This window comes from Kribbella sp. NPDC004138, assembly GCF_053603655.1.
Window position 1 is genome coordinate 1 of record NZ_JBSGFZ010000009.1, and the last position, 54494, is coordinate 54494.

Annotated in this window: 58 protein-coding genes, 1 tRNA gene and 1 riboswitch (1 of these 60 running past the window's edge); of the genes, 23 read left to right on the forward strand and 36 right to left on the reverse strand. The window is 69.6% G+C overall.

The window, feature by feature from the left end; all coding sequences use genetic code 11:
• Positions 1-29 precede the first annotated feature (29 nt).
• Complete coding sequence (locus tag ACWEOO_RS14255) at positions 30-581, forward strand: hypothetical protein (protein WP_452143324.1); 552 nt, start codon at positions 30-32, stop codon at positions 579-581.
• A gap of 57 nt (positions 582-638) precedes the next feature.
• Here ACWEOO_RS14255 and ACWEOO_RS14260 read toward each other — a convergent pair whose 3' ends face one another.
• The 5 genes from ACWEOO_RS14260 to ACWEOO_RS14280 all read right to left on the reverse strand — a co-directional run bounded on the left by ACWEOO_RS14260 (position 639) and on the right by ACWEOO_RS14280 (position 5428).
• A complete protein-coding gene (locus tag ACWEOO_RS14260; protein WP_452143325.1) occupies positions 639-1067 on the reverse strand; it encodes a hypothetical protein in 429 nt (142 codons plus the stop codon).
• On the reverse strand, positions 1064-1588 hold the full coding sequence (locus ACWEOO_RS14265) for a SigE family RNA polymerase sigma factor (protein ID WP_355692947.1): 525 nt from the start codon (positions 1586-1588) through the stop codon (positions 1064-1066). Before ACWEOO_RS14265 ends, ACWEOO_RS14260 begins: the two co-directional genes overlap by 4 nt.
• A 21-nt stretch (positions 1589-1609) precedes the next feature.
• Positions 1610-2950: a diguanylate cyclase gene (locus ACWEOO_RS14270; protein WP_452143326.1), complete on the reverse strand. Its 1341-nt coding sequence runs from the start codon at positions 2948-2950 to the stop codon at positions 1610-1612.
• Positions 2951-3106: 156 nt separating this feature from the next.
• The gene (locus ACWEOO_RS14275) at positions 3107-4654 is read right to left on the reverse strand and encodes a helicase HerA-like domain-containing protein (RefSeq protein ID WP_452143327.1); all 1548 of its coding nucleotides are present in this window, start codon (positions 4652-4654) and stop codon (positions 3107-3109) included.
• Between the two features lie 69 nt (positions 4655-4723).
• Positions 4724-5428, reverse strand: a complete 705-nt coding sequence (locus ACWEOO_RS14280) for a L,D-transpeptidase family protein (protein ID WP_452143328.1) — start codon at positions 5426-5428, stop codon at positions 4724-4726.
• Between the two features lie 159 nt (positions 5429-5587).
• Here ACWEOO_RS14280 and ACWEOO_RS14285 point away from each other — a divergent pair, with 159 nt between their 5' ends.
• The gene (locus tag ACWEOO_RS14285; RefSeq protein WP_130386840.1) at positions 5588-5881 is read left to right on the forward strand and encodes a type II toxin-antitoxin system VapB family antitoxin; all 294 of its coding nucleotides are present in this window, start codon (positions 5588-5590) and stop codon (positions 5879-5881) included.
• Between the two features lie 31 nt (positions 5882-5912).
• Positions 5913-6476 carry a LytR C-terminal domain-containing protein gene (locus tag ACWEOO_RS14290; RefSeq protein ID WP_452143329.1) on the forward strand — a complete coding sequence of 188 codons (564 nt, stop codon included), beginning with the start codon at positions 5913-5915 and terminating at the stop codon, positions 6474-6476.
• A gap of 15 nt (positions 6477-6491) precedes the next feature.
• On the opposite strand, the gene ACWEOO_RS14295 is transcribed toward ACWEOO_RS14290, so the two are convergent.
• Positions 6492-6791: a hypothetical protein gene (locus tag ACWEOO_RS14295; RefSeq protein WP_355692956.1), complete on the reverse strand. Its 300-nt coding sequence runs from the start codon at positions 6789-6791 to the stop codon at positions 6492-6494.
• A gap of 61 nt (positions 6792-6852) precedes the next feature.
• Here ACWEOO_RS14295 and ACWEOO_RS14300 point away from each other — a divergent pair, with 61 nt between their 5' ends.
• Complete coding sequence (locus tag ACWEOO_RS14300; RefSeq protein ID WP_452143330.1) at positions 6853-7308, forward strand: MarR family winged helix-turn-helix transcriptional regulator; 456 nt, start codon at positions 6853-6855, stop codon at positions 7306-7308.
• Here ACWEOO_RS14300 and ACWEOO_RS14305 read toward each other — a convergent pair.
• The 5 genes from ACWEOO_RS14305 to ACWEOO_RS14325 all read right to left on the reverse strand — a co-directional run bounded on the left by ACWEOO_RS14305 (position 7305) and on the right by ACWEOO_RS14325 (position 10324).
• Positions 7305-8816, reverse strand: a complete 1512-nt coding sequence (locus ACWEOO_RS14305; RefSeq protein ID WP_452143331.1) for a potassium/proton antiporter — start codon at positions 8814-8816, stop codon at positions 7305-7307. The two genes, ACWEOO_RS14300 and ACWEOO_RS14305, sit on opposite strands and share 4 nt — an antisense overlap.
• 206 nt (positions 8817-9022) lie before the next feature.
• A tRNA-Ser gene (locus tag ACWEOO_RS14310) sits at positions 9023-9113 on the reverse strand.
• 13 nt (positions 9114-9126) lie between these two features.
• Positions 9127-9555 carry a nucleoside deaminase gene (locus tag ACWEOO_RS14315; protein WP_452143561.1) on the reverse strand — a complete coding sequence of 143 codons (429 nt, stop codon included), beginning with the start codon at positions 9553-9555 and terminating at the stop codon, positions 9127-9129.
• A gap of 31 nt (positions 9556-9586) precedes the next feature.
• Complete coding sequence (locus tag ACWEOO_RS14320; protein WP_359940004.1) at positions 9587-10075, reverse strand: tRNA adenosine deaminase-associated protein; 489 nt, start codon at positions 10073-10075, stop codon at positions 9587-9589.
• An 87-nt stretch (positions 10076-10162) separates the two neighbouring features.
• Complete coding sequence (locus tag ACWEOO_RS14325) at positions 10163-10324, reverse strand: hypothetical protein (protein WP_359940007.1); 162 nt, start codon at positions 10322-10324, stop codon at positions 10163-10165.
• 105 nt (positions 10325-10429) lie between these two features.
• Here ACWEOO_RS14325 and upp point away from each other — a divergent pair, with 105 nt between their 5' ends.
• Positions 10430-11071 (forward strand): uracil phosphoribosyltransferase, encoded by a 642-nt coding sequence (gene upp, locus ACWEOO_RS14330; RefSeq protein WP_355692966.1) that lies wholly within the window; start codon positions 10430-10432, stop codon positions 11069-11071.
• A 1-nt stretch (position 11072) separates the two neighbouring features.
• On the opposite strand, the gene ACWEOO_RS14335 is transcribed toward upp, so the two are convergent.
• The 4 genes from ACWEOO_RS14335 to ACWEOO_RS14350 form a co-directional block, all read right to left on the reverse strand.
• A complete protein-coding gene (locus tag ACWEOO_RS14335) occupies positions 11073-12035 on the reverse strand; it encodes a phage baseplate protein (RefSeq protein ID WP_452143332.1) in 963 nt (320 codons plus the stop codon).
• Between the two features lie 4 nt (positions 12036-12039).
• Positions 12040-13005 carry a phage baseplate protein gene (locus ACWEOO_RS14340; RefSeq protein WP_452143333.1) on the reverse strand — a complete coding sequence of 322 codons (966 nt, stop codon included), beginning with the start codon at positions 13003-13005 and terminating at the stop codon, positions 12040-12042.
• A 181-nt stretch (positions 13006-13186) separates the two neighbouring features.
• Positions 13187-14089, reverse strand: a complete 903-nt coding sequence (locus tag ACWEOO_RS14345; protein ID WP_363707321.1) for a 1,4-dihydroxy-2-naphthoyl-CoA synthase — start codon at positions 14087-14089, stop codon at positions 13187-13189.
• Positions 14090-14263: 174 nt separating this feature from the next.
• Positions 14264-15277: a LacI family DNA-binding transcriptional regulator gene (locus ACWEOO_RS14350; protein ID WP_359940022.1), complete on the reverse strand. Its 1014-nt coding sequence runs from the start codon at positions 15275-15277 to the stop codon at positions 14264-14266.
• A gap of 145 nt (positions 15278-15422) precedes the next feature.
• On the opposite strand from ACWEOO_RS14350, the gene ACWEOO_RS14355 reads away from it, so the two are divergent.
• The gene (locus ACWEOO_RS14355) at positions 15423-17357 is read left to right on the forward strand and encodes a Xaa-Pro dipeptidyl-peptidase (RefSeq protein ID WP_452143334.1); all 1935 of its coding nucleotides are present in this window, start codon (positions 15423-15425) and stop codon (positions 17355-17357) included.
• A gap of 149 nt (positions 17358-17506) precedes the next feature.
• A complete protein-coding gene (locus ACWEOO_RS14360; RefSeq protein WP_452143335.1) occupies positions 17507-18370 on the forward strand; it encodes a hypothetical protein in 864 nt (287 codons plus the stop codon).
• Positions 18371-18479: 109 nt separating this feature from the next.
• Here ACWEOO_RS14360 and ACWEOO_RS14365 read toward each other — a convergent pair whose 3' ends face one another.
• Positions 18480-19406: a helix-turn-helix domain-containing protein gene (locus ACWEOO_RS14365; RefSeq protein WP_452143336.1), complete on the reverse strand. Its 927-nt coding sequence runs from the start codon at positions 19404-19406 to the stop codon at positions 18480-18482.
• Positions 19407-19531: 125 nt separating this feature from the next.
• Between ACWEOO_RS14365 and ACWEOO_RS14370 the strand changes: the two genes are divergently transcribed.
• Both ACWEOO_RS14370 and ACWEOO_RS14375 read left to right on the forward strand, forming a co-directional pair.
• Positions 19532-19861: a PadR family transcriptional regulator gene (locus tag ACWEOO_RS14370; protein WP_355692988.1), complete on the forward strand. Its 330-nt coding sequence runs from the start codon at positions 19532-19534 to the stop codon at positions 19859-19861.
• A complete protein-coding gene (locus ACWEOO_RS14375; RefSeq protein ID WP_452143337.1) occupies positions 19858-21039 on the forward strand; it encodes an HAAS signaling domain-containing protein in 1182 nt (393 codons plus the stop codon). Before ACWEOO_RS14370 ends, ACWEOO_RS14375 begins: the two co-directional genes overlap by 4 nt.
• Here ACWEOO_RS14375 and ACWEOO_RS14380 read toward each other — a convergent pair.
• From ACWEOO_RS14380 to ACWEOO_RS14405, 6 genes are all read right to left on the reverse strand, one after another.
• Entirely contained in the window at positions 21023-21613 is a 591-nt protein-coding gene (locus ACWEOO_RS14380; RefSeq protein WP_452143338.1) for a GNAT family N-acetyltransferase, read from the reverse strand. The two genes, ACWEOO_RS14375 and ACWEOO_RS14380, sit on opposite strands and share 17 nt — an antisense overlap.
• A 261-nt stretch (positions 21614-21874) precedes the next feature.
• Positions 21875-22852 carry an adenylate/guanylate cyclase domain-containing protein gene (locus tag ACWEOO_RS14385; RefSeq protein WP_452143339.1) on the reverse strand — a complete coding sequence of 326 codons (978 nt, stop codon included), beginning with the start codon at positions 22850-22852 and terminating at the stop codon, positions 21875-21877.
• On the reverse strand, positions 22842-23240 hold the full coding sequence (locus ACWEOO_RS14390; protein WP_359940043.1) for a cyclic nucleotide-binding domain-containing protein: 399 nt from the start codon (positions 23238-23240) through the stop codon (positions 22842-22844). The genes ACWEOO_RS14385 and ACWEOO_RS14390 overlap by 11 nt, the downstream gene beginning before the upstream one ends.
• Before the next feature lie 206 nt (positions 23241-23446).
• On the reverse strand, positions 23447-24793 hold the full coding sequence (locus tag ACWEOO_RS14395) for a threonine/serine exporter family protein (RefSeq protein WP_359940052.1): 1347 nt from the start codon (positions 24791-24793) through the stop codon (positions 23447-23449).
• On the reverse strand, positions 24783-25760 hold the full coding sequence (locus tag ACWEOO_RS14400; protein ID WP_452143340.1) for a sugar-binding transcriptional regulator: 978 nt from the start codon (positions 25758-25760) through the stop codon (positions 24783-24785). The genes ACWEOO_RS14395 and ACWEOO_RS14400 overlap by 11 nt, the downstream gene beginning before the upstream one ends.
• 29 nt (positions 25761-25789) lie before the next feature.
• Positions 25790-27496, reverse strand: coding sequence for an apiosidase-like domain-containing protein (locus tag ACWEOO_RS14405; protein ID WP_452143341.1), 1707 nt, complete (start codon positions 27494-27496; stop codon positions 25790-25792).
• A gap of 47 nt (positions 27497-27543) precedes the next feature.
• A riboswitch (FMN riboswitch) is annotated at positions 27544-27677 on the forward strand.
• Positions 27678-27761: 84 nt separating this feature from the next.
• On the opposite strand from ACWEOO_RS14405, the gene ribB reads away from it, so the two are divergent.
• Positions 27762-28376 carry a 3,4-dihydroxy-2-butanone-4-phosphate synthase gene (ribB, locus tag ACWEOO_RS14410; RefSeq protein WP_452143342.1) on the forward strand — a complete coding sequence of 205 codons (615 nt, stop codon included), beginning with the start codon at positions 27762-27764 and terminating at the stop codon, positions 28374-28376.
• Positions 28377-28437: 61 nt separating this feature from the next.
• Here ribB and ACWEOO_RS14415 read toward each other — a convergent pair whose 3' ends face one another.
• Genes ACWEOO_RS14415 through ACWEOO_RS14445 form a run of 7 tightly spaced genes read right to left on the reverse strand, consistent with a single transcriptional unit; the run spans position 28438 to position 35317 of the window.
• Entirely contained in the window at positions 28438-29397 is a 960-nt protein-coding gene (locus ACWEOO_RS14415; protein WP_452143343.1) for a transketolase family protein, read from the reverse strand.
• Positions 29394-30305: a transketolase gene (locus ACWEOO_RS14420; RefSeq protein WP_363707294.1), complete on the reverse strand. Its 912-nt coding sequence runs from the start codon at positions 30303-30305 to the stop codon at positions 29394-29396. The genes ACWEOO_RS14415 and ACWEOO_RS14420 overlap by 4 nt, the downstream gene beginning before the upstream one ends.
• Positions 30302-31297: a sugar phosphate isomerase/epimerase family protein gene (locus ACWEOO_RS14425; RefSeq protein WP_359940070.1), complete on the reverse strand. Its 996-nt coding sequence runs from the start codon at positions 31295-31297 to the stop codon at positions 30302-30304. The genes ACWEOO_RS14420 and ACWEOO_RS14425 overlap by 4 nt, the downstream gene beginning before the upstream one ends.
• Before the next feature lie 40 nt (positions 31298-31337).
• On the reverse strand, positions 31338-32234 hold the full coding sequence (locus tag ACWEOO_RS14430) for a carbohydrate ABC transporter permease (RefSeq protein ID WP_452143344.1): 897 nt from the start codon (positions 32232-32234) through the stop codon (positions 31338-31340).
• Positions 32231-33130, reverse strand: coding sequence for a carbohydrate ABC transporter permease (locus ACWEOO_RS14435; RefSeq protein WP_359940073.1), 900 nt, complete (start codon positions 33128-33130; stop codon positions 32231-32233). The genes ACWEOO_RS14430 and ACWEOO_RS14435 overlap by 4 nt, the downstream gene beginning before the upstream one ends.
• A 4-nt stretch (positions 33131-33134) precedes the next feature.
• On the reverse strand, positions 33135-34427 hold the full coding sequence (locus ACWEOO_RS14440) for an ABC transporter substrate-binding protein (protein ID WP_452143345.1): 1293 nt from the start codon (positions 34425-34427) through the stop codon (positions 33135-33137).
• The gene (locus ACWEOO_RS14445; RefSeq protein WP_452143346.1) at positions 34424-35317 is read right to left on the reverse strand and encodes a nucleoside hydrolase; all 894 of its coding nucleotides are present in this window, start codon (positions 35315-35317) and stop codon (positions 34424-34426) included. Before ACWEOO_RS14445 ends, ACWEOO_RS14440 begins: the two co-directional genes overlap by 4 nt.
• A gap of 115 nt (positions 35318-35432) precedes the next feature.
• Between ACWEOO_RS14445 and ACWEOO_RS14450 the strand changes: the two genes are divergently transcribed.
• On the forward strand, positions 35433-36833 hold the full coding sequence (locus ACWEOO_RS14450; protein WP_452143347.1) for an FGGY family carbohydrate kinase: 1401 nt from the start codon (positions 35433-35435) through the stop codon (positions 36831-36833).
• On the opposite strand, the gene ACWEOO_RS14455 is transcribed toward ACWEOO_RS14450, so the two are convergent.
• Positions 36820-37665: a hypothetical protein gene (locus tag ACWEOO_RS14455; protein WP_452143348.1), complete on the reverse strand. Its 846-nt coding sequence runs from the start codon at positions 37663-37665 to the stop codon at positions 36820-36822. The two genes, ACWEOO_RS14450 and ACWEOO_RS14455, sit on opposite strands and share 14 nt — an antisense overlap.
• 201 nt (positions 37666-37866) lie before the next feature.
• Between ACWEOO_RS14455 and ACWEOO_RS14460 the strand changes: the two genes are divergently transcribed.
• The 7 genes from ACWEOO_RS14460 (at position 37867) to ACWEOO_RS14490 (ending at position 44970) form a co-directional block, all read left to right on the forward strand.
• On the forward strand, positions 37867-38604 hold the full coding sequence (locus ACWEOO_RS14460; protein ID WP_452143349.1) for a cupin domain-containing protein: 738 nt from the start codon (positions 37867-37869) through the stop codon (positions 38602-38604).
• An 11-nt stretch (positions 38605-38615) separates the two neighbouring features.
• Positions 38616-39776, forward strand: a complete 1161-nt coding sequence (locus ACWEOO_RS14465; protein ID WP_359940091.1) for a Gfo/Idh/MocA family protein — start codon at positions 38616-38618, stop codon at positions 39774-39776.
• On the forward strand, positions 39776-40921 hold the full coding sequence (locus ACWEOO_RS14470; protein WP_452143350.1) for a dihydrodipicolinate synthase family protein: 1146 nt from the start codon (positions 39776-39778) through the stop codon (positions 40919-40921). Before ACWEOO_RS14465 ends, ACWEOO_RS14470 begins: the two co-directional genes overlap by 1 nt.
• Positions 40918-41733 (forward strand): sugar phosphate isomerase/epimerase family protein, encoded by an 816-nt coding sequence (locus ACWEOO_RS14475; protein ID WP_452143351.1) that lies wholly within the window; start codon positions 40918-40920, stop codon positions 41731-41733. The genes ACWEOO_RS14470 and ACWEOO_RS14475 overlap by 4 nt, the downstream gene beginning before the upstream one ends.
• Positions 41734-41746: 13 nt before the next feature.
• On the forward strand, positions 41747-42502 hold the full coding sequence (locus ACWEOO_RS14480; protein WP_452143352.1) for a sugar phosphate isomerase/epimerase family protein: 756 nt from the start codon (positions 41747-41749) through the stop codon (positions 42500-42502).
• Between the two features lie 81 nt (positions 42503-42583).
• Entirely contained in the window at positions 42584-44023 is a 1440-nt protein-coding gene (locus ACWEOO_RS14485; RefSeq protein WP_452143353.1) for a diguanylate cyclase domain-containing protein, read from the forward strand.
• Between the two features lie 200 nt (positions 44024-44223).
• Positions 44224-44970 (forward strand): hypothetical protein, encoded by a 747-nt coding sequence (locus tag ACWEOO_RS14490; protein ID WP_452143354.1) that lies wholly within the window; start codon positions 44224-44226, stop codon positions 44968-44970.
• Here ACWEOO_RS14490 and ACWEOO_RS14495 read toward each other — a convergent pair.
• From ACWEOO_RS14495 to ACWEOO_RS14505, 3 genes are read right to left on the reverse strand one after another with little or no spacing between them, the layout of a single operon-like run.
• On the reverse strand, positions 44954-45436 hold the full coding sequence (locus tag ACWEOO_RS14495; protein ID WP_452143355.1) for an N-acetyltransferase family protein: 483 nt from the start codon (positions 45434-45436) through the stop codon (positions 44954-44956). The genes ACWEOO_RS14490 and ACWEOO_RS14495 overlap by 17 nt on opposite strands.
• Before the next feature lie 31 nt (positions 45437-45467).
• On the reverse strand, positions 45468-46292 hold the full coding sequence (locus ACWEOO_RS14500; protein WP_452143356.1) for a Fic/DOC family protein: 825 nt from the start codon (positions 46290-46292) through the stop codon (positions 45468-45470).
• Positions 46289-46519: an antitoxin VbhA family protein gene (locus tag ACWEOO_RS14505; protein WP_355693036.1), complete on the reverse strand. Its 231-nt coding sequence runs from the start codon at positions 46517-46519 to the stop codon at positions 46289-46291. The genes ACWEOO_RS14500 and ACWEOO_RS14505 overlap by 4 nt, the downstream gene beginning before the upstream one ends.
• A 157-nt stretch (positions 46520-46676) precedes the next feature.
• Between ACWEOO_RS14505 and ACWEOO_RS14510 the strand changes: the two genes are divergently transcribed.
• On the forward strand, positions 46677-48257 hold the full coding sequence (locus ACWEOO_RS14510) for an alkaline phosphatase D family protein (RefSeq protein ID WP_452143357.1): 1581 nt from the start codon (positions 46677-46679) through the stop codon (positions 48255-48257).
• A 3-nt stretch (positions 48258-48260) separates the two neighbouring features.
• Here the strand turns inward: ACWEOO_RS14510 and ACWEOO_RS14515 are convergent, their stop codons facing one another.
• Together ACWEOO_RS14515 and ACWEOO_RS14520 are read right to left on the reverse strand one after the other, a co-directional pair.
• Positions 48261-49070, reverse strand: coding sequence for a polysaccharide lyase family protein (locus tag ACWEOO_RS14515; RefSeq protein WP_452143358.1), 810 nt, complete (start codon positions 49068-49070; stop codon positions 48261-48263).
• Positions 49070-50578, reverse strand: a complete 1509-nt coding sequence (locus ACWEOO_RS14520) for an alkaline phosphatase D family protein (protein WP_452143359.1) — start codon at positions 50576-50578, stop codon at positions 49070-49072. Before ACWEOO_RS14520 ends, ACWEOO_RS14515 begins: the two co-directional genes overlap by 1 nt.
• A gap of 154 nt (positions 50579-50732) precedes the next feature.
• Between ACWEOO_RS14520 and ACWEOO_RS14525 the strand changes: the two genes are divergently transcribed.
• The 4 genes from ACWEOO_RS14525 to ACWEOO_RS14540 all read left to right on the forward strand — a co-directional run bounded on the left by ACWEOO_RS14525 (position 50733) and on the right by ACWEOO_RS14540 (position 53836).
• On the forward strand, positions 50733-51608 hold the full coding sequence (locus ACWEOO_RS14525; protein ID WP_452143360.1) for an aldo/keto reductase: 876 nt from the start codon (positions 50733-50735) through the stop codon (positions 51606-51608).
• A gap of 44 nt (positions 51609-51652) precedes the next feature.
• Positions 51653-51988 (forward strand): tetratricopeptide repeat protein, encoded by a 336-nt coding sequence (locus tag ACWEOO_RS14530; RefSeq protein WP_363707252.1) that lies wholly within the window; start codon positions 51653-51655, stop codon positions 51986-51988.
• A 136-nt stretch (positions 51989-52124) separates the two neighbouring features.
• Complete coding sequence (locus ACWEOO_RS14535; RefSeq protein WP_359940128.1) at positions 52125-53237, forward strand: LLM class flavin-dependent oxidoreductase; 1113 nt, start codon at positions 52125-52127, stop codon at positions 53235-53237.
• Positions 53234-53836, forward strand: a complete 603-nt coding sequence (locus ACWEOO_RS14540; RefSeq protein ID WP_452143361.1) for an FMN reductase — start codon at positions 53234-53236, stop codon at positions 53834-53836. The genes ACWEOO_RS14535 and ACWEOO_RS14540 overlap by 4 nt, the downstream gene beginning before the upstream one ends.
• Here ACWEOO_RS14540 and ACWEOO_RS14545 read toward each other — a convergent pair.
• Positions 53822-54494, reverse strand: partial view of a TetR/AcrR family transcriptional regulator gene (locus ACWEOO_RS14545; protein ID WP_452143362.1) — the 3' portion only. The gene runs 101 nt beyond the window's last position; only the last 673 of its 774 coding nucleotides appear in the window; its start codon lies off the right edge, out of view; the stop codon is at positions 53822-53824. The genes ACWEOO_RS14540 and ACWEOO_RS14545 overlap by 15 nt on opposite strands.

A 54494-nucleotide genomic window follows, 5' to 3' on the forward strand; every position in this document is an offset into this window, starting at 1 on the left:
CAGCGAGCGTGCGGCCGTGCAGTTGATGAGTGCTGGAGGTCCGCTACTTGCCGGCCGGGAAGGCCGTCGGCAGCTGGGCCGAGGTCGGCGCGCAACTCGGCGACGGAACCGCACGAGTGGGCGACACCGTCGGCGGAAGGCTCGGCCTAGGGACCGGACGACGGGTCGGCTTCGCGGTCGGCGGAGGCGTCGGGGTGGCGACCGCACGGCGCGTCGGGGTGGCGACCGGGCCGCGGGTCGGGGTCGCTGACGGTGGCAGCGAGGGGGTGGGGACCGGTCGGCAGGTCGGCATCGCGGTCGGTGGGAGAGTGGGTGGGACCGGGCGCGCGGACGGCGCGCGGGTGGGGGTGGCGATCGCGCTGGGGGTCGCGCGGGACGCCGGCTCCTGCGACGTCGACCGGGTCGGTGTTGCCGCGGGACCGCCTTGGGCCGCGGTGTCCGCGTTCGAGCCGCCGCTGCGCGCCATCGCGGTTCCGGCGACCGCGATCCCGACGACGGCCGCGGACGCGATCGCGCCCACCAGCACCCGGGTCGTCCGCCGTTTCCGGCCTGCCTCGTTCATTGTTGCCCTCCGCACCTAAGTGATGTTCGGTCGGGCTGAAGGACGCACCCGGGCAACGAAAAGGTTCTGCCCCGGTTCAGTCCGGCGTCCGCGTCGGCGGAGTCGACGGCGTGGCCTGCCGCAGCGGCGTCGTACGGTCACCGCGCGGCCCCGGCGGCGTGCTCGACGTCGGCACGCTCGTCGGCCGCACCGTCCGCCGAGCCGGAAATGTCGGCGTCGCGCTGGGCGGTGGCGTCGGTCGCACCGAAGGCGTACGAACCGGCGTCCGAATGCTCGGCTGCACCGGCACGGCCGGACCAGGGCCCGCCGGCTGCGGTACGTCGGCCCGCGGCAGCCCGGCGACCACCGTCACGGCGACCACCCCGGCGACCGCGGCCGAAGCAGCGGCAGCGGCGACCCGGCCCCGGACCCGTCGGCGTCGCGCGCCGGCGACCACCCGCGCCGGGTCGAGCGGAGCGATCGTGTCGTCGGGCGCCAAGGCTGCCCGGAGTTGTTCGTCGTTCATGCCCGCTCCCCCACACCGCTCAGCTCGGGCGCGGCCCGCAGCTTGTCCAGGGCTCGCGCGTTCGCGCTCTTCACCGTCCCGATCGCCACCCCGAGAACCGCGGCCGTCTCCCGTTCGGTCAAGTCCTCGAGGTACCGCAGTACGACGACCGCCCGCTCGCGCCGGCTCAGCGTGGCGAGCGCGGCCCCGACCGCGACCCGCCGATGGACGCCGCCGCTCGGATCGGCGTCCGCCTCGAGGAGCAGCTCGAGCTCGGTCGTGTCACCGCTCGGCCGCTCGCGCCACGGCCGCCGCCGTACCCACGACAGGTGCTGGTTGACCACCGCCTGCCGGACGTACGCGAACGGGTCGGCCATCTCGATCCGGTCCCAGCGCAGGTACGCCTTCTCCAGCGCGGTCTGCACCAGGTCCTCGGCGAGGCCGGCGTCACCGCAGAGTACCCGCGCGAAGTGCACCAGGCGCGCGGATCTGGCCAGCACGAATGCCGTGAAGTCGTCGTCACGACTCCCCGTGGCCGTCATCTGTGCTCCGTCCTGCCGTCCTCACCTCACAGGACGCTGGGCAGGAGCCAAAGGTTCTGTCTGGTCCACGAATTGTGCGGTCGCGGTCAGCCGGGGCAGCGGGACGATGTCCGCGGCCAGTCGGACCCGGTTGCGCCCGGCGGCCTTCGCGGCGTACATCGCGCGGTCGGCGCGCAGCAGCAGGTCGTCGACGGTCGTTCCGTCGGCCGGGTACACCGCGACGCCGATGCTGACGGTCAGGTGGAAGGTGTCCGGATCCAGGTGCGGGTCGTCCAGCACGCCGGCGCACATCGCGGCCAGCGGGCTGTTGGCGACCGCGTTGCGGAGCCGGTCGGCGGTCACCGTCGCCTCGTCGAGCCCGGTGTCGGGGAGCGCGATCACGAACTCCTCGCCGCCGAACCGGCCGATCACATCCTTGGCCCGGATCGCGCTGCGCAGGATCGTCGCGACCGCGCGCAGCGCCTCGTCGCCGACCAGGTGGCCGTGCCGGTCGTTGACCTGTTTGAAGTGGTCGATGTCGATCAGCAGCACCGCCATCGGCTCGTGCTGGTTCCGCGAGGTGCGCAGCATGTGCTCGGTCCGGCGGCGCCACCAGTCGACCCGGGTCAGGCTGGTCTTCGGGTCGGTCTGGGCCTCGGTCTCCAGTTGGCCGAGGAGCAGGGCGCGTTGCGCGGTCAGCGTGACCGGGATCGCGACGAACGCGAACCACGGGCTGATCAGGCAGGCCGCCGCGAGCAGGCAGCCGAAGGTGGCGGCGGTCGCGTCGGTGCACAGGTCGTCCAGGCCGCCGACCGTCTCTTGCCGGTTGCTGCCCGGGATGATCAGCGAGATCGCGAGCCCGCACAGCAAGGTGTCGGTCACGACGTACGCGAAAGCGCCGCCGGTCATCGCGACGACCAGGCCGAGGCCGCTGTCGCCGGTCAGCCCCCGGGCCGAGACGAAGACCGCGTGCGCGGCGCCGACCGCGAGGACGTGCACGGCGGTCGAGAAGGCCCACCGGTACGGGATGCACTTGCCGGCCCGGATCCGCCACCAGATCCGCAGCAGCACCGCGACCAGGATCGCCAGCGCCGGGTGCAGGATCACCGACGCGGCGATCATCCACGCCGGGGAGAGGTCCTTGTGCAGCGCGCCACCGCGCCGCCGGCGGCTCTCCACCCGGCGCGCGCCCTCGACCGAGATCAGCGCCGAGACGGTCAGCGCGAACACGACGTCGAGACCACGCCAGCTCGGCACCTCGGTGAACGCGCGCACGCCGTACCCGATCGCGGCCAGGTCGACGAGCACCACGACGGCGAACGCCGGGACCGTCAGGGTCCAGAGCGCCCAGGTACGCATCGCCCGCCTACTCTGTGCAACCATCACTTCACACGGTACGGCGTGTAGGCGTCACGGCCCATCGGTGACGGCGCGGCTGTGGATGACGACTTGGAAACGATCGGCAATCCTTGCTGAGTCAGTCGTTTGATCAACGAACAGGCCTGGTTTCCCCTGTCCTGACAAGGAAAACCCGGACCGTCAGCGACGCCTGCGGGCGGAGCCGAACAGGCCTCGGACGATCTCCCGGCCGGCCGACCGGGCGAACTGCTTGAAGGCCGAGGACCCGATGACCTGCTCGACCATCGACTTCTCCTGCCTCTGGGCCCGCGGCCGCGGCTCCTCCTGCTGCTTGGCCTGCTCCTGCTGCTGTTTCTCGGCCTCGGCCTGCGCCGCACCGGCCTGCACCTTCGCGGCCAGGATCTCGTACGCCGACTCGCGGTCGAGCATCTGCGAGTACTTCGCGTTGTTCGCCGAGGCCTGCACCGCCGCGGTCAACTGCTCCGCGGACGCCGGCGCCATCAGCGACTGCGGCGCCCGCAGCCGGGTCCACGCGACCGGGGTCGGTGCGCCCTTCTCGTTCATCACGGTCACGATCGCCTCGCCGATCCCGAGCTGGGTCAGCACCTCGCCCAGGTCGTACGACGAGCTCGGGAACGTCGACACCGTGGCCTTCAGGGCCTTCGCGTCGTTCGGCGTGTGCGCACGCAGTTGGTGCTGCACCCGCGAACCGAGCTGGGCCAGCACCGCGTCCGGCACGTCCTTCGGCGTCTGGGTCACGAAGAACACGCCGACGCCCTTCGACCGGATCAGCCGGACGGTCTGCGCAATCGCGTCCAGGAACGCCTTGGACGCGTCGTTGAACAACAAGTGCGCCTCGTCGAAGAAGAACACCAGCTTGGGCTTGTCCACGTCGCCGACCTCGGGCAGGTCGTGGAACAGATCGGCGAGCAGCCACATCAGGAACGTCGAGAACAGCGCCGGCCGGTCCTGCAGGTTCGGCAGCTCGAGCAGCGACACGACACCCTTGCCGTCGCGCTGCTGCAACAGGTCGGCGGTGTCGAACTCGGGCTCGCCGAAGAACGCCTCGGCGCCCTGGTCGGCGAATCCGATCAGCGCCCGCAGGATCACACCCGCGGTCGCCGCGGACAGACCGCCCAGCTCCTTCAGGTCGTCCTTGCCCTCGTCGGAGGTGAGGTGCTGGATGACCGAGCGCAGGTCCTTCAGGTCGAGCAAGGTCAGCCCGGCCTTGTCGGCATAGTGGAAGATCAGCCCGAGCGACGACTCCTGGACGTCGTTCAGCCCGAGCACCTTGGACAGCAGCACCGGGCCGAACGATGTGATCGTCGCGCGGATCGGGATCCCGGTGCCCTGGCCGCCGAGCGCGTAGAACTCGGTCGGGAAGCCGGTCGCCGTCCACTCCTGGCCGATCGTCTTGGTCCGGGCCAGCAGCTTGTCACTGCTCGCACCGGGCTGCGAGATGCCGGACAGGTCGCCCTTGATGTCGGCGGCGAACACCGCGACACCGGCCGCCGACAGCTGCTCGGCCATCAGTTGCAGGGTCTTGGTCTTGCCGGTACCGGTGGCGCCCGCGACCAGGCCGTGCCGGTTCATCATCCCCAGCGGGATCCGGACCGCCGCCTCCGGATTCGGCTCGCCGTCGACCAGCAACGCACCCAGCTCGAGCGCCGCCCCCTCGAACGCGTACCCCTGCTTGACGGTCTCCACGACGTCGGCTTTCTCGGCCATCTGGCGCGCCTTTCCCCGGTTGCCTCGACTCTGGCTGTACTACCCGGTCGGCATGCTAGTCCTCCGAGGTCAGCGCATCACGACCACACGCGTCGCGCCGGCCGCGAACGACCAGATCGCGACCGACATCGAGGCCGACACCCGGATGCAGCCGTGCGAGGCGCGGTAGTTCGTGCCGAGCAGCCAGTCGGCGTGGATCTGCTGCCCGTTCGACTTGTAGGTCGGGATCTGGTGGAACCCGACGCCGCACGGCGCGAACCGGACGAAGTGGTTCAGGTAGAGCCGCCCGCCGTCGGTGTTGCGCAATACCCGGGCCGGCCGGCCGCATTTCGAGCCGCTTGTATACGTACCGGCCTTGAGGTACGTCGGGTTGTCGATGATCCCGCCCTGCCGCACGACCTTGCCCCGGGCATCGATCAGCCACACCCAGTTCTGCGTCTGGCTGACGACGATCCGGCGCCCGGTCCCGGAGCGGCGAGGCACCGCGCGGACGTCGCAGCGCTTCGCGGTCGAGGCCATCAGGCGCGCATACGTCGTACTGTTCAGCGAACCGGTCTGGCTCAGCACGTTGGCGGACTGGAACCGCACCGTCGCCGCCTGGGTCATCGCGCCGGCCTTGCCGTCGACCGGACCGGACGTGCAGCCGAGCGTGTTCAGGCGGGCCTGGGCGGCCTTCACCTGGGACACCGTGGCGGCCTCGGCCGGTACCGACGTACCGAGCCCGATCAGCGTGATCGCCGCGGTCGCGAGGCCGAGTTTCGGAAGAATTCGCATACCGTTCACTCCCCCCTGGTCGTAGGCGCGGATCCACCCCACCGCTCCGTGTTCCTGTAGGACGCCGGGCGGCCCGGAAAGGTTGAGTCGGTGTACCGGACTGTTCCGGTGACATTTGTGACCTCTCGGACGACCTGTGATCCGGCTAGACTTCGGGGGGTGATCTTCAAGCGCGTCGGGGACGACAAGCCGTACCCGGACCATGGCCTGCGGCCGAAGGACTGGTCCTCGCTGCCGCCACGGCAGGTGCGGCTGGACGAGCTTGTCACCACCAAGGGCACCCTGGACCTGAACGCACTGCTCGACGAGGATTCGACCTTCTACGGCGACCTGTTCGCCCACGTGGTGGAGTGGAAGGGCGACATGTACCTCGAGGACGGGCTGCACCGCGCGCTGCGGGCCGCACTGCAGCAGCGTCAAGTCCTGCATGCACGGGTACTGGTAGTGGACTGACCATGGCTGCCGCTCACGGGGGGAGGAGCAAGTGACAGCGATTCATCCGCAACCGAGACCGCACTCGCGGCTCCGGTGGCGTACGCCGATCACGATGGTGATCTTGCTCGGGATCCTTGCCGGCGGCGGCTGGTGGGGCTGGAACTCGCTGATGAACAGCAGCGCCGAGCCGACCTGTACCGAGCAGAAACTGACGAACAACCGCCTGGTCCCGAAGCAAGTCGTGCTGAACGTGTACAACGGCGGCGCCCGTGCGGGCTCGGCCGGCCGGGTCGCGGAAGTGCTGAAGCAGCGCGGCTTCAACATCGACCGGGTCGCCAACGAGCCCAAGGGCGACAAGACCGAGGTGGTGGCGCTGCGCGGCGCCACCGCGGACGCGCCGGAGATGCTGCTCGTCGCCGGTCAGCTCAACCAGAAGGCGCAGCTGATCGCCGACGGCCGCACCGACCACACCGTCGACCTGGTGATCGGGGCCGGCTTCGGTGCGGTGAAGCTCAAGGGCATCCCGTCGGTGGCGGTCGCCCCGGGCTCCACGGTCTGCCTCCCGGTGGTCCCCAGCCCGCAGCCCGTCCCCTCCGGCCAGAACCCGAACTGAGGCGTCCGGCCGCGGTCAGAAGATGAAGAACCCGGTGACCGCGGTCGGGAGGATGCCCGGCAGCAGCCAGGCCGAGACCAGCCTGCGCCGGTGAATGGCGAGGATGCCGACCGCGGTGAGTACGCCGATCACGCCCGACATCAGCCACAGGCCGACGCCCTTGCCGAAGTCGTCGCCGGCGACGCCGATGCTGTAGACGGCCAGGGTGACGGCCGGGACGCTGCCGACGTGGAAGAGGATGGCCGAGACCACCCAGCGCTGCACGGTCTCGATGTTCATCGGCCGCGGGGTCCGGCGTCGTATCACCTGCGTCATCGCTCCCTCACTGACTTTTCGCACTAATAGTTAGTGTACATAATGTTGCTACACTAACCGCATGGTAGGGACGAAGATCACGCCGCCGGACAACCCTCTCGCGCTGGAGCATCAGGTCTGCTTCGGGCTCGCGGTCGCCGCGCGGACGGTCATCGCGCTCTACCGCCCGGTCCTCGAGCCGATGGGCCTGACCCACCCGCAGTACCTGGTGATGCTGGCGCTGTGGGAACACGAGCCGGTCTCGGTCAAGGACCTCTCCCGGATGCTGCAGCTCGAGCCCGCGACGTTGTCCCCGCTGCTGAAGCGCCTCGAAGCCGCCGGCCTGCTGCGCCGCGACCGCTCCCGGGCCGACGAGCGCTCCCTTGCCGTGGCTCTCACCGACAAGGGCCGGGCGCTGCGCGAGCAGGCCCTCGAAGTACCACCGGCCATCGTCGAGCGCCTCGGCATGGACATCGACGAGCTCATGGACCTGCACGCCCGCCTGACCAAGGTCATCGCCGCGGCGACACGCGCCTAGTGCTGTTCGCGGCCGCGTTCGCCGAACCAACCGGCCAGACGGCCGGCCCTGGAGACGGCCCGCAGGCGGCGGACGGTCTGCTCGCGGACCGGGCTGGGCGCGACCACGAGCAGGTTGTCGCCGGCCCGGAGCACGGTGCGGCGGTCCGGAACGAAAGCTTGCTCGCCGCGGATCACCAGCGAGACCGAGACACCGGGCGGTAGCCGGAGCTCGCCGATCTCGACGCCCGCCAGCCGGGACTCGCTCGGGACGAACACCTGGAGCATGTCCGCGCCGAGCGACTCCAGCGGCGCCACGTCGATGTCCACCTCATGCGCCGCGTTCTCGTCGAGCACGTTGAGCCGCTTCGCCAGCCACGGCAGCGACGGGCCCTGCAGCAGCGTGAACAGCAGCACCAGCACGAACACCACGTCGAAGATCCGGCCGGCCTGCGGCACTCCCTCGGCGAGCGGGATGGTCGCGAGCACGATCGGCACCGCGCCGCGCAGACCCGCCCACGAGATGAATGTCCGCTCCCGCCACGGCAGCCGGAACGGCGCCGCCGAGATCGCCACCGACGCGAACCGCCCGACGACGGTCACCGCGACCCCGATCACGAGCGCGACGAGGACGTCGTTGAGCTCGAAGTCCCCCGGCGACGCCAGCAGCCCGAGCATCACGAACAGCCCGATCTGCGCCAGCCACGCGATCCCGTCGACGAACGACCGGGTCGCCATCCGGTGCGGCAACTCGGCCCGGCCCAGCACCAGCGAGGTCACGTAGACGGCGGCGAATCCGGACACGTGCAGGAGGACGGCGCCCCCGGCGTACGAGATGAAGGCCACGGAGAGCACCGCGAGCGGATACAGGCCGGCCGAGCCGAGCGCCATCCGCCGGATCAGGCCGACGCTCAGCCAGCCGATCAGCAGGCCGAACAGGGCGCCCACGACGAGCTCGTACACGACCAGGCCGCTGAACCACAGCAGGCCCTTGTCGCCGATCTCGCCGGTGCTGACGAGTGTGACGAGCAACACGGTTGGGGCGTCGTTCAGACCGGATTCGGCCTCCAGCGCGCCCCGCAACCGCGGTTGGATCGGCACCCGTCTGAGCACCGCGAAGACGGCCGCCGCGTCCGTCGGGGACGTCACTGCGCCGAGCAGGACGGACAGCTGCCAGCTCAGCCCGAGCACGAAATGCGCGACGCAGGCGACGACGCCGACACTGACCGCGACACCGACCGTCGCGAGCACCAGCCCGAGCGGCATCACCGGGCGGACCTCGTTCCACCGGGTGGTCAGGCCGCCCTCGGTGAGGATCACCACCAGCGCCGCGAACCCCAGCGCGTGCGCCAGCTGCGCGTCCTCGAAGTGGATGTGCCCTGGCCCCGACTCGCCGAGCAGCAGGCCCATCCCGAGGTAGATGAGCAGCGACGGGAGCCCGATCCGCGCGGACAGCCGCACCGCGACCACGGCGACCAGCAGAACCGCCGCACCCGCCAGCAGAATGCCGTCGAGCTCCGCAACATCCATAGGGGCCCTCTCGCCGAGCGTCCCGAGTCAGGTCCAGAGAGACGAAAACCCTGACGCATCACACAGCATCAGGGTCTCCGGCTATCTGCCGCCCCGAGGGGCGGTTGGCGGTGGCGGAGGGAACCGTCGCAGGCTCCTCCCAAATCCCACAGCCCTTGATATTCGGTTGGATGGTCCCACACTTCGTGCGGGACCATCCAACCGAATGGCGGTGGCGGAGGGATTTGAACCCTCGGACGGGGGTTGCCCGTCACGCGCTTTCGAGGCGCGCTCCTTCGGCCGCTCGGACACGCCACCGCCGAGGACACTATCAAGGTCTGTGCCCGATGAAGAAATCGCGGAGCCGGGCGCCTGCCTCGTCGGCCATCACACCGCCCACCACCTCGGGCCGGTGATTGAGCCGGCGGTCCCGGACGACGTCCCAAAGCGACCCCACCGCGCCGGCCTTCTCGTCGTACGCCGCGAAGATCAGCCGGTCCAGACGGGACAGCACGATCGCCCCGGCGCACATCGTGCACGGCTCCAGCGTGACCACCAGCGTGCAGCCGGACAGCCGCCACTCACCGACGTGCCGGGCCGCCTCCCGGATCGCCAGGATCTCGGCGTGCGCCGTCGGGTCGCCGGTCAGCTCCCGCTCGTTGTGCCCGCGGCCGATGATCTCCCCGTCGCCGTCCACCACGAGCGCGCCGATCGGTACGTCGGGCAGTGCCCGCTCGGCCTCCTCGAGCGCCAGCGCCATCAACCGCGACCACGCCTGCCGCAGGACCGGACTAGCCAACGGCTTCGATCGCGTCGTCGAACTGGTTGCCGAAGCCAAGCGCCTCGGCGACCTCCTCGAGCATCTCCACCGGGTAGAGGTCGACGTCGTCGCAGAGCGCGCCGAGGTCCATCGCGGTCATCCCCAGGTCGGCCACGATCGCCAGGTCGCCGGCCGGGACCTGCTCGTCGTCGTCATCGGCCAGCGGGATGTCGAGCTCGTCCACGACCTGCCGGGCCAGCGGCCACTCGGTCGCGGCGGTCACGTCGGAGATCAGGAACCGCGCCCGCCCGCCGTCCACTCGCACCAGGACGAAGAAGTCCTCGTCGACCGACACCATGCCGAGCACGCCCGCCTCGCCCGGGTAACGACGCAGGGCGGAGACCAGGGTGGACAGGTCGAGCTCACCGCGCAGTACGAGCGGGGTGACAGTCCAGTGCCCGTCCTCGAGGTAGGCGGCAACCGCACAGTCGAGATCGGTCATAGCCGTGGCATCGGACACCGGCTCATCGTCCCAGACTCCAGCTTTCCAGGCGATCTCGTTGTGGTATCAGATCCGCCAACACAGGTCGACACCGCCCGGTCATGGTCAGTGATGGAACGTCGCCCGGCGCATCGCCTCCCGGAGCTGCCGGACGCGGGCCCGCCGGGGCGCGATCCGGTCCCGCAGGGCCGCCGCCTCCTCGCGCTCGCGCAGGAAGGCGGCACGCCGGCGCAGGCGGTCGAGCTGCTCGGGCGACTTCTCGGTCATCGGGTCACTCCCTGGTGGGCGAACAGGGCAGAATCCAATGCAGTTTCCAGTTTGGCAGCGAGCGCGCTTTCCCGCCGCGAATCGCCGACGGTACCGTTCGGGCTTATGCAGATCCTCGTCGTGGACCACCCGCTCGTCGCCCACAAGCTCACCGCGCTGCGCGACGAGCACACGGACTCACCCACGTTCCGGCGGCTGACCGAGGAGCTCGTCACGCTGCTCGCCTACGAGGCGACCCGGGACGTGCGGACCGGCCCGGTCACGGTACAGACCCCGGTCGCGGAGGCGCAGGGCGTGAAGCTCGCCGCGCCGAAGCCGCTCGTCGTCCCGATCCTGCGGGCCGGCCTCGGCATGCTCGAGGGGATGACACGACTGCTCCCGACCGCGGAGGTCGGCTTCCTCGGCATGGTCCGCAACGAGGAGACCCTGACCGCGTCGACGTACGCCGAACGGCTCCCGGAGGACCTGTCCGGCCGCCAGTGCTACGTCCTCGACCCGATGCTCGCCACCGGCGGCACCCTGGCCGCCGCAATCCAGTTCCTGGTCGACCGCGGCGCCGACCACATCACCGCCATCTGCCTGCTGGCCGCCCCCGAGGGCGTAGAGCGCGTAGAACGCGAACTCACCAACCTCCACGTCCCCTGCAACCTGGTCATCGCCGGCATGGACTCCCACCTGAACGACAAGGGCTACATCGTCCCCGGCCTGGGCGACGCCGGCGACCGCTTGTACGGCGTCGCCCAGTAGCTCACACGAGGTCGTTGCGGTAGAAGAGGTTGGCTCGGCGGTCGCCGGTTACGCCCGAGGCGAAGCCGAAGTAGAGGCGGGCGGTGGCGTCGGTGGAGCCGTAGACGGCCATGCCTTCTGGTTCTCGGTAGGTGAGGGATTTGCCGGCCAGGGTGAGGAACGAGTCGACCAGTTGGCCGGCGTTGATGTCGTAGCACCACATCTTCGACGTCGCCTGGGTCTCGTCGGGCTCGCCGGGATAGGCCTCGCCTTCCCAGAAATAGGCGTACGAGCCGTACAGCGCCCAGCCCTGGAAGTCGATGCCGGGCGTCAGTGCCGGCTGCTTGAACGATGCGAGGACCGTCGAGAAGTCACCGCTGCGCGCGGCCGTCAGCGAGTAGACGTTGATGTGCATCCCGTCGGACAGCGAGTGCCTGACGCCGAGCTGGTTGAAGCGTTGGTCCACGGCGGGGGTGAAGACGCTGCCGCTCGACACCGGCTTCCATTTCGTCACCGCCGAGGACGTCAGCGTCTTCCCGTTCTGCCAGGGAAAGCGGCAGATCTGCCGGCCGCGCCCGTTCGCCGTGTCGACGTCGGTCTCGGTCCACAGGTACGTCGTACTACCGGAAGCCTCCGCGCCGATCGACACCGCGTGGCCGAACCCGGAGAGGTACATGTAGCCCAGCTGGTTGCCGGAGAAGTCGAGCTGGGTCAGCGCGAGATCGCCGCTGTTCGCACCGCTCCCGCCGCGCAACTGGGCGGCGAACAGGCGGTTGTTGGGGGTGTCGAACGCGAACGACTGCATCACGGTCGCGTCCTGCAGCGGCTTGCTGCGGAAGAACTCGTTGGTGGTCGCGCTCATCTGGAAGCGCTTCGAGGTCGGGAGGGACAGGGTCCGGGCGGTGGCCGCCGGTACGCCGAGGGTGCCGGCGGCAACTAATGCGCCGGCACCGGTCAGCAACCCGCGGCGGGACAGGTTGTCCATGCGGTTACACCAATCTGCTCCGATAAAAGAGGTTGGCCCGGCGGTCGCCGGTCACGCCGGAGGCGAAGCCGAAGCACAGCCGCGGGCAGCCGAAACGATCGACGTGCACCCCGACACCCTCGGCCTCGCGGTAGACCAGGTCGGCGCCGTCCAGGATCTGTACGGACTCGACGACCTCGCCCTTGGTGATGTCGTACGTCCAGAGCTTCGACGTCGCCGCGGCAGGATCCGGCGTACCGGCGTACGCCTCGCCCTCCCACAGGTAGACGTACGAGCCGTACAGCGCCCAGCCCTGGAAGTCGATGCCCGCCGTCATCGCGGGCTGCTTGAACGACGCGAGCACCCGCGAGAAGTCCCCGGCGCGTGCCGCGGCCAGCGAGTACACGTTGATGTGGAACCCGTCGGCGAGTGTGTGCCGGATCCCGATCCGGCCGTGCAGCTGGTCCACCGACGGCGTGAACACCGCACCGTCCGCGACCGGCTTCCAGCTGCGCAGCCCCGGCGAGTCCTTGGTCAGCGTCGCGCCGTCCTCCCAACGGAACCGGGCGATCTGCCGGCCGCGCGCGTTCGCGGTGTCGACGTCGGTCTCGGTCCACAGGTACGTCGTCCGCCCGACGGCCTCCGCGCCGACCGAGACCGCGTGGCCGAAACCGCTCAGGTACATGTGCCCGACCACGTCGCCGGCGAGCGTGAGCTGCGTCAGTGTGAGATCACCGCTGCTGGACGGCGAGCCCGCGCGCAGCTGCCCGGTGAACAGCCGCTGGTTCATGTTGTCGAACGCGATCGACTGCATGACGGTCACGTCCGCGAGCGGCTTGCTCCGGAACAGCTCGCCACCCGGCCCGTCGAGGACGAACCGCCGCGACGGCGGGAGCGCGAGCGTCCCGGCGGACGCCGGCACTCCTACCGCTCCGCCAACCACCACAGCACCGGCACCAGCAAGCAACCCACGGCGGGAGAGATTGTTCATAGCGCCCGACGGTAAGCGATCTACCGCGAACTGTCAGCACTTCGCACGAATATTTCTGTGAAGACCACAGAATCTGGTGTTAAAATCTACCAAGGCTGAACAGGCACTCGCCCCGAGCCATCCGCTCGACGGAGCACCAGCTGCCGATGCGCGAATCGTTGCCTATGCCAACGGATGTGGGCTAGAAGGCATACGGGTAAGGCGACCAGTCGGCCGGCCGCTTCTCCAGGAACGAGTCGCGTCCTTCGGCCGCCTCGTCGGTGCCGTAGGCAAGCCGGGTCGCTTCGCCCGCGAACAGCTGCTGCCCGACCAGCCCGTCGTCGATCAGGTTGAACGCGTACTTCAGCATCCGCTGCGCCGTCGGGGACTTCGCGCAGATCTTCTTGCCCCACTCCAGCGCGACGGCTTCCAGGTCCGCGTGCGGGACAACCTTGTTCACCATGCCCATCCGGTACGCGTCGTCGGCGGAGTACTCGTCACCGAGGAAGAAGATCTCCCGCGCGAACTTCTGCCCGACCTGCCGCGCCAGGTACGCCGAGCCGAACCCGCCGTCGAACGACGCCACGTCCGCGTCGGTCTGCTTGAACCGCGCGTGCTCGGCCGACGCCAGCGTGAGGTCCGCGACCACGTGCAGGCTGTGGCCACCGCCCGCGGCCCATCCCGGGACGACGCAGATCACGACCTTCGACATGAAGCGGATCAGCCGTTGTACTTCGAGGATGTGCAGCCGGCCCGCGCGCGCCGGGTCGATGCTTTCGGCGGTCGTGCCCTCGGCGTATTTGTATCCGTCCTTGCCGCGGATCCGCTGGTCACCGCCCGAGCAGAACGCCCAGCCGCCGTCCTTGGGCGACGGCCCGTTGCCGGTGAGCAGCACGCAGCCGACGTCGGTGGACATCCGTGCGTGGTCCAGCACCCGGTACAGCTCGTCGACGGTCTGCGGCCGGAACGCGTTGCGCACCTCCGGCCGGTTGAACGCGATCCGCACCACACCGGCGTCGACCGCGCGGTGGTAGGTGATGTCGGTCAGCTCGAAGCCGTCCACCTGCTTCCAGGCCGACGGGTCGAAGATCTCGGAGACGGTCACCGGTCGAGCATAGAGGCTGCGCGGAGAGGTGGTGCCGTCGCGAGCGTCGTCCCGCGGAGTGCTGGGCAAGGCGGAGGAAGGAGGCAGGACGGAGTCCTTCCGACCGACGACAACGCCGCCCAGTGCCCGCGGGGCGGCGCGGAGCAGGCACCACCTCTCCGCGCAGCCTCTGATTCAGGCGCGGGCGGTGCTTTCGCGCAGTACTACCTCGGCCTTGAACGTCTCGGTCGTGGCGTCGCCGCCCTCGATGGCGAGCTCCAGCGCACGGCGACCCATCTGCTCCAGCGGCAGCCGTACGGTCGTCAGACCCGGCCACACGTCCCGCAGCGTCGCGATGTCGTCGAACCCGGCGACGCCGAGCTGACCCGGTACGTCGACGCCGCGCGCACGCACCGCGGACATCGCGCCGACCGCCATCACGTCGTTGACCGCGAACACACAGTCGACGTCGGCGTTGCGGTCGAGCAGCTGCTCCGCGGCGGCGTACCCACCGTCGCGCGTGAAGTCGCCGGCCTCGACCGCCACCGGCGCCAGCCCGGCCTCGGCCAGCCCGGCGACGAACCCATCGCGCCGATCGCGTGCCGTCGCGAGCGTCTCCGGCCCACCCAGCACGGCGAACTTGCGCCAGCCGAGCCCGACGAGCTCGCGGGCCAGGTCCGCCGACCCCGAACGGTTGTCCGGCTCGACCGTGTGCGCGGGCATCCCGGACTGGCTGACCAGGGCGAGACCCGCGCCGGAGTTGAGGAAGCTCTCCACCTCGGCCGCCGTCCGGGCCAGGCTGTCGCTGTCGGTCCGCCGGCTGCCGATCATCACCGCGGCCCGCGCCCGCTGCGCCCGCAACGACGACAGGTAGGCGATCTCGCGGTCGGCGTCCCGGAAGGTGCTGGCCATCATCACCAGCAGGTTGCGCTCGTCGGCGGCGCGCATCACGCCGTTCGCGATCGCGGCGAAGTACGGGTCCTCGATGTCGTGCACCAGGATGCCGACCACGTTCGTCGACGACTTGGCCAGCGCCTGCGCCTGTGCGTTCGGCGTGTAGCCGAGCTCGTCGGCCGCGGCCTTCACCCGTTCCTGCAACTCCGGACGGGGCACGCGGTCCCCGCCGTTCAGCACGCGGGACGCGGTCGCGACCGACACGCCCGCACGCTGTGCCACGTCCAGCAACGTGACCGGTGCTCGCAGATTCATGGCCTACCCTTTCGTGCGTCCCCCCGGTGGGCGGTGGCGGTCACCCTATCGAACCACGCAGTTCTCACGCTGCGTATCGGGCAGGTCGCTGCCAATCTCGGCAGAACCTGGCGTTGCGGCCCGCGAGTGACTAGCCTTCCCAGCCATGAGGACCGTCCGCGCCCGGGTGACGATCCTGGTCTCGTCCGCCGTGCTCAGCCTGTCGGCCGTCGTCGGTCCGGCCGTCGCTGCGCCGCTCCCGGACGGGCCCGGTACGCCGGCCCCGGCTGCTGCTCCCAGTGTGCCGCAGCACATCGACACGCGCACCAAGAGCACCGAGCCGGTCTACGACTACGCGAACGCGATCCGCGAGTCGGTGTACGTCGACACCACGACGGACACCGACTCCGACGGCGAGAACGACGAGATCGCGGTGGACATCGTCCGGCCGAGCGAGACCGCGCTCACCGGCGTGAAGATCCCGGTCATCATGGACGCCTCGCCGTACTACTCCTGCTGCGGACGCGGCAACGAGAGCGAGAAGAAGACTTACGACGGCGACGGCGTGATCCGGAAGATGCCGTTGTTCTACGACAACTACTTCGTCCCGCGCGGCTACGCGATGGTCGGCGTGGACATCGTCGGCACCGGCCGCTCCACCGGCTGCGGTGACGTCGGCGGCCGCGACGAGATCCAGTCGGTCGTCGACGTGATCGACTGGCTGAACGGCCGCAACACCGCGCACACCGCGAACGGGCAAAAGGTGTTGGCGTCCTGGACCACCGGCGCGGTCGGGATGATCGGCAAGTCGTACGACGGGACGCTCGCGAACGGCGTCGCGGCCACAGGCGTACCGGGCCTGAAGACGATCGTGCCGATCTCGGCGATCTCGTCCTGGTACGACTACACCCGCTCCGGCGGCGTACCGTACTCGGACGACTACATGCCCTGGCTGGCTGGATACGTCGGGCACGACAGCGCCGCGTGTGACGAGGTCCGCGGCGAGCTCGGTGACAACGACGACGACGAGACCGGCGACTACACGTCGTTCTGGGCCGAGCGCGACTACACCGAGAACGCCTCGAAGGTGAAGGCGTCGGTCTTCATCACCCACGGACTCAGCGACTACAACGTGCAGACGAACCACTTCTCGCAGTGGTGGTCGGCGCTGTCGCGCAACAACGTGCCGCGCAAGCTGTGGCTCGGGCTCGAGGACCATGTGGACCCGTTCGAGTTCCGCCGCGACGAGTGGGTCGACGAGCTGCACAAGTGGTTCGACTACTGGCTGCAGGGCCTGCAGAACGGCGTGATGAAGGAGCCGATGGTCTCGGTCGAGACGACGCCGGACGTGTGGCGCGACTACCGGACGTGGCCGGCCGTGAACCGGCCGACGCCGGTGCCGCTGGCGCCCGGCAAACTAGGCGCCGCGGGCAAGGGTTCGGTGACGATCACCGACGACCCCGAGCTCACCGAGGACGACATCGTCGCGGACCCGACGCAGGTGATCGCGGGCCGTCAGATGTTCCTGTCCGCGCCGCTCGCGGCACCGCTGCGGGTCAGCGGGACGCCGTCGGTCACGCTCCGGCTGAAGTCCGACTCGTCAACGACGCCGGTGACCGCGCGCCTCATCGAGTACGGCGAGGCCCAGCGGTACACCGGCATCCGCCGTACCGACGACAGCACCTGTGAGGGATCGAGCACCGACTACGACGACAGCTGCTACTACACCGTCGAGAAGCTCACCGCACAGAGCGACCACGGCATCGTCAGCCGCGGCTGGATCGACGCCGCGCACAGCAAGTCCCTCACGAAGCCGACCCCCCTGAAGCCCGGCCAGTGGACCACTGTCACGGTCCCCCTCCGCGCCCAGGACCAGATCATCCCCAAGGGCCGCATCCTCGGACTGGCCATCACCCTGTCCGACACCGAGTGGACCAGCCCCAACGACACCGGCGCCACCATTGACATCGACGTAGCAGCCAGCAAACTCAACATCCCGGTCTCCTCAGGCCACCTGACGGCCCCCACCAAACCCCAGTCGATCCAGGTCGAAATCACCACCCCCACCCAACGCCCCAACCTCCACGACCCCAAGAACTGACCCTCGTCTCCCGCCGAGTCGTGGAGATCGGCTGTGCAGATCAGCCAGAATCCACGACTCGACGAAGGTGATCGAAGCCAATCGCCACGACTCGGCGGTGCTGTGGACAAGTGAAAGCGTGGGACAGGGGATCCCGCGATGATGGTGGTGTGTTGTTCACGGTGGCGGATGCGCGGGCGGCGGGTATCTCGCGCGGCGTGCTCCGCGGCCCGCGGTACCGACAGGTGCTGGGTCCTGTGTACGTCGACGCAACGGTCGCTCTCACGTCCCGGTTGCAGGCCGAGGCAGCGTTGATGCTGACGCCCGGTGCAGTCGTGAGTCACGACACCGCGCTGAGCCTGTGGAGCGCCGACGATCGCGCCGCCGAGATCGTCCACGTGACCGTCCGACGCGATCCGCGGCGAACCCTTCCACGGGTGCGCGGGCTGCGCGTTCACGAAGTACAGCGACTCGACCGCGCGCTGCGTGCCGGACTGCCGCTGACCTCGCCCGAGCGGACGTTCGTCGACCTTTCACCGTACTGCGATCTGACCGGACTGGTCTGCGCAGGAGATTCCCTCGTCCGGCACTCCGACGCGGAGCCGAACGACCTGGTCGAGACAGCCCTCGCGGCGATCGGAGTCCGGGGCGCCCGACGTGCTCGGGAAGCAGCGGCCCTGGTCCGCTCAGGCGTCGATTCTCCGATGGAATCGCGGCTCCGGCTGCTGCTCGTCTTCGGTGGCCTGCCCGAGCCGGAGACCGGCTACGTGGTCACCGACTCCGCCGGCGGCTGGCTGGCCGAACCGGACCTTACCTACCCCCACTCGAAACTGGGGATCGAGTACGACGGGAAGCACCACCTGGTGGATGCGCGTCAGTGGCGGCTGGACATCCGCCGCCGCGAGAACCTCGAACGCGAAGGCTGGCGGATCCGGGTCGTCACCGCCTACGACATCCTGCAGATTCCGCACACCGTCGTGGCCCGGGTCTCCGAGGACCTCCGCGCCCGACGCCACCCCCTCCTCGCCGCCTAACCCGCTCCCACTGCCCCAGACCGCCGAGTCGTGGCGATTGGTCCCCACCTCCGACGCCGAGTCGTGAATATCGGCTGCGCGCGTCAGCCAATTCTCACGACTCGACGGATTAGTTGCCTTCAGCTACGAAGTGCATCGGGTCGCCGGCGTTGAGGTCGGTGATGCCGGCGGTGTAGAAGGCGCCTACCAGGAGGGATCGGCGGTGGGCGGCGAAGGTCAGGACGTGGGCGACCATTCCGCCGTAGGTGAAGACCCGGGGTGGTTCGCAGGTGGTGTCGACGAAGGACTCGTCGAAGCGGCCTTCTTCGTTGAGTTGGTTGACGAGGGCCACGAAGCGGGCGCCGGCGTCGGCGTGCCGGGTGCGGAGTTCGGGGATCGGGGTGACGACCTCGCGGCCGCACTCCGGGACCTGGAACGGGCGGTCCTCGACGGACGCCAGCCACATCTCCTCCTGCCAGACCAGGCGGTCCAGGAGGTAGCGGATCGAGATGTCGTCGTCGATCCCTTCGACGGACAACTCGATGGGGCGGTCCAGGGTCGCGGCGTCCAGCCGGGCGCCGCGTTCGATCAGCTCTCCGGTCAGCCACACGTGGTGCTCTACCATCCTGACAAGTACGTCCATGCCTCTCACCTTTCTACGGGCCGGCAGCCGAAGACCGGCCGGCGGCTGGAAATGCACTCCACTCGGCGCCGCGAGGAAGAAGACCCGCGACGCTTCCCGCCGCCACTCCCGTGGCGACATTCCGTACGCCCTGGCGAACGCACGCGTGAACGCCTCGTGCGACCCGTACCCGGCCTCGACCGCGACATCGAGTACGGCGACCGGCTCGGTCAGCAGCCGGTACGCCGCGCGTTCGAGCAGCACCCGCCGCCGGAACGCGAACGGCGACTCGCCCGCCACCGCACCGATCACCCGGTCGAAGTGGAACCGCGACAGATGCACGCGGCCCGCCAGGCCGGCGCCGTCGAGCGGGTCGTCGGCTTCCCGAAGACCGGCCGCGACCACCGCCACGAACTTCTCGAACACGTCCGCCATGTCCACCACTGTGCCCCAGCCGCCCGGCGCCGACTTGATCGAAATTGCGGAGTCGCCCAGTCTCCCAACCGGAGTACTCCGCAATGTGTAGTAGTCTTCTCCGCGGAACACCGGAGGAGGCCGCCATGGACACGAGCCAACTGCTCAAAGGCGTACTGGATCTCGCCGTGCTCGCCGTGCTGCGAGACGCCGACGGCTATGGGTACGACGTACTGCGCCGCCTGCGCGCGGCGGGACTCGAGGACGTCGCGGACGCCTCCGTGTACGGGACGCTCCGCCGGCTGTTCCAGGCCGGCGCGCTGACGTCGTACGTGCAGCCGAGCGAGGAAGGCCCGCACCGCAAGTACTACGGGCTGAACAAGACCGGGCGCGAGCTGCTCGAACAGTCCACGAAGACCTGGAACCACTTCGCCGACACGATGTCGGTGCTGCTGCTGGAGAAGGAGGCCGCGTGAACAGCACCCTGACCGGAGCGGTCGCGAGCTACCTGACGCAGGTGCGGGCCGAACTCGACGACCTGCCGCCGGGTGAGCTCGAGGACGTGCTCCACGACGTCACCGATCACCTCACCGAGGTGGCGGCCGAGCTCGGTGACCAGCCGTCCTTCGCCGACCTGCAGGCCCGCCTGGGGACGCCCCGGCAGTACGCCGACGAGCTGCGAACCGCGGCCGGCTATCCAGCCCGCACCGAGCCGGTGAACCAGGACGAGCTCGCCGCCGGCCGGCGGGCGCTGCACTGGGGCCTGATCGCCTGCACGGTCGGCCCGTTCTTCGTTGCGGTCAGCATCTTCGCGTGGTCGCGCGACGAGACGACGTTCTTCGGGCTGCTCGGGCTCGGTGTCCTGTTCGTGGCGGCGACGCTCGGTCTGCGGGCGCTGCACGGCAACGACCCGCGGATCGTCCTGGACACCCCGCGCGGCACCCGCGGCGAGGCGGCGATCCGCGGCTGGATCGACCAGATCCCGCCGAACGTCCGGCACGAGCTGGTGACGATCGGCCAGCCGGTCTGGTGGGTCGTGCGGGGCATGATCGGCGCGGGCGGATTCTTCGCGTTGTTCGGCGCCCTGTCGGTGACCGTGGTCGGCGCCTTCGCCGGCGCCGCGGTGTCGGTGTGGATCGGTCGCCGGACCCAGCAGGACCGGCGCTGGCTGTGGTACGTCGTACCGCTCAACGTCGTCGCGGCGGTCGCGGTCCCGGCCTTCCTGGCCGCGGCGTATGCCGGTGCGTCGTTCGGGTTCCTCAACAACTACAACGACTACCGCGGCACCAGCACGCGCTACCCGCCGGAGAACGGCATCACGGTGAACGGCACCCCGGTCTCGAACATCTACCCGTTCGATGCCCAGGGCAAGCAGGTGTCGGTGCGGCTGTACGACCAGAACGGCAGCCCGATCACTCTGGAGCTGCAGGACTGCGCGGCCAGCTACGGCCAGGTGTCCCGCGACTCCACCAGCAACCTGTTCCCGCAGGCCGTCGTCGTCGCCGACGAGAACGGCAACGTCACGTCCGACAACTGCAAGGACTCGACGAAGGCCCCCTTCGCCCCACCCCCGGCCCCGGCGACGCCCACCACTGCCAAGCCCTCCGGCACACCGACCCCCGGCGTCACCCTCACCGTCAAACCGACGAGGTGACCGACGCTGCCGCGACGCGGCGGTAGCTGTAGCCGAGGCGGTGGTAGACGGCGATCGCGGCGGCGTTGCTCGCGTCCACCATCAGCGCCGCTCGGCCGTGGCGTTTCACCAGTTCGGCGGTCGTGAATCCGCAGACCTGGCGCGACAGTCCCTTGCCGCGGGCAATAGGATGCGTCGCGACGCCGGCGAGGAAGCCGACCTCGGGTGCGCTCCACGCGTCCGCGGCGATACTCAGCAGCTCGCCACGCTCACCAGTCAGTGCCGCCCAACGCCGTACGCCGGGATGCCCCGGCCACGCGTACGACGTGGGCGAGGCGAGTGTCAGCAGCTCTTCGACGCCGGTATCCCCGTCGATCCAGGCAGCCGTCGTGGTGACGTCCGGGATCACCTCGGCGTCCATCCACCCGAAGGCTGCCGAGAACGTCAGCCCCGGCACCCGCGCCGCAAGTTCGCGGATCAGCTCCTCGTCCCCGAACGGCCGGTATGACGGACCGGCCTCGGCCAGCACGCCGGTCGTCAGCCGCACCGCGTCCTTGACCGGCCCGACCACCGCCAGCCGGTCGTGCTTCGACACATCCGGTGACGCGACCGCTACCGCTGCCCCCGCACGCCAAGCACGCACCCCGGCGGCCAACCCTTGAGCCGCCCACCCAACAATCGGGTCGCCCCCGCCAACCAGCTGCAGCTCAGCCGGCGTCCTGATCTCCCGCACACCCCGAACCGTATGTCACGGACGGCAGCTCGACAGGAGGTGTCCGGCGACAGGCGCGTCCAGCAGGCGTGCGCGGCGCGCCGATCGGCCGCAGTGGGCGTATACGTACTGTCGAGCTGCCGCTCAACCGGCGCGCTGGATGGCGTACGGGACCAGATGGCGGTAGCCGCGCACGGCGACGCGACGCAGGCGGTGGATGGCGTACGACGGGTGGCCGTCGAGGGCCGCGGCGAGTTCACGGTCGGCGAGGACCCGGCCGGGTTTGCATTCGGTGGTGAGCCGGGCGGCCAGGTTGACCACCTCGCCGTACACGTCGCCGAGCCGGATCAGGATCGTGCCGTACGCGAGCCCGATCCGCAGCTCGGGAAGATCCGCGTACGCCGTCACCGCGTCCTGCAGCGCCAGCGCGACCGCGGCTCCCTGCGCGGCGGTGTCGGTCACGAACAGCACCTCGTCGCCGATCGACTTGATCACCCGGCCGCCGTTCAGCGCGACCACGTCCGCCGCCGTCCCCTCGAACCGCTCGATCAGCTCGCCCAGCTCCGCCTCGTCCAACCGCCGGGCCAGGCGGGTGTAGCTGACGATGTCCGCGAAGCCGACCGCCCGGACGCCGCGGGCCAGCTCGTCCGAGCCGGCCACCGCGCGCCCGGCGGCCGCGGCGAGGTGCCGGCGCCAGACGTACGTCTGCAGGCGTTCCATGGCCGGCAGCAACAGGCCCGCGACCTCGATCGCCTCGTCCGCGGACAGTTTGGACCCGCCGAGGAACTCCAGGAACATCGCCGACTGCCACGACGCCAGCCGGGACTGCGTCTGCCCGAGTTTGCGGGCCAGCGAGGACTCCATCTCGGGCTCGATGAACCCGTCGTCCTCCAGCGCCGCGACCAGCCGTAACGCCTCGACGTCGTCGTCGGTGAAGGCGACCTCGTCGTCCGGCACGGTCGCGAACCCGAGCGCGTGCCACATCCGCTCGGCGCGCTGGGTCGAGATCCCGGCCCGCTCGGACACCTCGATCCGGGTGAACTTCCGCTCGCCACCGAGCAGCGTCCGCTCGAACTCCCGGGTCAGTCCGGCCAGATCCGGTGTTCCAGGGTCAGCGGCCACCGCGGCGCTCGGCGATGGTGGCGTCGATGGCGTCCCGGAACGCGGGCAGCCGGCGGGTGAGGTCGTCGAACTTCTCCCGGGTGAAGTGCAGCAGCTGCAGCCGCGACTTCGCCGTGACGGTTGCCGTTCGCAACGTGTTCTTCCGGACCGCGACCTCGCCGGCGATGTCGCCCGGGCCGAGCTCGGCGATCTCCTCGCCCTTCTCGCGGACCGCCGCCGTCCCGCTGAGGATCAGGTACGCCGCGTCCGGCGGTGTCTGCTCCAGGATCAGCGACCAGCCGGCCGGTACCGAGACCTCTTCGCCGGCGCGGAAGATGTCCCGGATGTCACGCCCGGACAGATCCGCGAACAGCGGCAGGTCCCGTGGGGACGTCCTACCCAGTGCCACGTCGATCCTCCTCGCCGATGTTTCCCGTCGGTAACTCTAACGTGCCGTCGACACGATGGTCACCCTGCGGCGCGAAACGCGCCGAGAACCGGCGGGCGGCGCCGCCCGCCGGGTGTCGTCGACCACCTTGTGCGCCCACCGACCGTTTCGCGTCGGCTGAAATGTGCGGTGGGGACACAAAGTGGACCTTTGGCGGCGGAAGTCCACTAGGCGGCGCGGCGTCGGCGGCGGGTTGTGCGGCCGGTCTGGCGGCGGATCGGGCGGCGCGGGCCGACGAGGCGGGGCCCGGCCAGGCGGTCCTCGAGGCGGCGGGCCTCGCGGCGGATCGGCTGGGCGACGTACTCGCCGAGGATCAGGCCCGAGGCGAGCGCGACGCCGATCGCGACCGCGGTGGTGAGGCTGACGATGCCGATCAGTTGGCCGACACCCATCAGCTCGTACAGGCCCTTGTAGATCGTCAGCCCGGGCAGCAACGGGATCGATCCGGCGACGACCACGACCAGCGGCGGTACGCCGGTGCGCCGGCCGCTCGAGTACCCGCCCAGACCGACGACGAACGCGGCCGCGGCCGTGGACCACGCCGGGCCGAAGGACGCGCGCGTCATCAGCGTGAACACCAGCGAGGCGAGGGCGCCCATCAGGGCGACGGGCAGCAACGCCCGCAGCGGCGCGTACGTCGCGTAGGCGAAGGCGACCGCCATCACCGCGCCCGAGATCACCATGATCGGAAGGTTCGCCAGCTGGATCGTCTGCGGTTCGATGCCGACGTGCAGACCGAACCTCAGCCCGAGCGCGAGGCCGAGCGAGACACCGGCGATGATCCCGCCGGTGAGCAGCATCGCCTCGAGGCTGCGGGCCGCGGCGGTCACGTAGTACCCGGTGATGGCGTCCTGGACGGCACCGGTGAGCGCGATCCCGGCCAGCAGCATGATGATGCCCGCAGCAACGACCAGGGACGGTTTCACCGGTGCGTGCACGGCGTACAGGATCAGCGCGACGGCGGTCGCCACGAACGCGCCGGCGACCTGCTGGTAGAACGCGGGCAGCCGCTGCCGGGAGAACCACCGGTTGTTCAGGTCGATCACGATCGCGGTCAGCACCGCGACCAGCGTGATCAGCCAGCCGCCGCCGAGCAGTAGCGTTGCGCCGCCGGCCATCACACCCCAGGCGAGCACCGCACTCCAGCGCGGGTACGGCGGACCGGCGGACGTGATCCGGGCGAGCTCCCGCGACGCCTCCTCGCGGGTCAGGTCGCCGCGGGCGAACCGCCGTACCAGCTGGTCGACCTCGGTCAGCCGGGAGAAGTCCTGCGACCGGTACCGGACCAGCCGGATGTGCGTCTCCGGCGCGACGTCGGGCGCGGCCTGGTACGAGACGGCCATCGACGTGAACGTGATGTCGACCTCGCACCCGCGCAGCCCGCCGGCCGCGGTGACGCCGAGGATCGTCGCGGTCGCGTCCGCCGTACCGGCGCCGCTGGACAGCAACACCTCACCGACCCGCAACGCCAGGTCGATGGTCGCGTAGACCTCCCGCTGCTCGTCAGGCTCCATCGAGAAGACGGTGCGCCATCGAGAGGTCGGTGATCAGGATATTGACCCAGCCGCCGAGCAGGGCGGCGCGGATCGCGGAGTACTTGCGGTCGCCGCCGGCCACGCCGATCCGGCGCGGCACCGCCAGCAGCTCCTTCGCGGTCACCCCGATGACGCGTTGGTCGAACGTCGAACGCACGAGCTTTCCCTCTTCGTCGAAGAACCGGAAACACACGTCCCCGACGGCACCGAGCCGGCGCAGCTCGTCCTGGTCGGCCTCCGCGACCGCGTTGCCGCTGCGCTGCAGCAGCGGCGAAGGCTCGAGGCTGCCGATCCCGACCAGGGCGTCGGTGAGCTGTCCCCACGTGCCCAGAACGTCCCGAACCGACACATCGTTCATCATCGCCCGGCGGACGGCGGGCGTCCCGACCAGCCCGGGAGCAGGCAGGTAGACCGGCATCCCACCGGTCAGCTCGGCGAACCGCGCGGTCAGCCGGGTGGCCTGCATCTGCACCGCGGCGTCGCCCAGCCCGCCGACGATCTGGACCACCTTGTCCACCACCGGAACGCTCTTGCGCGGCATCCGGTCGACGGCGCTGATCAGCGTCTCGCTCCACGACGAGATACCGACCACGTGCCCGCCGGTCAGCGTCATGTCCAGGTACGCCGCCGCGCCCGAACCGAGCGCCGGCAGCACGTCGTCGCCCACGCCGAGGGTGTCGACGACCACGGCGTCCCGCAGCCCGTACCGGCCCTGCAGCTCGTCCTCGAGGTCGCTGTGCACGCCGCTCGGCATGGTCACCACGGTGTGCACGATGCCGACCTCGACGGCCTGTTTCAGCATCCGGGAGACGCGCGCCTGGGACAGGTTCAGCTCGGCGGCGATCTGCGGCTGCCGGATGCCCTTCTCGTGGTACATCCGGGCCACCTTCGCGAGCAGCCGCAGCTCGTCCAGCCCGGGCCGGCGGACACCACGGTTGCTGTTCACGGCGCTCCCTTCGAGACGATCAACCTGGACTATAGGCAGATGTAGACCCGCGGTGCGCCACCGGCGTCAGGCAGTGGACTTCCCGGCGTGTCCCGCCGGCCGGTCGCGACGACCGAGCCGTCGCGCGGGTCGACGATCGTGTAGTTCAGCGGGACCGTGTCGTCGAACACCATCACCGGGCCGCCGTTCTCGCGGTACACGATCAGGCCGCCGTCGGCGGTGCTCAGGGCGCGGCCCGAGATCACCCGGGTCCAGTCCGGCGCCATGTCGGTCGTCGGCAGCCCGTCGAGGATCTTGCCGAGCATCCCGACGTACGTCGACCCCTCGAAGCCGATCGCGTCCCGCCAGCCGGCACCAGGGGCGAGGAAGAACTCGGAGTGCCCCGGCTCCTCGCCGTGCAGCCGCCACTGCCACAGACTGCCCGCGCCGTAGACGACGCCCATCGTCCCGCCCGCGCACAGGTTGCTCCACGCCTCGTGGCCCTGCCACCAGCCCTCGGCCACACCGGTCCGGCCGGTGTGCTCGTACGTCGGTTCGCCGTTCGCGACCGCCTTGATCGGGCGGTTCCGCCACATGTCGGCGACCCGCTCCGGGACGTGCTCGCCGGTGTGGCCGGTCTGGCACCACTGGAAGTCGAGCCACTCGGCGTCCTGGTGGGCGTCGGCGCGGATGTGCGGGCGGTAGTGGATGCCGGTGGGCTGCTCGTAGCAGTCGACCGCGTGTACCTCGGCGCCGCCCGCCGCGGTCTGCGGCTCGGCTCCGGAGCCGTCGCCGCCGACCAGGTAGATCGCCGGCCGGGCGCCGTACCGCGCGACGAGGTAGCGGCAGTAGGCGGCGTACTCCTGCTCTGGCACCACGGTGCCGGCCACGTCGAGGCCTTTCCAGCCGAACCCCTGGAAGACGGGCTGCAGGACCGGGACGATGCCGTGCTCGACGAGGATGTCAAGGAGGTTGTCGAGGTACTGGAAGTACTCGGCGTTCAGCTGCCGTAGGTGACCGTCGGGCAGGTCCTCGAAGCCGACGTCGAAGCCTTCGTCCTGGGTGCGGTCGCGAGGGCCGATCGCACGCATGTCCGGCTGCACAGTCATCAGCAGGACCGCGTTGAAACCCTTGGACTGCCGGTCCGCGGCGTACTCACGTACTTGCTCCGGGGTGGCGCGCCAGGGCAGCGCCCAGGCGGTGTCGGCCACCAGCAGCGCCGGCGTCCCGTCCGCATGCACGAGACTGCGCCCGCCAGGCGACATCCGCCAGAACCCATGGCGATAGAACGGATTGCTCTCGCCGGCAGGTGCGGTAGCCACGTCAAACTCCCCGCCCTCGGGCTCCACATCGAACTCCCCGCCCTCGGGCGGAACCGCGGACCCGCCGCCGACCGCCCACCGCCAGCGGCCGGGCAGCGGCGCCGCAAACCGAACCTTCCGGCCCCGACCACCACGCGCGGAGCGCGCCTCCCGGCCGCCCGCCTCCCCACCGCCGGCCTCCCCACCGCTGGCTTCCCGGCCATCGGCCTGCCCGCCGCCAGCCTCACCGCCGGCCTCACCGCCGGCCTCACCGCCGACCTCCCGGGCGTCCGCATTCGCCCCATGGCCTCCCCCACCGGCGTCCGCGGAGCGGACCTGGTCGGTGCCGTCCCGGAAGGTCGGGCGCCGGAGGCGCAACCCGGACTCGTGCTCGAAATCGACCCAGTCACCGGTAGCCGGCAGTTCGATCTCTCGCCAGACGGATGAGATGGACATGACACTCCTGGGGTGCTGGTTGCCGTTAAGCTGATGGTCGAGAGAACACACGTGCTCTGGGGTCGGTGAAATTCCGAGCCGGCGGTGACAGTCCGCGACCCGTGACTCCGCGAGGAGGAGCGGTTGACCTGGTGGAACTCCAGGACCGACGGTGAAAGTCCGGATGGGAAGACGCACGTGGCAGTCGCACGTCCTCGGAAACGGGGGCGTGGGCTTGTCGTTGCCCCCGGAGTGCTCTGCGTGCACTGCCGAGAGGACAACGACCGTGAACACCGTCACCAGCCTGGACACCATCGAGCGCGCCGTCGCCGAGATCGCCGTCGGGCGACCCGTGGTGGTCGTCGACGACGAGGACCGCGAGAACGAGGGCGACCTGACCTTCGCCGCGAGCCTCGCGACCCCCGAGTTGATGGCCCTGCTCGTCCGCCACAGCAGCGGCTACGTCTGCGCGCCCGCCGCGCCGGAGATCCTGGACCGGCTCGAGTTGCCGCTGATGGTGCCGGACAACCAGGACAGCCTGCGGACGGCGTACACCGTGTCCGTCGACGCGGCGACCGGCGTCGGCACCGGCATCTCCGCCGCGGACCGGGCGCGGACCGTCCGCGTGCTGGCCGATCCCTCGGCGCAGCGCCCGGACCTGATCCGGCCCGGCCACATCCTGCCGTTGCGTGCCGTCGACGGCGGAGTCCGGCAGCGGCCCGGTCACACCGAGGCCACCGTCGAACTCGTCCGGCTGGCCGGACTGCCGCCGGTCGGCGTGATCGGCGAGCTGATGAACGACGACGGCACCCTGATGACCGGCGCCGACCTGCGCGGTTTCGCCGACGCTCATGGCTTCGCGATGATCTCGATCGCCGCCCTCATCACCCACCTCGGCTGAAACCCCTTACGTCCGAAGAAGTGGGGAGAGGTGTCGCCGGTTCTTCGGACGCAAGCGGGAGTCATCGGAGCAGTTGGCGGGCGGCGTCGGCGATGCCGTCCGCGGACAGGCCGTACCGGTCGAGCAGGTAGCCGGCCGACCCCGTCGGCGCGAACTCGCCGATGCCCAGGATCGACACCCGGGCCGGGTGGTGCTGGACGACGGTCTCCGCGACCGCACCGCCGAGCCCGCCGCCCGGCACTGCTTCCTCGGCGGTCACGATGCCGGCCGTCTCCCGCGCGGCCGCGACCACGGCGTCGACGTCCAGCGGTTTCACCGTCGGCATCGACAGCACCCGGGCCGAGATCCCTTCGGCGGCGAGCCGTTCCGCGGCGGCCAGCGCCCGCCACAGCACGGTCCCGTTGCTGATCACGGTGACGTCGTTGCCTTCGCGGACCGTGATCGCCTTGCCGAGCCGGAACTCGTAGTCGTCGGCGTACACCTTCGGCACGCTCATCCGGCTGACCCGGATGAACACCGGCCCGGGCGCGGCAGCCGCCCAGCGCAGCGCGGCCGCGGTCTCGACCGGATCCGCCGGCACGATGATCCGCAGGCCGTCGATCGCGCGCAGCCAGGCGATGTCCTCGATCGAGTGGTGTGTCGGGCCGAGCTCGCCGTACGCGACGCCCGGGCTCATCCCGCACAGCTTCACGTTGGTGTTCGAATACGCGACGTCGGCCTTGATCTGCTCGAGCGCACGCCCGGTGAGAAAGCAGGACGCCGCCGACACGAACGGGATCCGGCCGCCGTTGGCCAGCCCGGACGCGACCCCGACCATGTCCTGCTCGGCGATGCCGACGTTGATCAGCCGGTCCGGGAACGCCTTGCGGAAGCTGTTCAGCTTGCTCGACCCGACGGAGTCGTTGACCACACCCACGATCCGGTGATCGGCCTCGGCGAGCTCCGCGAGCGTCTCGACGTACGCGTCCCGGCAGTCGTAGCGGGGCTGGTCGGCGATCGAAGGGGTCTGTACGGCGGTCATGCCGGCTCCTTGGCAAATCCGGGAACAACAGCCTCCAGCTCGGTCAGCGCCTGCTGGAACTCCGCCGCGTCCGGCACCCGGTGGTGCCAGGCGACGTTGTTGCTCATGAACGAGATCGGGTGGCCCTTGTGCGTGTGGGCGATCACGAAGGTCGGCTTGCCCGGGCGGAACGGTACGGCGGACAGCACGTCGAGCAGCTCGCCGTGGTCGTGGCCGTTCACCTCGACCACCGCGAACCCGAACGCGGCCGCCTTCTCCGGCAGCGGGTCGAGGTCGTTGGTCTCCTTGGTGGTCGCGCCCTGCTGCAGCCGGTTCCGGTCGACGATCACGGTCAGCCGGTCCAGCTGGTACTGCGAGGCCGCCATCATCGCCTCCCAGTTCGACCCCTCCTGCAGCTCGCCGTCGCCGACCAGGACGTACGTCCGCCGCAGCGAGACGTCGAGCTTGGCCGACAGGGCATGACCGACCGCGACCGGCAGGCCGTGCCCGAGCGGGCCGGTGTTCGCCTCGACGCCGGCGACCTTGTTCCGGTTCGGGTGCCCGTTCAGCGCGGACAGCGGCTTGAGGAAGGTCGCCAGCTCCGCGACCGGGAGGAACCCGAACGCCGCGAGCGTCGTGTAGAGCGCCCCGGCGACATGGCCCTTGCTGAGGATGAAGCGGTCCCGCTCCGGGTCGTCGACCGCGTCGGGCGAGATGTCGAGCACGGCGCCGTACAGCGTGGCCAGGATGTCGATGGCGGAGAAGTCACCGCCGATGTGCCCGGCGCCGGCGTGGTGGACCAGCTTCAGGTCCTGGATCCGGATCTGCTTGGCGGCCTCGGCGATGTGCACGATCTGCTCGGCGCGGCTGCTGTGGATCGGCAGCCGTCCGAGGACCGGCAGTGTCGCGTGCTCGACTGTCAGCGTCATACGATCTCCGCCATCGAACTCAGCAGGACCTTCTGGACCAGCTTCTGCGCCGCGAGGGCGTCGTGGGACGCCTGCGCCGCCGCCAGCGCCTCCTCGTCCAGGACGTCGAGCGCGTGGTGCACCGCCTTCAGGAAGGTGATCGCCTGCTTCGCGGCCTGCACGCTGTCCTCGCGGAACGGGAACTGGTCGAGCTGCCAGACGCCGTCCCAGTTGTTCCGGCGCAGCGTGTGGAAGAACTCGAACGTCTCGACCAGGTGCACCGAGCCGACCACCATGTCGTCGTCCCAGCCGCGCAGGTTGTCGTTGACGTCGATCGCGAACAGCCGGCCGTAGTCGATCGCCAGCTGCGCCGCGTCGGCCGGCGTCTCCTGGCCGTACAGCGAGTGGCCGAAGTCAAGCAGGATGCCGAGGTTCGGCAGGCCGATCTTCTCGATGCCGAGCAGCGTGCGCGCGACGTTCGGGAAGATGATCTTCACCCGCGGCTCACGCGGCTTGTACTCGATCACGAAGTTGATGTCGGGATGCGCCGACACCAGCTCCTTGAGCCCGTCCAGCGCCAGGTTCCAGATGTCGTGGTAGTTCACCTGGAACGGGTAGTCCCAGCCGTCCTGGCCCGGCCACAGCTTCACGTACGAGCAGCCCAGGTCCTTGGCCAGCTCGGTTGCCTGGTGCAACAGCTCCAGCGCCTGCTGACGGACCTTCGGGTCCGGGTTCGTGAACGACCCCTTGACGAAGTCCTTGGTGTAGATCTCCGGCGTGATCGCGATCGCCTTCAGGTTGTTCCGCTGCAGCGCGGCCTTGACCTCGTCGAGCGTGCCGTCGTACCCGGCGAACGGCCAGTTCAGATCGACGACGGACAGGTCGCCGACGGCACCGGCCCGGTCGATCTGCTCCAGCAGCCCGACGGGCTCGCCGTACCCGTCGGTGGCGTAACGGTCCTTGTAGGTGGCGAAGTGCCAGATACCCGCGCCGAAGACCGGCATGTCTGTCATGGTTTCGATTCTCCTTGTCATGGGGCGGTGTGGGGCGGTGTCAGCCCTTCAGCGAGCCGGCGGTGAGGCCGCCGACGATCCAGCGCTGAAGGAGGGTGTAAGCGATCAGGATCGGCACGACGGCGATCAGGATGCCTGCCGCGAGGCCGGTGTTGTTGTTGGCGAACTGGCCCTGGAAGTTCAGCAGCCCGACCGGGATGGTCTTGTGCGCGTCGGAGTTCAGCAGGATCAGCGCGAACAGGAACTCGTTCCAGGTCGCGACCGCGTCCAGGATCGCCACTGTGACGAGGGCCGGCACCGACAGCGGCAGGATGATCGTGAAGAACACCCGCCAGTCACCGGCGCCGTCCACCCGGGCGGCCTCGATGATCTCGTCCGGGAGCTGCCGGAAGAACGACTGCAGCACCAGCACCTCGAACGGGATGCCGAAGGCCAGGTACGGCCCGATCAGCCCGAAGATGCTGTCGGTCGCACCGGCCTGCCGCATCATGATGAAGACCGGCACGATCGTGATGTAGATCGGGATCGTCAGCCCGAGGAACACCGAGAACATCACCGTCCGGCGGAACTTCATCCGCAGCTTGGCCAGCGCGAACCCGAGCATCGCCGACACCAGCACGCCGAGCGGCACCTTGATCGCGGCCAGGATCGCGCTGTTCTTGTACGTCGTGGCGAAATTGCCGATGCCCCACGCGTCCTTGAAGTTGGACCACGTGAGCTGATCGGGCCAGGACAATGGTCCGTTGCCGATGAAGTCGGACAGCGGGCGTATCGCGGTGATCACCAGCAGTGCCAGCGGTGAGATCCAGAAGAGCGCTATCACTGCCAGGACAAGAGTCATCACCAGGCCGCGACGCCCCTTGGGACCGGAACTGATCGGTTCGGTGGCGGCGGCCCGAGCCGGCGCGGTCACCTGGGCCGGGGCGATGGTGGTCATGAGGCCTCCCTCGTCTGGGAGCGGACGTACGGGATGCCTACCGCGATCGCTACCAGCGTGATCACGACGGCGATCGCGGTGCCGTAGCCGGCTTGGTAGTACTGGAAGACGTTGAAGTACATCCACGTCCCCATCACCTGCGTCGACGTCCCGGGACCGCCGTACGTCATCGCGTAGATCATGTCGAAGACCTTGAACGAGTCGATCAGCGACAGCGCCAGCACGATGTAGTGCGCCGGCCGCAGGCTCGGCATCGTCACGTGCCAGAACTGCTGCCACTTCGTCGCGCCGTCGACGGTCGCGGCCTCGTACAGCTCGTTCGGGATGCCCTGCAGCGCGGCCAGATAGAGCAGCATCGGGAACCCGGTGCGCAGCCAGATCGCCGGCACCATCACGGCCCACAGCGCGGTCGAGTCCTGCCCGAGCCACGCCTGCGCCAGCCCGTCCAACCCGATCAGCCGCAAGAACGAGTTGATCGCGCCGTACTGCGGGTTGTACAGCCAGCCCCAGATGCTCGCGATGGACACGAGCGGCAGCACCGCGGGCGTGTAGAAGATCAGCCGCAGGATCGGCTTGCCGTGCACCTTGCCGTTCAGCGCGATCGCCAGCAGCAGCCCGATCACGGTCGGTACGGCGATCGTGACCACGGTCCAGATCAGGTTGTTCTTCACCGCGGTGACGACCACCGGGTCCTGCGGCAGCTTGAAGTAGTTGTCCAGCCCGACGAACTTGTACGTCGCGCTCAGGCCGTCCCAGTTGGTCAGGCTGAACCACAGTGACGACAACGCCGGGTACACCAGGAACGCGACGTAGACCGCCAGGGCGGGCAGGGCGAACAACCACGGCGACCAGCGGCCCCCGCGTTTCGGTTTGGCGACTGCGACTGAGGTGGCCATGCGCTCAGCTCTTCGCCCAGGCGGAGACGATCTCCTGCATCTTCTTGGCCGCGGCGTCCGGCGCGACCGAGCCCTGCAGCAGGTCGCTCTGCACGCTGAAGTACTGGTCGGCCTGCTTCTTCGGGAACGCCTGGTCCTGGATCGTGTAGAACGGGTTGCTGCCGTACTTCTGCGCCCATTCGGCCGCCAGCGGCAACGTCTTCGGGTCGGGCTCGGCGCCCTTGACCGTGGAGGCAGTGACCTGCAGCGCCTTCTGGGTGGCCGGCTGGATGATGAAGTCGATGAGCGCCGCGGCCTTGTCCGCGTTACCGGACTTCGCGTTGATCATGTAGCCCTCGACGAACCCGGAGTGCCGGGCCGGGCTCTTGTCGGTCGGCAGCTCGAAGTTGCCGAACGCCGACGAGCTCTTCTTCGCCGACAGGATCGCCGCGGCCTCGGTCCACGGTCCGGTGATCGTGTACGCCGTCTTGCCCTGGACGTACGCCGGCTCGATGTCGGCCGGGTCGAGCCCGAGCGCGCCCTGCGGCAGCCACTTCTTGTCCTGCCACTTCTTGAACAGCGCGAACGCCTCGACCACCTCGGGCCGGTCCCAGCTCTCGGCGCCGGTCAGCAGCTTGTCGTGCAGCTCCGGTCCCGCGGTGTGCTCGAGCAGGTACTCGAACAGCCGCATGATGTGCCAGCCGTACTTGCCGCCGGTCCCGAGCGGCGTCACTCCGACGGCCACCAGCTTGTCGTTGATCGCTTCCAGCTCGGCGTAGGTCTTCGGCGGGGCGCTGACGCCGGCCTTCGCGAACAGCGACTTGTTGTACCAGGCACCGATGCCGAGGGACACGAACGGCACCCCGGCCTTCATCCCCTCGAAGGTCATCCCGCCGATCGCCTGGGTGTTGATCTTCGAGTCCCAGCCGTACTTGGAGTAGTACGGCGTCAGGTCGAGCGCCTGCTTGGCCTTCGCGAACGGCGCTCCGATCTGGCCGCCCCAGATCCGCCAGACGTCCGGGCCCTTGCCGCCGAGCAGTTCCGTGCGCAGCTTGTCCGGGTACACCGCCGCCCCCGAGCCGGGCAGGCTGTCGACCGTGGTCGTGGTCCCGTTCTGCGCGTCGAACTTCTTCACCTGCGCCTTCAGCAACCCGATCGTCTCGTCACCCTCGTAGGTGAACAGCCGCAGGTTGTTCGACGCTGCCTGAGTGGCTCCCCCGCCGGTCGACGTACCACCGCCCGTGCAGGCGGACAGACCGGCGCCGAGCGCGGCGGCGGACGTGAGACCGAGGAATCCCCGGCGGGAGAGGTTGCTCATGAGTTGCTCCTTAGGCGGGCAGAACGGCGGATCTTGGCGAACATGTCCTCGAGCAGGAACCGGACGTCGACCTGCTCGCAGACCTGGATGGGGTTGTCGGTGCCGGGCAGGTACCAGCCGTCGACACCGAAGCGCGGCGCCGGGCGGGTCCGGAAGTTGCCGCTGTGCGGGTAGAGCATCAAGGAGATGGCGGGCGAGTCGCCGAGGGAGCGGGACTCGATCGGCTCGCCGTGCCAGGTGGCGTTCCACTCCACCAGCTGCTCGATCAGGTACTTGCCGAGCGGACCGGCGTCGCCGATCTTCTCCTCGAGCTCGGCGTAGCTGACCGAGACCTTCGTGTAGACGTCGCTCGGGACCTGCCAGACCGTGATCCCGGACCCGAACACGACATTGGCCGCGTGGATGTCGTTCGACAGGTTGAACTCCATCCGGTGGTCGGCGGCGTAGCCGTTGTAGCCGCGGCCGCCGATCCAGATCACGATCACGTTCCGGCCGACGAGCTCCGGGTCGAGCAGGATCGCCGAGGCCATGTCGGTCAGCGGCCCGAGGAACGACACGAACAGCGGGTCGCCCTCGGAGGCGAGCTTGGACTCCTCGATGATCAGCCGGGCGCCGGGCGAGTCGAGCGGGGTCTGCTCGTCCGGGATGCCGGTCGGGGCGCCGTTCGCGACGGTGACCCGGCCGGTCAGGTCCATCAGGTCCAGCAGCAGGTCGATCTCCTCGCGGGACTCCTCCATGCTGCGATCCGACCGGCGGGTGCCGAAGTGCGCGGGGATCAGGCCGCGGACGTCGAAGGTCGGCGACAGCAGCCCGTGCACGATCGCGAACTGGTCGTCCGCCTCGTTCTTGGCATCGGTGTTGATGATCACCCGGCGTCTGCTCGGCTTCACGCGGTCTCCTCCGACTTGTGTGCGAATAGATATTCACTACTGCATAACCTGTCGCCATGAGTGTCACCACGCGGCTAGAGTCACGTCAAGAGCTCAGTTGAAACTTGGAGGGCCGATGGTCCAGGCGGTACTCGCGATCGACCAGGGCACGACCAACTCCAAGGCGGTCCTGGTCGCCGCCGACGGAACCGTGCTCGGCACCGGCTCGGCCCCCGTCACGCTCTCGACCCCGCACCCGGGCTGGGTGGAGCAGGACGCCGACAACCTGTGGCAGAGCGTTCTCCAGGCTGTGCGGTCCTGCCTCACACCGGAGGTGGAGGTCGTGGGGATCGCGTTGTCCACCCAGCGCGAGTCCGTGGTCTGCTGGAATTCCTCGGGCGAGTCGGTCGGTCCGGTGCTCGGCTGGCAGGATGTTCGCACCACTAGTTGGTGTACCCAACTACCTGAGTCCGTCGACGATCTCGTACGCCGTCGCACGGGGCTGCGGGTCGACGCGATGTTCTCCGCACCGAAGATGCGCTGGCTGCTCGACCGATCCGACGCACTGGTCGGCACCGTCGACTCCTGGCTGACTTACCGCCTGACTGGTTGCCGCGAGCATCTGACCGAGGCGGGGAACGCATCGCGGACCTTGCTGTACGACCTGATGACCCTGGACTGGTCGGAAGAACTACTGGACGCGTTCGGGGTGCCCCGGGATGCGTTGCCCGACGTTCGGGCGTCGGACGCGGGGTTCGGGACCACATCCGGCGTGCCAGGTCTGCCTGACGGGATTCCGATCGTCGCTGTGCTCGCGGACTCGCATGCGGCGATGTACGGGCAGGGCTGCACCGAGGCGGGTCTGGTGAAGGCGACGTACGGGACCGGCTCGTCGGTGATGACGCCGGTGGACGGGTTCGCACCGGGCGGATGCACGCTCGCCTGGCTGACCGACCGGCCGCTGTACGCGCTGGAAGGCAACATCGTGTCGTCCGGCGCCGCGCTCGCCTGGACCGCAGACCTGCTCGGTCTTCCCGACGTCGGCGCCTTGACGGCTCTCGCGGGGACGGTCCCGGCGGCGGAGGGCGTCGTCCTGGTGCCGGCGTTCGCGGGACTCGGCGCACCGCACTGGGACCGTGAAGCGCGGGCGGCCCTGACCGGCATGAGCAGCTCGACGACGCGGGCGCACATCGCGCGGGCCGCCGTCGACGCGGTCGCGCACCAGATCTGCGACATCGCGGACACGATCCCGGGCCCGCTCAGCAGCCTCCGCGCGGACGGCGGCGCGACGGTGTCGGACCTGCTCATGCAGACCCAGGCTGATCTGCTCGGTCATCCGGTCGAGGCGTCCGACGTACCGGAGATTTCCGCTCTGGGTGTCGCCGAGCTGGCCTGGACGGAGCTCGGTGCGACGACCGGCTGGGCGGGGAAGCGGTCGTACCGGACGTTCGAGCCCGGTCCCGGCGCCGGCGATCGTGGCCGGCGCCGGGACGAATGGGCTCAGGCGGTCGCGACGGTCCGCGTCAGGCCAGCTTGATCCGGAACACGGCCAGCCGGGCGTCGTGGCCGTCGACGTTCATCGGGATCACCTTGGTGTTGACCAGGTCCAGCCGGACCTTGCCGTCGCCGGGCAGCCAGTTGATCCGGTCGATGCCCTTGAAGAAGGCCCGGTGCTCGCTGTCCTGGCCGGTGGCCCGCACGTAGCCGGGGTTGTTGGTGTCCGCGGTCCAGATCACCAGGTGGCCCTGGTTGTGGTGGGCCATCACGCGCTCGCGGTGCAGCTTCTTGTGCAGCTGCCACTCGTCCAGCAGGTTCGGGTTCTTGGTGCCGTTGTACGCGTTCGCGATGTAGTGCGAGTTGATCAGGGCGAACTTCAGCCCCGGGTGCGCGCTGTGCTCGATGACCACCTCGTTGATGTACCGGGGCGGCGTCACGTGGGCGATGCCGCCGTGGACGAAGGTGCGCTTCGAGTTCACGATCTTCCACGGCTCCGGGACCGAGATCGGCACCCGGAACGACTTGGGGTCGTGCAGGAACGCGTTGCGGTACTTGCTGCCGAAGTGCCGCGTGATCATCGGCGGCTCCCCCGAGTCGCCCTCGCTGATCTCCTGCCAGCCGACGAACGGCCGATGGCCCGGGTCGCCGCCGCGTACGGCCGTGATCGCGGCCTCCCGGGCGCCGAGGTGCTTGCGCCCGATGTTCGCCGTCACGACGGGTAGCCGGAACCACCCCGTCCCCGCCTGCGCCGCCGCGCCCCGCTCCACCGGCCGTGCCGCCGAAGCCGTCGGCGCACCGGCCGCCGAGCCGAGTGCGGCCAGCGCACCTCCACCGAGCATCAACGCCTGCCGCCGGCTGATTCTGTCGGCCATAACCACCTCCACAAGAGTCCGGCCCGCGGGCCGGAGGGCGAATGTCTTGTCGACCGGCTACGACGTGCTCGACCGCCCAACCGTTCCGCAGCGTGTCGGAGATCGCTTTCCGTTACAGGTTGACTCGGCCGGGGCGCCCACCTATGGTTGCGATCACAGGCTGCGGAAAGCCCTTTCCAAGCCTGCGGGAGGGAGGCGTCCATGTGTGAGTTCGAGCCCGGTCCGGCTGCGGCCCTGCCCGGCGGCATCGGCATCTCGAAGCTGACGGTGTACGACGTCGAGGCGCCCGACGGCCTGGTCGGCGGTACGCCGCACGTCCACCTGGCCTGCTCCGAGGGGTACTGCGTGATCGCCGGCGCCGGCGCCGTACAGACCCTGAACACGAAGGGTTACACCGAGACCCCGCTGCAGGCCGGAACCGTCGTCTGGTTCGACCCCGGCACGATCCACCGGCTGGTCAACGACGGCGGGCTGCAGATCCTCACCCTGATGTCCAACTCCGGACTTCCCGAGGCCGGCGACGCCGTCCTGACGCTGCCGCCCGAATACCTCGCCGACCGCGAGACGTACCTGGCGGCGACCGCCCTGACCGGCGAGGGCGCGGCCCGTACCCGGTCGGCGATGGCCCGTCGCGACCTCGCGCTCCAGGGATACGCCGTCCTGCGGGAGCGGTACGAGGCGGAAGGCCCCGCGGCGCTGGACGAGTTCTTCGCGGCAGCGGTCCGGATCGTGCGGCCGCAGCTCGCCGACTGGCGCAAGCGCTGGGAACAGGGCGCCCGGCGGCTCGCGGACGAGACCGGCGCCGCGCTGGACGCGCTGGAGGCCGGCACCGCGCCGCACCTGCAGACCGCCGAACTCCACCGACTTCCGACCCCCACCGAGTTCGGCCGGCACGGTATGTGCGGCCGCCTCGACGTCTATGACACCACCCGAGCGTGAGAGGTAGAACTGTGAACGAGCGACGCATCGGCATCGTGATGAACGGCGTCACCGGCCGGATGGGCCTGCGCCAGCACCTCGAGCGTTCCATCGTGGCGATCCGGGAGCAGGGCGGACTGCCCGCCGCCGACGGCACGATGATCATCCCCGAGCCGATCCTGGTCGGCCGCAACGAACTCAAGCTGCGCCGGATCGCCGAGCAGTACGGGCTGGAGCGGTGGACCACCGATCTGGCCGAGGCGCTGGCCCAGCCGGACGTCGAGATCTATTTCGACTCCCAGCTCACCCAGCTGCGCGAGAAGGGCGTCCGGGCCGCGGTCGAGGCCGGCAAGGCGATCTACTGCGAGAAGCCGATCGCCGAGAGCCTGGACGCGGCCGTCGACCTGGCCAAGCTCGTGGTCGACTCCGGGCTGAAGAACGGCGTGGTGATGGACAAGCTGTCGCTGCCCGGCCTGCGGAAGCTGAAGCGGCTGGTCGACGGCGGGTTCTTCGGCCGGATCCTCTCGGTCCGCGGCGAATTCGGCTACTGGGTCTTCGAGGGTGACTGGCAGGAGGCGCAGCGGCCGTCCTGGAACTACAAGTCCGAAGAGGGCGGCGGCATCATCCTCGACATGTTCTGCCACTGGCGGTACGTGCTCGACCAGACGTTCGGCTCCGTGAAGTCGGTGTACTGCCAAGGCGCCACACACATCCCGACCCGGGTCGACGAGAACGGCGACCCGTACACCGCGACCGCCGACGACGCGGCGTACGGCGTGTTCGAGCTCGAGGGCGGGATCGTCGCGCAGCTGAACTCGTCCTGGGCCACGCGGGTGTTCCGCGACGAGCTGGTCGAGTTCCACGTCGACGGGACCGAGGGCTCCGCGGTCGCCGGCCTGCGCAACTGCCGCGTCCAGCACCGGTCCGCGACCCCGAAGCCGGTGTGGAACCCGGACATCCCGGTCACCGAGCAGTTCCGCGACCAGTGGGCGACGGTGCCGGACAACGAGCCCATGGACAACGGCTTCAAGGTGCAGTGGGAGATGTTCCTGCGGCACGTGGTCGACGACGCGCCGTTCACCTGGGACTTCGTCGAGGCCGCGAAGGGCGTCCAGCTCGCCGAGCTGGGTCTGAAGTCGTGGCACGAGGGCCGCAAGCTCGAGGTCCCGACGCTCGATCTCGGGGCCAACTGATGGAGCTGAACCTTCCTGTCCACGGGGGACTCGAGAAGTACCGGCTGACCGGCGAACCGGTTGCTCGGGGCACCTATTCGCCGGCGCGCTCACGGCTCGCGTTCGCCGCGGCGCACGTGGTGGCGGATCCGCTCGGGGACAACGCGCCCGGGGCGCCCGCGGTGATCGACTGGGAGCACACGCTGGAGTTCCGGCGGCACCTGTGGTCGCTGGGCCTGTCGGTCGCCGAGGCGATGGACACCGCGCAGCGCGGCATGGGCCTCGACTGGAAGGCAACGCAGGAGCTGATCCGCCGGTCCGCCGCCGAAGCGCCGGACGGCAGGATCGCCGTCGGCGTCGGCACCGACCAGCTGACGGGTCCGGCCACCCTGGATGCGGTCATCGGCGCGTACGAAGAGCAGTTGGCCGCTGCCGAGGATGTCGGCGCACGGCCGATCCTGATGGCCAGCCGGGCCTTGTGCGCGGTGGCGGAGTCGCCGGACGACTACCGCAAGGTGTACGACCGCCTTCTCACCCAGTCCACCCAGCCGGTGATCCTGCACTGGCTGGGCCCCATGTTCGACCCCGCCCTGGAGGGGTACTGGGGCGGCGACTCGTTCGATTCCGCGGCCGCGACCGTCGTGGAACTGATCAACGCCAACGTCGAGAAGGTCGACGGGATCAAGGTCAGCCTCCTCGACGCCTCGAAGGAAGTTGCCCTGCGCAACTGCCTGCCCGCGGGCGTCCGGCTCTACACCGGGGACGACTTCAACTACCCCGGGCTGATCCGCGGCGACGGCGAGCGACACAGCGACGCGTTGCTCGGGATCTTCGCCGCGATCGCCCCGGCGGCAGCAGCAGCTCTGCACGCGCTGGATTCCGGTGACCTGGAGACCTACGAGCGGGTGTTCCAGCCGACCGTACCGCTGGCTCGGCAGATCTTTTCCGCGCCGACGTACTACTACAAGACCGGGATCGCGTTCCTGGCCTGGCTGAACGGGTTCCAGCCTGGGTTCACGATGGTCGGCGGTCTGCAGACGGGCCGGTCTTTGCCCCACCTGGCGGACACCTTCCGGCTCGCGGACCAGGCCGGCGTACTGACGAATCCGGAGCTGGCCGTCGACCGGTTCCGGCAGCTGTTGCGGGTCGGCGGGATCGACGCATGAACCGGTACAGCCTCAATCAGGCGACCACGAAGTACTGGCCGCTCGAGGACGTCGTGGCGGCGAGCGCGAAGGCCGGGCTGGAGTGGATCGGGCTGTGGCGCGAGCCGATCCAGGAGTACGGCGTCGACCAGGCGGCGAAGCTGGTCGCCGACGCCGGCCTGAAGGTCTCGTCGCTGTGCCGCAGCGGCTTCTTCACCTCGACCGACGCCGCCGAGCGGAAGGCGAAGATCGAGGACAACCGGCGCGCGATCGACGAGGCCGCGACCCTCGGCACGCCGGTCCTCGTGCTCGTCAGCGGCGGGCTCCCGGCCGGGTCCCGCGACCTCGACGGTGCGCGCGCGATGGTGCGCGACGGGCTCGCCGAGCTGGCGCCGTACGCCGAGGAGCGCGGCGTCACGCTGGCGGTCGAGGCACTGCACCCGATGTTCTGCTCGGACCGCTGCGTGGTGTCGTCGCTGGGCGGCGCGCTCGACCTCGCCGAGCAGTTCCCGGCGTCGCAGGTAGGCGTGATCGTGGACGCCTACCACCTGTGGTGGGACGCGGACGTGTACCGGCAGATCGAGCGGGCCGGCGAGCGGATCGTGTCGTACCAGGTCAGCGACTGGGTGGTTCCGCTGCCCGCGGACACGCTGCTCGGGCGCGGCATGATGGGCGACGGTGCGATCGAGCTGCGCCGGCTGCGCGCGGCCTGCGACGCGGCCGGGTACGACGGACCGATCGAGGTCGAGATCTTCAACCAGCAGTTGTGGGACGCGCCGGGGCAGGAAGTCTTCGACCTGGCGCTGGCGAGGTATCAGGAACACGTCCTCTGACGAAGGAGCCTGTATGACTGACCGGACCATTCCTGCCGACGGAATCGGCATGCACCTCTACACGATGCGGGACGTGCTGGCCGAGGACTACCCGGGGACGTTGAAGCGGCTCGCCGGGATCGGGTACCGCACGGTGGGGGTGAGCGGGCGGTTCGACCACAGCGCCGACGAGATCCGCGGGTTCGCGGACGATGCCGGGCTCGCGATCGTGCTCGAGCACGTCGGGTACGCGCGGCTGAGCGACGACTGGGCCGGCGCGCTGGCCGATGTGAAGACGCTCGGCGCGCAGTGGGCCGTCGTACCGTCGATTCCGTCCGAGCTGCACTCGGTCGAGGGCTTCCGGACCGCGGCGGCCGCGTTCACCGAGGCCGGCAAGGTCGCGCGGGACAACGGCCTGAAGTTGCTCTTCCACAACCACGGCCGGGACTTCGACGAGGTCGACGGGCAGGTGCTGTACGACATCCTGCTGGACGTGGACCCGGAGCTGCTCGGGTTCGAGCTGGACTTGTACTGGGCGGTGGACGGCGGGCACGACCCGGCGAAGCTGTTCCAGGAGCACCCGGGCCGGTTCCCCGCGCTGCACGTCAAGGACATGGCCGCGGACGGCTCCTGGGAGGACGTCGGGGCCGGGAAGCTCGACTTCGGCGCGATGTTCGCGCACGCCGACGCGGGCGGTGTCGAGCAGTATCTGGTCGAACACGACAAGCCCGCCGACGCCTGGCAGTCGGCCGAACGCAGCTACCGCGGACTGACCGAATTGCGGTACTGACGCATCTCATAGCAAACGCTTAACCGGGTCACCTGTGCGTACACCTGCTCACCCCCGGTGAAATCGGCTTATTCTCAACGAGTGCAGAACGAGCCCACGGTCCGGCTGTCCGCCGTACGGCGCTTGTACGAGGTGAGCGCGCGGATGGGCGCCGGGCGGAGCCTTGCCGAGACACTGCAGGCGGTCGTTGACGGGGTCGTGAACGGGCTCGGTTTCGGCATCGCCGTGCTGAACCTCCGGCACCCGGACGGCAAGTTCGAGGTGATCGCCGTGGCCGGGTCGCCGGGGGCCCGGTCGGCGCTGCTCGGGAAGGTGAGCGCGGCGGACCTGTTCGACGCCGAGTTCGCGATCGCCGACGAGTGGGGCAAGCTCCGGTTCGTGCCGCACGAGCGGCTGCCGGAGGGCGAGGTCACCGGCTGGGTGCCCGACGTACCGGTCTCGGACGCGCCGGAGGCCTGGCACCCGCTGGACGCGCTGTTCGCGCCGCTGTACTCCTCCGACGGCGAGCTGGTCGGGATGCTCTCGGTCGACCTGCCCGAGGACCAGCGGCGGCCGGGGCCGATCCACCGGGAACTGCTGGAGATCTTCGCCACCCAGGCAGGGCTCGCGATCGACAAAGCCCGGTTGACCGACCGGCTGCTGGCCGAGAAGACCCGGCTGGAGGCGAGCGAGGCGACGTTCCGGCTGGTCTTCGAAGGCGCCGGGAACGGGATGGCGACGGTCGCGTTCGACGGACCCGAGCTGGGCCGGATCCTGCGGGTGAACGCCGCGTTCTGCCGGATCACCGGCTACACCCCGGACCAGCTGATCGGGACGCGGCTGGTCAGCTTCCTGCGGGACGAGGAGCCGGAGCAGACCCGGACCGAGCTGGAGAAACTTGCCGCCAGCAACGGTACCTACCGATTCGAGCGGGTGTTCACGCAGCCCAGCGGGAACGCGATCTGGCTCGGCGGTACGGCGTCACTCGTCGAGCAAGGCGCCGGCCTGCCGCGGATCCTGCTCGTCCAGATCGACGACGTGACGGCCCGCAAGGACGCCGAGCGCGAGCTCCGGCACCACGCGGCGCACGACCCCCTGACCGGCCTGCCGAACCGCCGGCTCCTGCAGCACCGGTTCGCCAAGGTCCTGGAACAGACCCGGATCACCGGCCGCCCGGGCGCGCTGCTGTTCTGCGACCTCAACCACTTCAAACTCGTCAACGACGGTTATGGCCATGAGGCCGGCGACCGCGCACTCCGCGAGATCGCCACCCGCCTCAGCACCGCCGTCCGCCACGGCGACACGGTCGCCCGGCTCGGCGGAGACGAGTTCGCCGTCCTCGCCGAGGACATCTCCGGCGACGACCTCACCACGCTCCTCACCCGCCTGGAATCCGCCGTCAGCCGCCCCCTCCCCAACATCGCCGTCGAGGTCACCACCAGCGTCGGCACCGTCCCCATCACCCCCGCCACCAACGACCTCGACACCCTCCTCCACGAAGCCGACCAGGCCATGTACGCCGCCAAGAGCCGCCGTACCTAGCCGCACGACTGGCGCGAACACCCGGAGTGTGGTTGAAAGGACCCCGGCACCAACGATCCTGGGGGGATTAAGCCATGCGCACGGTGATGACGGGGTCTGCGTGGGTTGCCTATGCGCAGATTTATGTGGAGAGCGGGGAGGACTTCGCTGATCTCGGGGAGTGCTTTGCCGGGCAGCGGAACGGGCTGTGTGGTGCTGCGGTGGCGGGGAAGTTGTTCCTGATCACTGGGTTGCATACGGGCAAGGTCGGGTTCACGGTCGAGGTACACGAGCGGATGCCGTCGGTCGAGTACAGCGCGGAGGACGTGGTCGAGGCGTCGTACCGGCCGATCGGGGACGCCGCCCTGGTCTCGTGGGGTGGGAGCGGGTCGTGGCCACTGGAGCTCCAGCCGGGGGTGGACTACCGGGTTCGGTACTCCGCCTGGGGGATGGATGCCGGCCATCAAGCCGGTCCGCCGATGGACGACGAGCCGTCGGTCGATCGGTACCTGCTGCAGTTCTGGCCGGCGCGGCCGGCGCCTGATCGGGTGGTGAAGGAGACGAGCCGGCAGGCGGCGTACCACCACAAGTTCGCCCGCCAGCAACCCACACCGGAGGAGTTCGCCGAGCGTAAGCGCGAGAAGGCCCGCCAGGCCGAGGCGGAACGGCTGGCCGAACGGGTGGCGGCCTGGGGCGGGGCGTTGCCGACCGAGCGGATGGAGCGTGCCCCCTACTGCCGCGAGCTGTCGGTGCTGGATCGGGCCTTGGTGGACGTGCTCGAGCAGACCGAGCCGGAGACGCTGCTTTCGATCGCTCGCTGGGCGGCGCGACGTGCCTGCGAAGAGGCCGGGTACGGCGGCAACGAGCAGGTCGCCGTCGAAACGGTTTGGCTGGCAACGAGTCCGTTCACCGACAAGAACCAGTTGCTCACCGAACTGCGGCGGCGGTTCCTCACGAACCCAGGCTAGTGAGGGCCTCGTCGGTCAGGCGGTAGATGGTCCATTCGTCTTGGGGGGTGGCGCCGAGGGACTTGTAGAAGTCGATGGCGGGGGTGTTCCAGTTGAGGACGGACCATTCCAGGCGTTCGTAGGTGTTGCGGACGCATTCCTGGGCGAGGGCGGTGAGGAGGGCCTTGCCGAGGCCGGTGCCGCGGGTTTCGGGGCGGACGAAGAGGTCTTCGAGGTAGATGCCGTGGACGCCGCGCCAGGTGGAGAAGCTGAGGAACCAGATCGCGCAGCCGACGACCTCGCCCTCGTGTTCGGCGACGTGGCAGAACACGGCGGGCGTGGCGCCGAAGAGTGCGGTGTGCAGCTGGTCGGCGGTCAGGTGGCACTCGTGGCGGGCGCGTTCGTACTCCGCGAGGGAGTACACGAGCTCCACGATCGCCGGTACGTCGTCCGGCCGGGCACGGCGGATCCGTTCGTCGGTCTGCATACCGCCTATCCTGCACCGGCGGCGCCCGGGCTCAGTCTTCGCGTTCGGTTTCCTGCGCGGCGACCCGGTCGACGCCGTGGGTGTCGGGACGCTCGCCCCTGCCGGTCGTGTGCTGGGCGTCCACGCCGGCGTACGTCGAGTTCTGCAGCTGCAACGCCGCCGCCAGTTCCGGGTCGGCGCGGACCACGGCGCCGCGTTCGACGGTCATCTTGTCGAAGACGGCGTACAGCGCCCGCGGGTCCGGGTCCGTGCTCTTCTCCAGGTCCTTCGGGTACGACGCGTCGGCCGCGGCGTTCCACTCGTCGCGCTCGACCTTGTCGAAGTCGAGGCGGTACGGCGACATCTCGGACACGTGCTGGGCGAACACCTTGGCGGCGGCTCCGTTGCCCTCGCGGAACGGGTGCGTCAGGTTCTGGTAGGCGTAGACCTCGGAGATGCTCTGCACGAACTCCTCGCGCGACATCGTCGACCAGTCCTTGTCCTGCACCTTCGCGCTCACCTTGTCGGTCCACGCGTCCAGCCGCCCCGGCGGAACGAATTCGTTGCCCTGCTTCTGGATCTGGACGTTCCGGAACTGGCCGGCCCAGTCGTACACGTCCTGCAGCAGGTGCCGGTGGATCGCCTGGATGTGCGCCTTGTCGTAGGTGCGAGGGATGTCGGCCTCACCGCGGTCGATCTCACCCTGCCGGTTGGCCCGCAGCGCGTATTCGGTGAAGCGCAGCTCGATCGGGTTCTTGATGTCGAGCTTGTTCCGCAGGCAGCTGCCGGGCTCCCACAGGTAGGCGTTCCAGCGCTCCTTCTCGGCGGCTCTCCACTGCTCCTCCTCGGAGAGCTGCGCGGAAACCTCCTGGGTCACGCCGAGCCGCCGCGGGTCACCTTCGCCATGGTCCGGCGGATGTACTCGGCGGTGTCGATGCGGCCTGCTTCGCGGTCGACCAGATCGGCGACGTCGTCGCGCTGCGGCTCCCAGCCCTCGAGCCGGTTGTTCGACAGCGCGTCGCTGACACGCTGCTTCTGGTCGTCGTCGAGCGCTTCGAACAGCTCCGGCCAGCGCTGCGCGTAACGGCAAGGTTCGTAGGCCATTGGTAACTCCCCGGTAGCTAACAATTCGGGCCAGCCTAGCGAAGGCCGGATTCATACCGTCGCTTGTCGTTAAGTTCCCGGACGATCACGTTAACCTCCCCGCCATTCTCCGCCAGAACACTGGCACCGCTTCGACCGCCCAGCATCTGGAGGAACCATGTCCGTGTCCCGCCGTCGCTTCCTCGGGTACGGGGGTGCGGGCTCCGCGGCCGTACTGCTCGGCACCGGGGCCTGGACCGCCTCGACGACGTACGCCGCCCCGTCCGGCACCGGCAACCCGTTCACGCTCGGCGTCGCGTCGGGCGACCCGCAGTGGAACAGCGTGGTGCTGTGGACCAGGCTCGCCACCGACCCGTACGCCGTGGACGGGAAGGGCGGCATGCCCGCGAAGCCGGTCCGCGTCGAGTACGAGGTCGCCCGGGACGAGAACTTCCGGCACGTCGTCCGCCGCGGCAGCGTCGTCGCGACCCCCGAGCTCGGCCACTCGGTCCACCCGGAGGTCCAGGGCCTGCAGCCGGACCACGTGTACTACTACCGTTTCCGCACCGGCGCCGAGGTGTCGCCGACCGGCCGGACCCGCACCACGCCGCACCCGTTCGCGCAGCCGCGGGAGCTGCGGTTCGCGTTCGCGTCCTGCAACGCATGGCAGGACGGACACTTCACGGCGTACGACCACATGGCCCAGGAGGACCTCGACCTCGTCGTCCACCTCGGCGACTACCTGTACGAGTCCGGGGTGAAGACCAACAAGCGCGGCGTCGCCACCGACCCGCGGTTCCACACCGAGACGTTCGACCTGGCGCGGTACCGGCTGCAGTACTCGCTGTACAAGACCGAGGCCCCGCTGCAGGCCGCGCACGCGGCGCACCCGTGGATCCACACATTCGACGACCACGAGGTGGAGAACAACTGGGCCGGCGACATCTCCCAGATCGACACCGAGCCGGACCAGGACCCCGCGGTCTTCCGCGCACGCCGGGCGCAGGCGTTCCAGGCCCTGTACGAGAACATGCCGGTGCGGCACGAGCAGATGCCGTCCGGGCCGGACATCCGGTACCACCGGCGGCTGCCGTACGGCCGGCTCGCGGACTTCACGATCCTCGACACCCGCCAGTACCGCAGCGACCAGCCGTGCGGCGACGGCGACTCGTCGACCTGCGACGACCGATTCGACCCGGACAACACGATGCTCGGCGGCAAGCAGCGCGAGTGGCTGCTGAACGGGTTCCGGACCTCGCACGCGCGCTGGCAGATCCTCGGCAACCAGGCGCCGATGGGCCAGACCGACTGGACACCCGGCCCGGAGACGCACGTCTGGCTGGACCCATGGGACGGGTATGTTGCCGAGCGCAACCAGGTACTCGCGGCCGCGCAGGACAGCGGCGTCCGCAACCTGGTGGTGATCACCGGCGACCGGCACCAGAACTACGCGCTCGAGCTGAAGCGCGACTTCGCGGACCCGGACTCGGCGACCGTCGGCACCGAGTTCGTCGGTACGTCGATCACCAGCGGCGGCAACGGCGCCGACACGACCGACCAGGGACAGCAGTTCCTGGCCGCGAACCCGCACCTGAAGTTCTTCAACTCCCAGCGCGGGTACTCACGGGTCACGGTCGACCAGCACCAGTGGCGCAACGACTTCCGCGTCGTGCCGTACGTCGACATGCCGGGCGCCCCGATCAGCACCCGCGCGACGTACGTCGTCGAGGACCGGCGCCCGCACGTCCACGCCGGCTGATCCTCAGCGCCGGGCGAAGAGGCCGAGAGCGTCGTACGCGATCCAGGAGCCGACGTCCTTGAAGAGCTCGAGGACGTTGGCGCCTGGGCGGAAGAGCGTCCGCGGCAACGGCTGCTCGAGGTACGACGGTTTCAGCGGCGAGCCGGGATAGGTGCTGTCGGCAATCGTCGAGCCCTTCGTCGCGCCGTTCGCGAAGGCGAGCCGGCCGACCTCGACCCCGTTGACCGTCAGCAGCGCCGATGCAGCCAAGCTGGCGTGGCTGTCGATCAGCCAGAGCGCGAGATCGAGATCCTGCGACGGCACGGCGGGCAGCTCGAAGCGGAACGTCGCGCGGTGGTTCTTCGAGCCGGCCCACTTGTCGGCGGGCCCCGGCAGCAGGTACGACCAGTCCGCCGCCGGGGTCGACGTACCGAACGTGTAGTCGACGTCCGCCGGGAAGCGGGTCGGATACTGGGCGTAGCCCTTCGGCGAGAGGGCGAGCTCGGAGCCCTTGCCGTCGAAGGTGCCGACGGTCGCCACCGGCGTACCGGAGATCGTCACCGAGGTCAGGTTGGCGACGGCCGCGGCCGCGGACTCCCCCGACCGGTTGCCTGCGGCATCGACCGTGACGACGGAGTAGGACCTGGTGACGCCGGTGAAGCCGAGGCCGCGATGGACGAAGTGCGGGTAAACGGTCTTGCCGATCAGGGCGCCGTCGGCGTAGACGGCGTAGTGGTCGACGACGGTCGCCCACGACACGGGCTTCCAGTCGAGCGTCACGATCCGGATGCCGCCGCTGCCGTGCAGACCGGTGATTGCTGGTGGACGACGCATTACAAGGCCTCCAGGCGGGGATCGGCGACGGGCGTGCGGAAGCGGGCGAGGATGTTCGGCTGAGCGTTGGCGTCGGCCTGGATGTACGGGAAGTTGACGAACTCGGTGGTCAGCTCGGTGCGGGTCATCGTGCTGTGCACGTAGCCGCGACGAGCGTTGTAGAGCTTGATGTTCGGGTGCTGCAGCCAGTCCTTCGCGTAGGTATCGGTGTCGGTGCCGTCGCCGTTCGAGCCGACCGACGAGCACACCAGTTCGACGCCGACGGTGCGCTCGTCGAGCTGGAGTTCCGACGCGACATGGCGGTGGATGTCGCCGGTGAGCATCACCGACGTCCCGGCACCGGCCATCGCCTCGAGCACGCGGCGCCGGTTGGCGGGATAGCCGTCCCACTGTTCGGTGCGGTCGTCGGTGACGGCGGTGAGGACGACGCCGCCCGCGACGATGTTCCAGGACGCGGGCGAGCTGCGCAGGCCGTCGTACAGCCAGGCTTCCTGCTCGGCGCCCATGATGGTGCGCTGCTCGGAGACGCGGTCGGCCTCGTCGACAGGCAGCGGGTCGCGGTACTGGCGGGTGTCGAGCAGGTGCACCCTGGCCAGCGAGCCGATGTCGTACCGGCGGTAGACGCGGCTGTCCGGCCCCTGCGGGAGGCTCTCGAGGGCGAGCGGGGCGTTCTCGTAGTACGCGCGGTACGCGACGGCGCGGCGGTGGACGAAGAGCTCGGGCGGTACGCCGTACAACGAGTTGGCCGCGCCGTAGTTGTTCTGCACCTCGTGGTCGTCCCAGACCATGAACCATGGCGCGACCGCATGCGCGGCCTGGAGATCGGGGTCGGTCTTGAAGAGGCTGTAGCGCAGCCGGTACTGCTCGAGCGTCTCGATCTCGATGCCGTGCTCCGGCCCGACCGCGACACCCGCGCGCCAGAGGTTGTCACCGGCAACGATTCCGTACTCGTAGATGTAGTCGCCGAGGAAGAACACCGCGTCGGGAGCACGGCGGGCGATGTCGCGATGCGCGGCGAAGTACCCGTGGTACCAGGCCTGGCAGGACGCGGTCGCGAAGGTGAACTGGTCGCCGTACGTCGGCAGGGTCTTGGTCCGGCCGACCGGGCTGAGCTGCGTGCCGACGCGGAAGCGGTAGAAGTACTCGCGTCCCGGCCGGAGCCCGGCCACCTGCGGATGGACGGCGTGCGCGAGTTCCGGCGAGGCGATCGCGAGCCCGCGCCGTACGACGTGCCGGAAGCCGCTGTCCTCGGCCACCTCGTACTGCACCGGCACGTCGACGGCGGGCATGCCGCCGTGGCCGTCGGTGGCGAGCGGGGTCGGGGCGAGGCGGGTCCAGAGGACGAAACCGTCCGGGCGCGGGTCCCCGGACGCGACCCCGAGGGCGAACGCGCCGTCGGGGATCGGGCGGGCCGGCGTCGCGTCGGCGGTCGCCGGGGCGGAGATGCCGAGCGTGACCGAGGCCGCGCTGAGGCCGGTGAGCTGGAGGAAGGTACGACGGGACGGCACGGGCGGGCTCCGTTCCTGAGGTGAGTTCCGCCATATTCTTACGTAACTTCTCTACGTTTTGTAAGCCCTTGACTCGGCATTGACCACTCGGAGTGCTGAATCCGTGCGGAGATCCCTGTTGGATTTCGCAGTCCGCGCGCGGGAGGTTGGGGGTATGGCAGCTGACACGAACAAGACCCGCCGGATCGGTGACGTCGAGGTGTCCGCGATCGGGCTCGGCGGGATGCCGATGTCGATCGAGGGCCGGCCCGACGAGGACCGGTCGATCGCGACCATCCACGCCGCCCTCGACGCCGGCATCACGCTGATCGACACCGCCGACGCGTACCACCTGACCGCGACCGACGTCGGCCACAACGAGAGCCTGATCGCCAAGGCGCTGTCGACGTACGGCGGCGACACCTCGGACGTGCTGGTCGCGACCAAGGGCGGCCACCTGCGGCCCGGCGACGGCAGCTGGACCCTCGACGGCTCGCCGAAGCACATCGCGGAGGCCGCCGAGGCGTCGCTGAAGCGGCTCGGCGTCGAGGCGATCGGGCTGTACCAGTTCCACCGGCCCGACCCGAAGACGCCGTACGAGGACTCGATCGGCGCCGTCCGCGACCTGCTCGACGCCGGCAAGATCCGGATGGCGGGCATCTCGAACGCGAACCCCGCCCAGATCAAGCAGGCCAACGAGATCCTCGGCGGCCGGCTGGTGTCGGTGCAGAACCAGTTCTCGCCCCGGTTCCGCTCGAGCGAGCCGGAGCTGGAGCTGTGCGACGAGCTCGGTATCGCCTTCCTGCCGTGGTCCCCGCTCGGCGGCATCTCCAACGCCGGCGAGCTGGGCGCCAAGTACCCGGCCTTCCAGTCGCTGGCCGCCGAGCTCGGTGTGAGCCCGCAGAAGCTCACGCTGGCCTGGATGCTCGCCAAGTCCCCGGTCGTCATCCCGATCCCCGGTTCGAGCCGCCCGGAGACGATCCGCGACTCGTACTCGGCCGTCGACCTGAGCCTGACCCCGGACCAGGTGGCCGTCCTCGACGCGGCCTGAGGAATACCGCCCCGGCGTACGGCGTTGCGAGGCCCATGGAGGATATGCGCGCACTGAGCTACGGACTGGCACAGCAGTACTTCGAGGAGCGGGACTACCGCGGTGCGATCCGGGCGCTGAAGCCGGTGGTCGACGAGACGCCCGACGACGTCGGGACGCGACTGCTGCTGGCCCGGGCGTACTACCACGCGGCCCTGCTGAAGCCGGCCGAGGAACACCTCCTCGAGGTCATCGACCGCGAGCCGACCGAGTACTACGCCCACCTGATGCTGGCCCGCACCCTCGAGCGGCAGTCCCGCCGCGACGAGGCGGGCAAGCACCGCCGGATCGCCGCCGCACTCACCGGCGACGACGAGCTGCTGAAACCGCATACCGTCTGACCGAGACACCCGAAGGCCCGCGATCCCGTCCGGATCGCGGGCCTTCGGCGTATCCAGGACGGAATGCCCGGGCGAGGATTGGTGTTCTGGTGGGTGTTAGTAGTTTAATAGTGAACTACCTACCCGAGGAGGACGGATGCAGTTCGGCGTGTTCAGCGTCGGGGACGTGACCGAGGACCCGACGACCGGGACCACGGTCAGCGAGGGCGAGCGGATCAAGTCGATGGTCCGGATCGCGAAGAAGGCCGAAGAGGTCGGTCTGGACGTGTTCGCCCAGGGTGAGCACCACAACCCGCCGTTCGTGCCGTCGTCGCCGACGACCCAGCTCGGGTTCGTCGCGGCGCAGACGTCGAAGATCATCCTGTCCACCTCGACGACCCTGATCACGACCAACGACCCGGTGAAGATCGCCGAGGACTACGCGATGCTGCAGCACCTGGCCGACGGCCGGGTGGACCTGATGATGGGGCGCGGCAACACCGGTCCGGTATACCCGTGGTTCGGTCAGGACATCCGCAACGGCATCGCGCTCGCCGTCGAGAACTACGCCCTGCTGCGCCGTCTCTGGCGCGAGGACGTCGTCGACTGGGAGGGCAAGTTCCGCACGCCGCTGCAGGGTTTCACGTCGACCCCCCGGCCGCTCGACGACGTACCGCCGTTCGTCTGGCACGGGTCGATCCGGTCGCCCGAGATCGCCGAGCAGGCGGCGTACTACGGCGATGGGTTCTTCCACAACAACATCTTCTGGCCGATGTCGCACACGCAGCGGATGATCCAGCTGTACCGGCAGCGCTTCGAGCACTACGGGCACGGCGCCGCCGACCAGGCGATCGTCGGTCTCGGCGGTCAGGTCTTCATGCGGAAGAACTCGCAGGACGCGGTCCGCGAGTTCCGGCCGTACTTCGACAACGCGCCGGTGTACGGGCACGGACCGTCGCTGGAGGACTTCAGCCGGGAGACGCCGCTGACGGTCGGGAGCCCGCAAGAGGTGATCGAGCGGACGCTGTCGTTCCGCGAGCAGGTCGGCGACTACCAGCGGCAGCTGTTCCTGATCGACCACGCCGGCTTGCCGCTCAAGACCGTGCTGGAGCAGCTCGACATCCTCGGTGAAGAGGTGATTCCGGTGCTGCGGAAGGAGTTCGCGGCGTTGAAGCCGGCCCACGTACCGGACGCGCCGACGCACGCCTCCTTGAAGGCCGCCGCGGAGCGGGCGCGTGAACTGGAGACGATCGAGGAGCCGACCCGATGAAGGACAAGGTCATCGCGGTCGTGACGGCCGGGCTGACGACGCCGTCGTCGTCCCGGCTGCTCGCCGACCAACTGGCGGTCGCCGTGCGGGACGAGCTGTCCGGGCGCGGCATCGGCTCGCGGATCGAGCTGATCGAGGTCCGCGACCACGCCCACGCCCTGACCGACAACCTGCTCACCGGTTTCCCGTCGGCGTCGCTGCGCGAGGTCCTGGACACGGTCGCCGCCGCCGACGCCCTGATCGTCGTCAGCCCGACCTTCAGCGCGTCGTACTCCGGTCTGTTCAAGATGTTCTTCGACGTGCTCGACGACAAGGCCCTGGCCGGCAAGCCCGTCCTGCTGGCTGCGACCGGCGGCACCGAGCGGCACTCGCTGGTCCTGGAGTTCGCCCTGCGGCCCTTGTTCGCCTACCTGAAGGCGCTGCCGGTCCCGACCGCTGTGTACGCCGCCTCCACCGACTGGGGCCCGAACGCCGTCGGCCTCCGCGCACGGATCACGCAGGCCGCCACCGAACTGGTCGCGGCTCTGCACAACGAGACGCCCACCCAGGCCGACCCCTTCGAGAACCCGACTCCGTTCGAGGACCTACTGAACAGCTGAGCGCGACTCGATCAGCTGGGCCAGACCGTCGAGGATCGTGCCCAGCCCGAAGCTGAGCGCGTGGGCCGGGTCGATGACCGACTGGAAGTGCTCGCCGACCGAGGTGCCGACGCGCCCCGCGACCGGGAAGTGCGTGCCGGACATGACCGTGGTGAGCGTCGGAGAGATCTGACGCCACCACTCCTCGTCCGACAGGCCGGAGTCGCGCTGGGTGCGCAGCTGTTCGGCGCCCGCCCGCGCGGTGCCCTGGACGTGGGTGAGGACGAGGGTCAGCGCCGAGTCCATCTCGACGTCGGTCAGGCCGAGGCCGTCCAGGGGACGCAGCTCGGTGTCGTACTTCCGGGTGATGTTCGGCCCGAGCGCCGTCCGCATCGTCGGCACCTCGTGGATCCACGGGTGCGCGGTCAGCACGTCCCAGTTGCGCCGGGCGATGAACTCGAGCGCACTGCGCCAGCCGCCCGGTTGCCGGGCCGGCTCGTCCGCGCCGGCGTACAGGTCGCCGTACACCTGGTCGAACATCAGGTCGGTCAGCTCGCCCTTGCCCGGGACGTGCGTGTAGAGCGACATCGTGCCGACCTTCAGCCGGTCGGCGACCATCCGCATCGACAGCGCCTCGAGCCCGGCCTCGTCCGCCAGCGCGATCGCCGCGCCGACGATC

What these genes read in the sequence shown, in the direction of transcription:
- ACWEOO_RS14260 (WP_452143325.1), bottom strand. Translation starts at nt 1,067, where the DNA reads ATGAACGACGAACAACTCCGGGCAGCCTTGGCGCCCGACGACACGATC.
- ACWEOO_RS14265 (WP_355692947.1), bottom strand. Translation starts at nt 1,588, where the DNA reads ATGACGGCCACGGGGAGTCGTGACGACGACTTCACGGCATTCGTGCTG.
- ACWEOO_RS14270 (WP_452143326.1), bottom strand. Translation starts at nt 2,950, where the DNA reads ATGGTTGCACAGAGTAGGCGGGCGATGCGTACCTGGGCGCTCTGGACC.
- ACWEOO_RS14275 (WP_452143327.1), bottom strand. Translation starts at nt 4,654, where the DNA reads ATGGCCGAGAAAGCCGACGTCGTGGAGACCGTCAAGCAGGGGTACGCG.
- ACWEOO_RS14280 (WP_452143328.1), bottom strand. Translation starts at nt 5,428, where the DNA reads ATGCGAATTCTTCCGAAACTCGGCCTCGCGACCGCGGCGATCACGCTG.
- ACWEOO_RS14295 (WP_355692956.1), bottom strand. Translation starts at nt 6,791, where the DNA reads ATGACGCAGGTGATACGACGCCGGACCCCGCGGCCGATGAACATCGAG.
- ACWEOO_RS14300 (WP_452143330.1), top strand. Translation starts at nt 6,853, where the DNA reads ATGGTAGGGACGAAGATCACGCCGCCGGACAACCCTCTCGCGCTGGAG.
- ACWEOO_RS14305 (WP_452143331.1), bottom strand. Translation starts at nt 8,816, where the DNA reads ATGGATGTTGCGGAGCTCGACGGCATTCTGCTGGCGGGTGCGGCGGTT.
- ACWEOO_RS14315 (WP_452143561.1), bottom strand. Translation starts at nt 9,555, where the DNA reads ATGGCGCTGGCGCTCGAGGAGGCCGAGCGGGCACTGCCCGACGTACCG.
- ACWEOO_RS14325 (WP_359940007.1), bottom strand. Translation starts at nt 10,324, where the DNA reads ATGACCGAGAAGTCGCCCGAGCAGCTCGACCGCCTGCGCCGGCGTGCC.
- upp (WP_355692966.1), top strand. Translation starts at nt 10,430, where the DNA reads ATGCAGATCCTCGTCGTGGACCACCCGCTCGTCGCCCACAAGCTCACC.
- ACWEOO_RS14335 (WP_452143332.1), bottom strand. Translation starts at nt 12,035, where the DNA reads ATGGACAACCTGTCCCGCCGCGGGTTGCTGACCGGTGCCGGCGCATTA.
- ACWEOO_RS14340 (WP_452143333.1), bottom strand. Translation starts at nt 13,005, where the DNA reads ATGAACAATCTCTCCCGCCGTGGGTTGCTTGCTGGTGCCGGTGCTGTG.
- ACWEOO_RS14350 (WP_359940022.1), bottom strand. Translation starts at nt 15,277, where the DNA reads ATGAATCTGCGAGCACCGGTCACGTTGCTGGACGTGGCACAGCGTGCG.
- ACWEOO_RS14355 (WP_452143334.1), top strand. Translation starts at nt 15,423, where the DNA reads ATGAGGACCGTCCGCGCCCGGGTGACGATCCTGGTCTCGTCCGCCGTG.
- ACWEOO_RS14365 (WP_452143336.1), bottom strand. Translation starts at nt 19,406, where the DNA reads ATGGCGGACGTGTTCGAGAAGTTCGTGGCGGTGGTCGCGGCCGGTCTT.
- ACWEOO_RS14370 (WP_355692988.1), top strand. Translation starts at nt 19,532, where the DNA reads ATGGACACGAGCCAACTGCTCAAAGGCGTACTGGATCTCGCCGTGCTC.
- ACWEOO_RS14395 (WP_359940052.1), bottom strand. Translation starts at nt 24,793, where the DNA reads ATGGAGCCTGACGAGCAGCGGGAGGTCTACGCGACCATCGACCTGGCG.
- ACWEOO_RS14405 (WP_452143341.1), bottom strand. Translation starts at nt 27,496, where the DNA reads ATGTCCATCTCATCCGTCTGGCGAGAGATCGAACTGCCGGCTACCGGT.
- ACWEOO_RS14415 (WP_452143343.1), bottom strand. Translation starts at nt 29,397, where the DNA reads ATGACCGCCGTACAGACCCCTTCGATCGCCGACCAGCCCCGCTACGAC.
- ACWEOO_RS14420 (WP_363707294.1), bottom strand. Translation starts at nt 30,305, where the DNA reads ATGACGCTGACAGTCGAGCACGCGACACTGCCGGTCCTCGGACGGCTG.
- ACWEOO_RS14425 (WP_359940070.1), bottom strand. Translation starts at nt 31,297, where the DNA reads ATGACAGACATGCCGGTCTTCGGCGCGGGTATCTGGCACTTCGCCACC.
- ACWEOO_RS14430 (WP_452143344.1), bottom strand. Translation starts at nt 32,234, where the DNA reads ATGACCACCATCGCCCCGGCCCAGGTGACCGCGCCGGCTCGGGCCGCC.
- ACWEOO_RS14435 (WP_359940073.1), bottom strand. Translation starts at nt 33,130, where the DNA reads ATGGCCACCTCAGTCGCAGTCGCCAAACCGAAACGCGGGGGCCGCTGG.
- ACWEOO_RS14440 (WP_452143345.1), bottom strand. Translation starts at nt 34,427, where the DNA reads ATGAGCAACCTCTCCCGCCGGGGATTCCTCGGTCTCACGTCCGCCGCC.
- ACWEOO_RS14450 (WP_452143347.1), top strand. Translation starts at nt 35,433, where the DNA reads ATGGTCCAGGCGGTACTCGCGATCGACCAGGGCACGACCAACTCCAAG.
- ACWEOO_RS14455 (WP_452143348.1), bottom strand. Translation starts at nt 37,665, where the DNA reads ATGGCCGACAGAATCAGCCGGCGGCAGGCGTTGATGCTCGGTGGAGGT.
- ACWEOO_RS14460 (WP_452143349.1), top strand. Translation starts at nt 37,867, where the DNA reads ATGTGTGAGTTCGAGCCCGGTCCGGCTGCGGCCCTGCCCGGCGGCATC.
- ACWEOO_RS14470 (WP_452143350.1), top strand. Translation starts at nt 39,776, where the DNA reads ATGGAGCTGAACCTTCCTGTCCACGGGGGACTCGAGAAGTACCGGCTG.
- ACWEOO_RS14475 (WP_452143351.1), top strand. Translation starts at nt 40,918, where the DNA reads ATGAACCGGTACAGCCTCAATCAGGCGACCACGAAGTACTGGCCGCTC.
- ACWEOO_RS14480 (WP_452143352.1), top strand. Translation starts at nt 41,747, where the DNA reads ATGACTGACCGGACCATTCCTGCCGACGGAATCGGCATGCACCTCTAC.
- ACWEOO_RS14495 (WP_452143355.1), bottom strand. Translation starts at nt 45,436, where the DNA reads ATGCAGACCGACGAACGGATCCGCCGTGCCCGGCCGGACGACGTACCG.
- ACWEOO_RS14505 (WP_355693036.1), bottom strand. Translation starts at nt 46,519, where the DNA reads ATGGCCTACGAACCTTGCCGTTACGCGCAGCGCTGGCCGGAGCTGTTC.
- ACWEOO_RS14510 (WP_452143357.1), top strand. Translation starts at nt 46,677, where the DNA reads ATGTCCGTGTCCCGCCGTCGCTTCCTCGGGTACGGGGGTGCGGGCTCC.
- ACWEOO_RS14515 (WP_452143358.1), bottom strand. Translation starts at nt 49,070, where the DNA reads ATGCGTCGTCCACCAGCAATCACCGGTCTGCACGGCAGCGGCGGCATC.
- ACWEOO_RS14525 (WP_452143360.1), top strand. Translation starts at nt 50,733, where the DNA reads ATGGCAGCTGACACGAACAAGACCCGCCGGATCGGTGACGTCGAGGTG.
- ACWEOO_RS14530 (WP_363707252.1), top strand. Translation starts at nt 51,653, where the DNA reads ATGCGCGCACTGAGCTACGGACTGGCACAGCAGTACTTCGAGGAGCGG.
- ACWEOO_RS14535 (WP_359940128.1), top strand. Translation starts at nt 52,125, where the DNA reads ATGCAGTTCGGCGTGTTCAGCGTCGGGGACGTGACCGAGGACCCGACG.
- ACWEOO_RS14540 (WP_452143361.1), top strand. Translation starts at nt 53,234, where the DNA reads ATGAAGGACAAGGTCATCGCGGTCGTGACGGCCGGGCTGACGACGCCG.